Genomic DNA, 55,776 nt, shown 5'->3' on the forward strand with positions numbered 1-55,776 from the left:
GCGCGGGCCGCCGCCGTGGTGGCCGACGGCCAGACGCGGTCCAGGGCGGCGTTCAGGGCCGCGCCGACCAGCACCGCGAAGGCCGACACGCCGATCCACAGCAGGACCGCGATCGGGGCGGCCAGCGAGCCGTAGACGGACGGGCCCTCGACGGCCGTGGTGAGGTAGAGGCGGAGCAGGAAGCTGCCGAGGATCCAGATGGCCAGCGCGGCGACGGCACCCGGGATGTCCTCGCGCCACGGCGACCGGACCGGTACGGAGACGTGGTAGAGCGTGGTGAGGAAGGCGATGGAGAGCACCACGACCACCGGCCAGTACAGGACGCGGATGGCGACCTCACTGGCGGGCAGCCAGCCGACCACGACGTCCGGGCCGGCGACCATCAGCGGGAAGGCGATCGCGCCGGCCGCGAGCGCGGCGACGTAGAGCGCGAAGGACAGCAGCCGGGTCCGGACGATACCGCGGCGGCCCTCCAGCCCGTACATGATCGTGATGGTGTCGACGAAGACGTTCAGGGCCCGGGAGCCGGACCACAGGGCGATGGCGAAGCCCAGCGAGATGACGTCGGGGCGGTGGCCGGTGAAGACGTCGTCGAGCAGCGGGCGGGCGATCTCGTCGACACCGCGGCCGGACAGGACGGTGCCGGCGGCGTGCAGCAGGTGGGTGCGGAACCGCTCCAGGGTGGCGTGGCCGACCCACGGCTCGGTGTAGCCCAGGACGCCGAGCAGGCCCAGGATCAGCGGCGGCAGGGACAGCAGGCACCAGAAGGCGGCCTCGGCGGCCAGGCCGGTGACGCGGTAGCGCATGCAGGCGGCGACCACGTCCTTCAGCAGCAGCCAGGCCAGCCGGCGGCGGGAGGCGTCGCGGTAGCGGACCCGGGCGCGGGCGCGGGTCCGCCGGCCCCGGGGCGGTCCCTGCGGGCCGCGCGGTCCGGTCGGTTCGTTCGGCGGCTGCACCTCCTTACCGTATCGGGCATGGCACCTACCACACATGGCACGCATACCGTGACGAACCAGCCGCCGCCGCTGACCGGCTACGACGTCTTCGCCGCCGACCCGGCGCTCACCGAGGGGGTGGCCCGGTACGTCGCCGCGGAGCACCTCGGCGAGGCGCGGGAGGAGCTGGGCCGGCTGGGGCGGGCGGCCGGCTCCGCCCAGGCGCAGTGCTGGGGCGCGCAGGCCAACGCGTACCCGCCGGTGCTGCGCACCCACGACCGCTACGGCCACCGGATCGACGAGGTGGAGTTCCACCCGGCCTGGCACCGGCTGCTCGGGCACGCGGTCGGGGCCGGGCTGACCGGCGCCTGGACGCGCCCGCACGGCCATCTGCGGCGCACCGCGGGGTTCCTGGTGTGGACGCAGGTGGAGGCCGGGCACGGCTGCCCGCTGTCGATGACCCACGCGGCGGTGCCGGCGCTGCGGGCCGAACCGGAGCTGGCGGCGGTCTGGGAGCCGCTGCTGACCTCGCCGGTGTACGACGCGGAGCTGCGGCCGGCCGCGCGGAAGGCGGGCGCGCTGGCGGGGATGGCGATGACCGAGAAGCAGGGCGGCAGCGACGTACGGGCCAACACCACCCGCGCCGAGCCGCTGGCGGCGGACGGCGAGTACGTCCTGACCGGCCACAAGTGGTTCTGCTCGGCGCCGATGTCGGACGCGTTCCTGGTGCTGGCCCAGGCGCCCGGCGGGCTGACCTGCTTCCTGCTGCCGCGGGTGCTGCCGGACGGCACCCGGAACGCGTTCCGCCTCCAGCGGCTGAAGGACAAGCTCGGCAACCGCTCGAACGCCTCGGCGGAGGTGGAGTTCGACGGGCGGACCTGGGCGCGCCGGGTCGGCGAGGAGGGGCGCGGGCTGGCGGCGATCATCGGGATGGTGGCGGCGACCCGGCTGGACTGCGTCACCGCGTCGGCGGCGGTGATGCGGCAGGCGGTGGCGCAGGCGCTGCACCACACCGCGTACCGGGAGGCGTTCGGCCGCCGGCTGGCCGACCAGCCGCTGATGCGGAACGTGCTGGCCGATCTGGCGCTGGAGTCGGAGGCGGCGACCACGCTGGCGCTGCGGCTGGCCGCGGCGTACGACGGTGGCACCGAGCGGGACCGGGCCCTGCTGCGGCTGGCGGTGCCGGCGGCCAAGTACTGGGTGACCAAGCGGTGCACGCCGGTGGTCGCGGAGGCGCTGGAGTGCCTGGGCGGCAACGGCTACGTGGAGGAGTCGGGGCTGCCGCGGCTGCTGCGGGAGGCGCCGCTGAACTCGATCTGGGAGGGCTCGGGCAACGTCCAGGCGCTGGACGTGCTGCGGGCGCTGCGGCGGGAGCCGGCGGCGCTGGACGCGTATCTGACCGAGATCGGGGCCGCGCGGGGCGCCGACCACCGGCTGGACCGGGCGATCCGGGGACTGCTGACCGAACTCGCCGACCTGGCCGGCGCGGAGGCGCGGGCCCGGCGGCTGGCGGAGCGGATGGCGCTGGTGCTCCAGGGGGCGCTGCTGGTGCGGTACGCGCCGCCGGAGGTGGCGGACGCGTTCTGCGCGGCGCGGCTGGGGGGCGACGCGGGGGCGGCGTTCGGGACCCTGCCGCACACGCTGGGGCTGGCGGCGATCGCGGAGCGGGCGCGACCGGTGGCGGAGTAGCAACTCCCCTCGGAACCGGGGGAGTTCGGGGCGCGGCGGCGGTTCCGCGTCCTCCGCCCGGAGCCGTCAGCAGCTGGCTCCGGACGGGGGGCGGGACAGGGGACAACCGCCGCCGCGCCGGGCTGGGAGCGGTGCCGCGCCGACTCGGCACCGGTCCCGGTCTTCAGGGCCGCCGGGCCGGGCGCGGCGCGGTGCGTCCGCGCCGCGCCGCGGCGGTGGCCACGGCGTTGCCGGCGTCCGGCGCGTCCGGCCGGACGCCGGCCAGGACGCCCGACGACACGGGCGGCCGATCGCGTCTCCGGCGGGCACCGGCGGGTTCTCCGTCGGGTGACCGGCGAATCCTCCGGCGGGGGACGCCATCGGCCGCTGGGACCAGGTTTGCCCCGGGGCGTCATAGGCCACAACGGTTGCATTCCGTTGCAGCGGATCTGCGCAAGGGGCTCTCCTCCGGCGGCCGCTGACGGCACGATGGGCGCATCCCGGGGAGGGGCCGGAAGCAAGGGCACGACGGAGAGCGGTGTGAGGCAGAGACCGAGCGACAGGGCCGGGGCGGTGGCCGCCGGCCGGGCGGGCGGCGGACTCGAGGGCGCGGTGCGGTCGGCGCGGGATATCCGCGAGACCGCGCGGCGGCTCGCGGTGGTGCACGAGGGGGTGCTGGCCGGCGATCCGCCCGAGGCCGGCCGGGAGGCGCCGCGCGCGGTGATCGGCGAGTCCTGGCGGCGGGTGCTGGACCGCGGGGTGGACCCGGAGCGGGGCCGCGACCAGCGGCCGCTGTCGGTCGCCGAGCTGGAGTCCCGGCGGCAGCGGTCGCAGCTGGCGGCGGTGCTGCCGGTGCTGGGCGGCGGGCTGCTGCCGACCGCCGACGCGGCCCAGCAGATCATGGTCGTCACCGACGCCGAGGGGCGGGTGCTGTGGCGGGAGGGCAGCGCCCCGATCCGGCGGATGGCCGACCGGCTGGGCTTCGACAAGGGCGCGGACTGGACGGAGGGGACGGTCGGCACCAACGCGATCGGCACCGCGCTGGTGGCCCGCAGCCCGGTGCTGGTGCACTCCGCCGAGCACTTCGTGCGCAGCCACCAGCAGTGGACGTGCGCGGCGGCGCCGCTGCACGATCCGCGGGACGGGCGGCTGCTGGGCACGGTGGACCTCAGCGGCCCGGCGCACTCCTTCCACCCGACGACGCTGGCGCTGGTGTCGGCGGTGGCCCGGCTGGCCGAGGGCGAGCTGCGGGCCCGCCACCACGCGGCGCTGGAGCGGCTGCGGGCCAGCGCGGCGCCGGTGCTGGCGCGGCTCGGCGGGCGGGCGCTGGCGGTCGATCCGCACGGCTGGACGGCGGCGGTGGCGGGGATGGCCCCGCCGGCCCGGGTGGCGCTGCCGAAGAAGCCGGCGGCCGGGCCGCTGTGGCTGCCGCGGTACGGCATGTGCGCGCTGGAGCCGCTGCCGGGCGGCTGGCTGATCCGGCTCGGCCGCCCGGAGCCGGTGCCCGGGCCGCACCGGGTCGTCCTGGATCTGGGCGGGCCCGGCGAACCGGCCGTGACGGTCTCCGGGCCGGCCGGCGGCTGGTCGCACCCGCTGACCCCGCGCCACGCCGAGCTGCTGTTCGTACTGGCCGCCCACCCGGGCGGGCGCAGCGCCGCCGAGCTGGCCCGGGACCTCTTCGGCGACGGCGGGCGGACGGTCACGGTCCGGGCCGAGATGTCCCGGCTGCGCCGCCATCTGGCGGGCGTGCTGGCGCACCGCCCGTACCGCTTCGCGGACGGTGTGGAGGTGGAACTCCGGCTCCCGGACCGCCCGCTGGAGCTGCTGCCGCACTCCACGGCCCCGGCGGTCCTGGCGGCCCGGCGGACGGGGGCGGGGCGGCCGGGGTGACGCCCGGGGCGGCCCCGGCCCGGTCGGCCTTGGGATCGGCGTCCCAGCAGGTGGACGGATCGGTCCGTGATGTGGCGGGGCCGGCGGGGCGTACGGGCGGGGGGCCGGGGCGGGCCGCACGGCGTACGGCTCACCGGGCCGGGCGACGCCCGCGGTCCGACCCGTGCAACGTCCGCGAACCGGCCCCGTCCAGGCTCCGGACCGCCGCCCCCGCCCCCTCCCCCGATGTGATGTCCTGGCCCCATGAGCCACACCGTCACCACCTGGTACCTCCACCAGACCGCGCGGTCGGACCTCGCGCCGGCCGCGGCGCCGCCCGCCGGTGCGGAGCTGCGGATCGTCCGGTCCGCGATACCCTCGCCCGAATTCAGCCGGTTCCTCTATACGGCGGTCGGCGGGGACATCCTGTGGACCGACCGGCTGGACTGGCCGTACGCGCGCTGGGCCGAGCATCTGGAGCGGCCAGGGACCGAGACCTGGGTGGCGTATCTGCGCGGGACGCCCGCCGGGTTCATCGAACTCGCGGCCAGCGGGGACGGGTCGGTGGAAATCGCCTACTTCGGACTACTGCCGGCCTTCCGGGGGCAGCGGATCGGCGGCCATCTGCTGGAGTTCGGGACCGCGCGCGCCTGGGATCTGGCCGAGCGGTGGCCGGGGCTGCCGGAGACCACCCGGGTCTGGGTGCACACCTGCAGCGACGACGGGCCGCACGCGCGGGCCAATTACGAGCGGCGCGGCTTCCGCGTCTACGAGACCACGGTGACCGAGGAACCGGAGCTTCCCATGCCCGGCCCGTGGCCCGGCGCCGGACCGCTGCCGGCCGCCGCGGAGTGAACCGTTCCGCCCCCGCCCGCCAGGGCCGGGGGCGCCACCGGCGGATCCGCCCGCGCCCCGCGCACCGGCCCGGCCGTACGCCCGCCGGAACGTGACGGGCGCCACACCGTCTCGCAGTACGAGACCATCTTGTCCATATCCTGGATGACGGTGGACTGGCCGGAGAGCGCCGTGCCACGCTTCCGTCATGTCCAGAGCTGGAATTGCCTTGGTGAGTCGGCGGCACGTCGACCTCGGCCGCATGTCCAGCGCCATTTGTCGGGCGGGCTGACGCCGCGCGACCAGGGCCCGCCCTGCGTACCGCACAGCATTCAGCACCACCGCTTCGCACGTCGTCCCCATCGTCGCGGACGCGCCTGAACCCCCGACCTGCGCAAGCCCACCGGACGACGCGCCCACGCGCGCCGCGCTCCGGTGCGTCCGCGCAGGTCATCGGGGGTGCACCGCGCCCTCCGCACCCCCCTTTGAGCCGCCCAGAAGGACGTAGCCCATGGCCGCCAACCCGGACCTCCCCTCCGCCACGACCCGCCGCAAGGCCGGCCGCCACCGCGGCGAGGGCCAGTGGGCCGTTGGCCACTTCACGCCGCTCAACGGCAACGAGCAGTTCAAGAAGGACGATGACGGTCTCAATGTGCGGACACGCATTGAGACGATCTACTCCAAGGCCGGTTTCGACTCCATCGACCCCAACGACCTGCGCGGCCGGATGCGTTGGTGGGGCCTGTACACCCAGCGCAAGCCCGGGATCGACGGCGGCAAGACCGCGGTGCTGGAGCCCGAGGAGCTGGACGACAAGTACTTCATGCTGCGGGTGCGCATCGACGGCGGCCGGCTCACCGTCGCCCAGCTGCGCGCCATCGGCGAGGTCTCCGAGCAGTACGCCCGCGGCACCGCGGACATCACCGACCGGCAGAACATCCAGCTGCACTGGGTGCGCATCGAGGACGTGCCCGCCATCTGGGAGAAGCTGGAGGGCGTCGGGCTGTCCACGACCGAGGCGTGCGGCGACTGCCCGCGCGTGATCATCGGTTCCCCGGTCGCCGGGATCGCGGCCGACGAGATCATCGACGGCACCCCGGCCGTGGACGAGATCCACGAGCGCTACATCGGCAGCAAGGAATTCTCCAACCTCCCGCGGAAGTTCAAGACCGCGATCTCCGGCTCGCCCGTCCAGGACGTGGTGCACGAGATCAACGACGTGGCGTTCGTCGGCGTGGTCCACCCCGAGCACGGGCCGGGCTTCGACCTGTGGGTCGGCGGCGGCCTGTCCACCAACCCCAAGCTGGCGCAGCGGCTGGGCACCTGGGTGCCGCTCGACGAGGTCGCCGACGTCTGGGCCGGTGTGGTCGGCATCTTCCGCGACTACGGCTACCGCCGCCTGCGCACCCGCGCCCGGCTGAAGTTCCTGATGGCCGACTGGGGCCCGGAGAAGTTCCGCCGGATCCTGGAGGACGAGTACCTCCAGCGCAAGCTGGTCGACGGCCCGGCGCCGGCCGAGCCCGTGCAGAAGTGGCGCGACCACATCGGCGTCCACCGCCAGCAGGACGGCCGCTTCTACGTCGGCTTCGCCCCGCGCGTCGGCCGGGTCGACGGCACCACCCTCACCAAGATCGCCGAACTCGCCGCGGCGCACGGCTCCGACCGGCTGCGCACCACCGTCGAGCAGAAGATGATCATCCTCGATGTCGCGCCCGAGCAGGTCGACGGCCTGGTGGCGGGGCTGGAGGCGCTGGACTTCCAGGTCAGCCCCTCGCCGTTCCGGCGCGGCACGATGGCCTGCACCGGTATCGAGTTCTGCAAGCTCGCCATCGTCGAGACCAAGGGCCGCGGCGCGTCGCTCATCGACGAACTGGAGCGCCGGCTCCCGGACTTCGACGAGCCGATCACCATCAACCTCAACGGCTGCCCCAACGCCTGCGCCCGCATCCAGGTCGCGGACATCGGCCTCAAGGGCCAGCTGGTGCTGGACGCCAACGGCGAGCAGGTCGAGGGCTACCAGGTCCACCTGGGCGGCGCGCTGGGCCTGGAGCCCGGCTTCGGCCGCAAGGTCCGCGGCCTGAAGGTGACCGCCGACGAACTGCCCGACTACATCGAGCGGGTGCTGCGCGCCTTCCAGGCGCAGCGCGCCGAGGGCGAGCGGTTCGCCACCTGGGCGGCGCGTGCCGAAGAGGGTGCGTTGAAGTGAGTGAGCGCGCCGCGCCGTTCTACTGCCCGTACTGCGGGGACGAGGACCTGCGGCCTTCCGAGGAGGGCCACGGGGCCTGGGAGTGCCGGGCGTGCAGCCGGGCCTTCCGGCTGAAGTTCCTCGGCCTGCTGGCCCCCGGGGCCGCGGGTCCCGCCCCTTCCGCAGCCCCTTCCGCTTCCGACGGAGGTACGCCGTGACCACCGCAACCGACCTTCAGCGCCTCGCCGAGCAGGCGGGCCGCGACCTGGAGGACGCGCCCGCCCTGGACATCCTCCGGTGGGCCGCGGAGACCTTCGGCCCGCGCTTCTGCGTCACCTCCTCGATGGAGGACGCGGTCGTCGCGCACCTGGCCTCCCGGGCCTTCCCCGGGGTGGACGTGGTGTTCCTGGACACCGGCTACCACTTCCCGGAGACCATCGGCACCCGGGACGCGGTGGCGGCGGTGATGGACGTCAACGTCATCACCCTGACGCCCCGCCAGACGGTGGCGGAGCAGGACGCCGAGTACGGACCGAGGCTGCACGACCGCGACCCGGACCTGTGCTGCGCGCTGCGCAAGGTCAAGCCGCTGGAGGAGGGCCTGGCCGGCTACGACGCGTGGGCGACCGGCCTGCGCCGGGACGAGTCGCCGACCCGGGCGAACACCCCGGTCGTGGGCTGGGACGCCCGGCGGCGCAAGGTCAAGATCGCGCCGATCGCCCGCTGGACGCAGGCCGATGTGGACGCCTACGTCGCCGAGCACGGGGTGCTCACCAACCCGCTGCTGATGGACGGATACGCGTCCGTCGGCTGCGCGCCCTGCACCCGCCGGGTGGAGGCGGGCGAGGACGCGCGGGCCGGCCGCTGGGCCGGCACCACCAAGACCGAGTGCGGACTGCACTGATGGCGGAGTTTCAGGAGATACAGATGACGGGCGCCACGATCTGGCTGACCGGTCTGCCGAGCGCGGGGAAGACGACCCTGGCGCGCGAGCTGGCCGGCCGGCTGCGCGGCGAGGGCCACCGCGTCGAGGTGCTCGACGGCGACGAGATCCGCGAGTTCCTCTCGGCGGGCCTCGGCTTCAGCCGCGAGGACCGGCACACCAACGTCCAGCGGATCGGCTTCGTCGCCGAACTCCTCGCCAGCAACGGCGTGAAGGCCCTGGTCCCGGTGATCGCCCCGTACGCCGACAGCCGCGAGGCGGTGCGCAAGCGCCACCAGCGCGAGGGCACCCCGTACCTGGAGGTGCACGTCGCCACGCCGCTGGACGTCTGCTCCGAGCGGGATGTGAAGGGCCTGTACGCCAAGCAGGCGGCCGGTGAGCTGACCGGCCTGACCGGGGTGGACGACCCGTACGAGGCGCCCGAGTCGCCGGATCTGCGGATCGAGTCGCACACCCAGACCGTTCAGGAGTCCGCCGCGGCGCTGCACGCGCTGCTGGTCGAGAGGGGGCTGGCGTGACCACCGTGGCGTCGCTGTCCGAGGAGCTGGACAACCCCTACGCGCTGTCGCACCTGGACGCGCTGGAGTCCGAGGCGGTGCACATCTTCCGCGAGGTGGCGGGCGAGTTCGAGCGGCCGGTGATCCTCTTCTCCGGCGGCAAGGACTCCATCGTCATGCTGCACCTGGCGCTGAAGGCGTTCGCGCCGGCGCCGGTGCCGTTCGCGCTGCTGCACGTCGACACCGGCCACAACTTCCCCGAGGTGCTGGCCTACCGCGACCGGACCGTGGCCGAGCACGGGCTGCGGCTGCACATCGCGTCGGTGCAGGACTTCATCGACCGCGGGGAGCTGCGGGAGCGCCCGGACGGCACCCGCAATCCGCTGCAGACCGTGCCGCTGCTGGACGCCATCGAGAAGAACCGCTTCGACGCGGTCTTCGGCGGCGGCCGCCGGGACGAGGAGAAGGCCCGCGCCAAGGAGCGGGTGTTCTCGCTGCGGGACGAGTTCGGCGGCTGGGACCCGCGCCGGCAGCGGCCCGAGCTGTGGCAGCTCTACAACGGCCGGCACTCGCCGGGCGAGCATGTCCGGGTCTTCCCGCTCTCCAACTGGACCGAGCTGGACGTCTGGCAGTACATCGCCCGCGAGAAGATCGAACTGCCCGCCATCTACTACGCCCACGAGCGCGAGGTCTTCGCCCGCGGCGGCATGTGGCTGGCGCCCGGTGAGTGGGGCGGCCCGAAGGACGGCGAGCGCCTGGAGGTCCGCCAGGTGCGCTACCGCACCGTGGGCGACATGTCCTGCACCGGCGCGGTGGAGTCGGACGCGGACACCATCGACGCCGTCATCGCGGAGATCGCCGCGTCCCGGCTCACCGAGCGGGGCGCCACCCGGGCCGACGACAAGCTGTCCGAGGCCGCCATGGAGGACCGCAAGCGCGAGGGGTACTTCTAGCCATGAGCACGACCGACACCGCCCGCGCCGACGGGCCCGTGGACGCGGGCGCCACCTCGCTGCTGCGCTTCGCCACCGCCGGTTCCGTGGACGACGGCAAGTCGACGCTGGTCGGCCGGCTGCTGCACGACTCCAAGTCGGTGCTCGCCGACCAGCTGGAGGCCGTCGAGCACGCCTCCCGCAACCGCGGGCAGGAGGCGCCCGACCTGGCGCTGCTGACGGACGGGCTGCGCGCCGAGCGGGAGCAGGGCATCACCATCGATGTCGCCTACCGCTACTTCGCCACCCCGCGCCGCCGCTTCATCCTCGCCGACACCCCCGGGCACGTGCAGTACACCCGGAACATGGTCACCGGCGCGTCCACCGCCGAGCTGGCCGTGGTGCTGGTCGACGCCCGCAACGGCGTGGTCGAGCAGACCCGGCGGCACGCCGCGGTCGCCGCGCTGCTGCGGGTGCCGCACGTCGTCCTGGCGGTCAACAAGATGGACCTGGTGGACTACCGGGAGTCCGTCTTCGCGGCCATCGCCGAGGAGTTCACCGCGTACGCCGGCTCGCTGGGCGTCCCGGAGATCACCGCCATCCCGATCTCGGCGCTGGCCGGCGACAACGTGGTGACGCCGTCGGCCACCATGGACTGGTACGGCGGCCCGACCGTGCTGGAGCACCTGGAGACCGTGCCGGTGGTCGCCGACCCGTCGGACGACCCGGCCCGCTTCCCGGTCCAGTACGTCATCCGCCCGCAGACCGCCGAGCACCCCGACTACCGCGGCTACGCGGGCCAGATCGCCTCCGGCGTGCTGCGCGTCGGCGACGCCGTCGCGGTGCTGCCGTCCGGCCGGACCAGCACCATCGAGGGCATCGACGCGCTGGGCCGGAGCGTGGACGTGGCCTGGGCGCCGCAGTCGGTGACCCTGCGGCTCGCCGACGACCTGGACGTCTCCCGCGGCGATCTGATCGCCCCGGCGGACACCGCGCCGGCGGTCACCCAGGACATCGAGGCCACCGTCTGCCACGTCGCCGACCGGCCGCTGGCCGTGGGGCAGCGGGTGCTGCTCAAGCACACCACCCGCACCGTCAAGGCGATCGTCAAGGAGATCCCGTCCCGGCTGGCGCTGGACGACCTCTCCCAGCACCCGGCGCCCGGGGAGCTGGCCGCCAACGACATCGGCCGGATCGTGGTGCGCACCGCCGCGCCGCTGGCGCTGGACGCCTACGCGCAGTCCCGGCGCACCGGTTCGTTCCTGCTGATCGACCCCGCGGACGGCACCACGCTGACCGCCGGGATGGCCGGTACCGCGTTCGCCGAGGCGGCCGCGGACGCGGCGCCGCGGGGCGCGGCGGACGACGAGGGGTGGGACTTCTGATGCTGCGGGACATGTTCGCGGACTTCGCGAAGGAGGGGGGCCGCGTCGGCAGCGGGGCCCTGGGCAGCGGACAGGGCGGAGTCGGCCGATGTGTGTGCTGACCGCGCCTGTCTCCGAGCCCCCCACCCCAGCCGTCCGAAGATCCGCCATCACGCCGGGCGCGCCCTGACCGGGCGCCGCGCTCCCCCGGCCCTCCGAGAGGAACTCCTCCCGTGTCTGCCGTACGCCACCGCCTTCTGGCGGCCGCCGCCACCGTCCCGTTGCTGACCGCCGCCCTGGGGGCCTGCGGCTACGGCTCCGAGGCCAAGAAGGACACCGCGGCCGCCGTCGCCCCCAAGGGACCCAAGGTCGACGGGCTCGACCAGGTCAAGATCGGGTTCTTCGGCAACACCACCCACGCCACACCGCTGATCGGCCTGCGGACCGGCACCTTCCAGAAGGAGCTGGGCGGCACGGCGGTGAAGTCCTCCGTCTTCAACGCGGGCCCCGCCGAGATCGAGGCGCTCAACTCGGGCGCCATCGACATCGGCTGGATCGGCCCCTCCCCCGCCATCAACGGCTACGCCAAGTCGCACGGCAAGAGCCTGAAGATCATCTCGGGCTCCGCCTCCGGGGGCGTCTCGCTGATCGTCAACCCCAAGAAGATCAAGAGCCTGGACGATCTCAAGGGCAAGACGATCGCCACCCCGCAGCTCGGCAACACCCAGGACGTGGCGCTGCTCAACTTCCTCGCGGGCAAGGGCTATTCGGTCGACGCCACGTCCGGCAAGGGCGATGTCACCGTCCAGCGCACCGACAACAAGGTCGTGCCGACCGCGTTCCGGCAGGGCAGCATCGACGGCGCGTGGGTGCCCGAGCCGACCGCGTCCAAGCTCGTCGCGGCCGGCGGCAAGCCGCTGCTGGACGAGAAGACGCTGTGGAAGGACGGCAAGTTCGTCATCACGAACGTGATCGTCTCGCAGAAGTTCCTCACCGAGCACCCCAAGGCCGTCGAGGCGGTACTGCGCGCGTCGGTGAAGACCAACGCCTGGATCCGCTCGCACCCCGCCGAGGCGGTCAAGGCGCTCAACGACGAGCTGGCCGATCCGGCGATCACCGGCAAGGCGCTGCCGGCCGACGTCATCGACCCGGCGTTCAAGAACGTCGACATCACCGATGACCCGCTGGCCGCCACCCTCCAGGAGGAGGCGGACCACGCCGTCAAGGCGGGCCTGCTGAAGAAGCCCGACCTCAAGGGCATCTACGACCTCACCCTGCTGAACAAGGTGCTCAAGTCCGAGGGCAGGCCGCCGGTCGACGACGCCGGCCTCGGCGGCAGCTGACCCACGGCCCCGATCCCCCAGGAGGTGACACCGATGACGACCAGCACGCTCACCAAGCCCGCCGCGGCGGACGCCGGCTCCACCGGTCCGTACGCCGCTCGCATCCACCACGTCTCGAAGTCGTTCGGCCGCCCCGGCGCGCGGCAGCAGGTGCTGGACGACATCAGCATCGATGTCGCCCCCGGCGAATTCGTCTGCCTCCTGGGGGCCTCGGGGTGCGGCAAGTCCACCCTGCTCAACCTCGTGGCCGGCCTGGACGCGCCGTCCGAGGGGACCATCGAGACGCCCGGCGGCCGGCCGGCGCTGATGTTCCAGGAGCACGCCCTCTTCCCGTGGCTGACCGCGGGCCGCAACATCGAACTGGCGCTGCGGCTGCGCGGCGTGCCGCGCGCCGAGCGCCGCCCGGAGGCCGAGCGGCTGCTCGAACTCGTCCGGCTCAAGGGCGCGTACGGCAAGCGGGTGCACGAGCTGTCCGGCGGGATGCGGCAGCGGGTGGCGATGGCCCGGGCGCTGGCCCAGGACAGCCAACTGCTGCTGATGGACGAGCCGTTCGCCGCGCTCGACGCGATCACCCGGGACGTGCTGCACGACGAGCTGACCCGGATCTGGCAGGAGACGAACCTCTCGGTCCTGTTCGTCACCCACAACGTCCGGGAGGCGGTGCGGCTCGGCGAGCGGGTCGTGCTGCTCTCCTCCCGCCCCGGCCGGGTGGCCCGCGAGTGGCGGGTGGACATCCCCCAGCCGCGCCGCATCGAGGACTCCGCGGTCGCCGACCTGTCCATCGAGATCACCGAACAGCTCCGTGGGGAGATCCGCCGCCATGGCCAGCACTGAGACCACCGCCTCCGCCGCCGCGGGCACGCCCGGCGACGACCCCGCCGGGCCCTCGGACGGGGCGTCCGCCGAGCGGGCCGCCGACGCGGCTCCCGCAGCCGCCGGCGGGGAGACCCGGCCGGCCGGCGGCGATCTGGCCGGGCTGGAGGCCGGCCTCGACGCCCTGGACGCCACCGTGGTGGCCCGCCAGCCCTGGCTGCGGTCGGCCCTGGCCAAGATCCTGCCGCCGGCCATCGCGATCGTGCTGGTCCTGGCGCTGTGGCAGCTCGCCTACCACTTCCAGCTCAAGCCGCACTACCTGCTGCCCAGCCCGCTGGACGTGGCCCGCTCGCTCCAGCAGAAGTGGCTGGAGGGCACGCTGCTGGGCTTCGTGTGGACCAGCGTCTCGCGCGGCGCCCTGGGCTTCGTCGCCTCGGTGGTGCTCGGTACGGCGCTGGGGCTGATCGTGGCCCGGATCAAGCCGGTCCGGGCGGCGATCGGGCCGATCCTGAGCGGTCTGCAGTCGCTGCCGTCGGTGGCCTGGGTGCCGGCCGCGATCATCTGGTTCGGGCTGAGCGACGCCACCATCTACGCGGTGGTGCTGCTCGGCGCCGTCCCCTCGATCGCCAACGGCCTGGTGTCCGGCGTCGACCAGATCTCCCCGCTCTACCTCCGCGCCGGCCGCACCATCGGCGCGCGGGGCCTGGCCGGGGTCCGCCATGTGCTGCTGCCCGCCGCGCTCCCCGGCTACCTCGCCGGACTCAAGCAGGGCTGGGCGTTCTCCTGGCGGTCGCTGATGGCCGCCGAGCTGATCGTCAGCGCGCCCGATCTCGGCACCGGCCTGGGCCAGTTGCTGGAGCAGGGCCGGGAGCTGCAGGACATGTCCTGGGTGCTCTCCGCGATCCTGCTGATCCTCATCGTCGGTATCGGCATCGAGCTGCTGATCTTCGCCCCGATCGAGCGCCGGGTGCTGCGCAGCCGCGGCCTCCTCGTCAAGAACTAGATCCCATGAGCACCCGCCCCACTCTCCTCGTCATCGCCCACGGCAGCCGCGACCCCCGGCACGCCGCGACCGTCGCCGCGCTGTGCGCGCGGGTGCGGCGGCTGCGGCCCGGACTGCGCGTGGAGGTCGGCTACCTCGACTTCAACGCGCCCCGGGTGCCGCGGGTGCTGGAGCGCCTGGCGGGCGACGGCGTGGGGACGGTGGTGGCGCTGCCGCTGCTGCTCACCCGGGCGTTCCACGCGAAGTCCGACATCCCCGCGGTGCTGCGGGAGGCCGCCGCGCGGCTGCCCCTGCTCACCGTCCACCAGGCCGAGGTGCTCGGCCCCTCGCTCCTCCTGACCGGCGCGCTGGAGCGCCGGCTGGAGGAGGCCGGGCTGCGGCCCGGTGACCGCCGCTCGACCGGGGTCGTCCTGGCCGCGGCGGGCTCCTCCGACCCGGAGGCGATCGCAGTGATCGCTGAAACCGCGCGGGAGTGGCGGCGCACCGCCGAATGGTGTGCCGTGCGACCTGCGTTCGCCTCCGCTTCCCTGCCCCGCACGGCCGACGCCGTACGGGCCCTGCGGGCCGAGGGCGTGCGGCGGGTGGCCGTCGCCCCGTACGTCATCGCGCCGGGCTTCCTGCCGGACCGGATCGCCGCTGGCGCCCGGGAGGCGCGGGCCGATGTGCTCGCGCCGGTGCTCGGCGACGCGCCCGAACTGGCCCGGCTGCTGCTGCGCCGCTACGACCAGGCCGTCCGCGCCCACGTGCGGCCCGAAGCGGCCGCGCTCAGCGCGTGAAGGCGGCCGCCTTCGGCGCGTGAAAGGGCCCGGCGGCCGCCCCGCGCGGTGCGAGCTGCGGGGCGGCCGCCGGGCCCAACTCCCTTGATTCCCTTACCCCTTGGGGGCGGATACGGCCTCCGCCTCCGGCGCCGGGTGCGCCTCCGGGGCGGTCGGCGTGCGGTCCGGGAGCCGGAGGGCCAGCACGACGGGGACGAGGAAGACCGCGACGAGTACGTAGAAGACGGCGGGCAGGCCCCGGGCGTCGGCGAGCCAGCCGAACAGCGGCGAGCACAGCCCGCCCGCCGCCATCGCCAGCCCCAGCGTCAGCCCGCTCGCCGTCCCCGGGCGGTTCGGCAGGTAGTCCTGGGCCAGCGTCACCTGGGCCGCGAACGGCAGGAACATCGCCACGCCGAACACCCCCGCGCTCACCACCAGCACCGGGTACGCCGGGGCCCAGGCGATGCCCAGCAGGGCGGGCAGCGCCACGAGGTAGCCGGTCCGCACCGAGGTCATCCGGCCGCGGCGGTCGCCGAGCCAGCCGCCGAGCAGGACGCCGATCGCGCCGGCGGCGGTGTAGGTGCTCAGGACGGCGGCGCCCGCCGCGGTGGACTGGCCCAGATCCCGCTCGGCGTGCAGCGACACCATCGAGGTGACCGTGACGTACGGGATGGACCAGCCGACGATCACGCCCACCAGGCGGGCGAACGAGCGCCAGTCGTCGGCCCGTCCGGCCGCGCCGCCGCCCGCCTTGGCCGCGGCGCCGGTGACCAGCGGCGCCGCCGGGGTGTGGCCGCGCCACCGCATCCAGGGCCCCTTGAGCACCCACAGCACGGCCATCACCAGCGCGGGCACCGCCAGCAGATAGCTCCCGGAGAAGCCCACTCCCCCGATGACGAGGGTGACCAGCGTGGGCGCCAGCGCGCCGCCGATCGTCCCGCCGACCGAGAAGACGCTCATCGCCTTCTGCGAGGAGCCGCCGGCGGCCCGCGCCTGGCTGGTGGCGGGCGGGTGGTAGGCCGCGATGCCGATGCCGGCCAGCGCGACGCACAGCCAGGTGACGAGGTAGGTGCCGGACAGTCCGGCCGCCATCACGCCGAGGGCGGCCGCGGTGAAGCCGGTCGGCACCAGCCAGGGCCGCGGCTTCTGATCGGAGAGCGCGCCGAACACCGGCTGGAACAGGCTGGAGATGCCGGAGGCGGCGAACGCCAGGCCGGAGACCGCGGCGTAGCTGTAGTGGCGCTGGGCCATCAGGAACGGCAGCATCGCGGGGATCGCGCCCTGATAGAGGTCGTTGACCATATGCGTGCCGGCCAGGAAGCCGAGCTGCCCTTTTTTCATGCGGGAACGTCTGCTCTCTAACGCCGCGGTGGGACGCGGGACGGGCGGGGAGTCGGCGCGCGGTACGGGCGCGGTGGCGGGCGGGGTCACGGCCGGGACGGGCGGCGGGTCCGCACGCTCCACCGCCCGTCGGCGCGGGTGAGGTGGATCGGGTGGTCGAAGCACTTGCTGACCTGGTCGCTGGTGAGGACCTCGCCGACCGGCCCGGAGGCCAGGCAGCGGCCGTCGCGCAGCAGCAGCGCGTGCGTGGTCCCGGGCGGGAGCTCCTCCAGGTGGTGGGTGACCAGGACGGAGGCCAGTTCGGGGTAGGTGTGCTGGAGCGTGTCGAGGCGTTCGATCAGCTGCTCGCGGCCGGCGACGTCGAGTCCGGTCGCGGGTTCGTCGAGCAGCAGCAGCCGGGGGCTGGGCATCAGGGCCCGGGCGATCAGGGTCCGGCCGCGCTCGCCCTGGGAGAGGGTCGGCCAGCGCGCGTCGCGGCGGTCGGCGAGGCCGAGCAGGTCGATCAGGCGGTCGGCGGTGGCCACCTGCTCGGGCTCCGGGGTCCAGCGGGGGACCCGTTCGATGGTGTTGGTCAGGCCGGTCAGGACGACGTCGCGGACCTTCAGGGGCGAGCGGAGCGCGTGCCGGGGGTCCACATGGCCGACGTAGGAGCGCAGTTCGCGCAGGTCCACGCGGCCCAGCTCATGGCCCAGGACCCGTACCGTGCCCCGGGTGGGGTGGGCGAGCGCGCCGAGCAGGCTGAGCAGGCTGCTCTTGCCCGCGCCGTTGGCGCCGAGCAGGGCCCAGTGCTCGCCGGGCCGCACGGTCAGCGAGATCTCCTGGAGGATCGCCACTCCGTCCCGGACGAGGTCCACCTCGCGGGCGTGGAGTACGGCGGTCGCGTTCACGGTCAGCTCCGTTCGGTGCGGGGGGCGGCGGCCGCGGCGCCGGCGTCGGGCCCGCCGCGGGGTGCCGGACGCGTCCCGGGTCCCGAAGCGGCAGCCGGGAAGGGGGAGTTCGCGCGGCCGTACGCCCGGTACAGTAGCGGCGACCAACACCTCAGACAACCTGAGAGGTGTGCGCGGCGGGAGCCCTGCCGTCCGGCCGAAGGGCCCCGGGGCGGCGCCACGTACACTCACCGGCAGATATCAGACAACCCGAGAGGTGGTAGCGGGATGGCGCTCGGTGCCCTCCGGCCCAGTCCGCTGGTCGAACAGGCCACCCAGCACCTGCGCGACCAGATCACCGGCGGCCAGTGGCCGGTCGGGACCAAGCTCCCGGCCGAGACGGCGCTGGCCAAGACGCTCGGCGTGGGCCGCTCCACGGTGCGCGAGGCGCTGCGCGCGCTGGCCGGGGCGGGGCTGCTCCAGGCCCGCCAGGGCGCCGGGGTCTTCGTCATCGCCACCGAGCCCGAGGAGGACTGGGCGACCCGGTTGCGGCACGCCGCGGTCACCGATGTCTACGAGGTCCGGATGCTCATCGAGGTGCAGGCGGCGCGGCTGGCCGCGCAGCGCCGCACCGAGGCCGACCTGTCGGCGATGCGGGCGGCGCTGGAGGCCCGCCGGGCGGCGGCGGCCGGCGACGACCCGGCGTTCGTGGACGCGGACATCGCGCTGCACGCGGCGGTCGTCGCGGGCGCCCACAACCCCGTCCTTACCGACCTGTTCGTGGAGTTCACCCCCGCGCTGCGGGAGGGGCTGATCGATCTGCTGGCCCTCCTGGACCTGCGGACCCACGAGCCGAACCACGGCGACGAGGGCCACGCCGCGCTGGTGGCGGCCATCGAGCGCGGTGACGCCGACGCCGCCAGCGGCGCTCTCCAGACCGAGCTGGAGCAGACCCTGGCCCGCCTGCACCGTCTCTGACGGGCCGTCAGGCAGTCAGAGCAGGAACGAGAACCACGGCGATCCCGGCGAGATCCGCTCGATCGCCAGCGGGCTGTCGTCCATCCGCCGCAGCAGGCTGTCCAGGTCCCGCGGGCGCTCCAGTTCGATGCCCACGAGGGCCGGGCCGGTCTCGCGGTTGTTCTTCTTGACGTACTCGAAGGCGACGATGTCCTCGCCCTTGCCCAGCACCCCGTCGAGGAAGTGCCGCAGCGCGCCCGGCTGCTGGGGGAACGTCACCAGGAAGTAGTGGCGCAGGCCCACGTGCACCAGTGAGCGCTCCACCACCTCGGCGTAGCGGCTGACGTCGTTGTTGCCGCCGGAGACCACGCACACCACGGTGCCCGCCGCCGCCCCGGGCAGGATCTGCCGGGCCGCCGCGCTCGCCAGCGCCCCGGCGGGCTCGGCGATGATGCCGTCGGTCTGGTAGAGGTCGAGCATCTCGGTGCACACCGCGCCCTCGTCCACCGCGACGACCTCGTCCACCAGGTCCTTGACCAGCGGATACGCCTGGGCGCCGACCTTGCCCACGGCCGCGCCGTCCACGAACGAGTCGATCTCGGGCAGCGCGACCGGCCCGCCGTTGTCCAGGGCGGCGCGCATGCTCGCGGCGCCGGCCGGTTCGGCGCCGATGATCCGGGCGTGCGGGGCGTGCGCGCGCAGCCAGACCGCGGCGCCGCTGATCAGCCCCCCGCCGCCGACCGGCACGACCACGGTGTCCACCGCGCCGCCGGCCTGCTGGGTGATCTCCCGGGCGACGGTGCCCTGGCCCTCCATGGTCCGCGCGTCGTCGAAGGGGTGGACGTAGACCGCGCCGGTGCGCTCGCTGTCCCAGTGCGCGGCGGCGCTGGCCTCGTCGTAGGTGCTGCCGACGACCACCAGCTCCACCGCGTCGCCGCCGAACGCGGCGATCCGCTGCCGCTTCTGGCGCGGGGTGTTGGACGGGACGAAGACCCGGCCGCGGATGCCGAGGCGGCGGCAGGCGAAGGCGACGCCCTGGCCGTGGTTGCCGGCGCTGGCGCAGACCACGCCGCGCCGCCGCTCCGCTTCGGTGAGCGAGGACATGAGGTTGTAGGCGCCGCGGACCTTGTACGAGCGGCAGACCTGGGTGTCTTCGCGTTTCAGCAGGACGCGGGTGCCGAGCAGCGCGGTCAGCCGGTCGTTCTCCTCCAGGGGCGTGCGGCGCACCACCGGTTCGAGCCGCTGGGCCGCCTGTTCGATTCCCGCTGCGTTCACCTTGGCTGGCATCCGGGGATGGTAACGCGGCACCTCGGACGCCTCTTTCCGCCGACCATGATGCGGACACCGGCCGCCGCGGCCCCCGGCACCGCGTCCGCGCGGCCGTCCCCCGAAGGGGTGAGACGGGGGCGTGAGCGGTCCGCTGCCCACCCCACCGCGGGCCCGGCGAAGTCGGGAGCTGCGCCACCTTACGGCCGTGCGCGCGGACCGGAACGCTGGTGGGCGGCCCCGAGGGCCGTCCTCAACGAACGACGGGAGCACGGCGATCCTCATGATTGACACCCACCGAAGCGAAGATTTCCTGGCCCAGCTCAGCTCCGAGGTGTTCGCTTCCCTGTCCAGGTCCGATCAGCGCAGAACCGCTGAGCAGTTCCTGCGAGGCATGTCGGTGACGCCCAGCCGCAAAACGGCCCGCAACGTCGCACTGTGCCTGGGGGACCCGTCGGCCGAGCAGCGCTTCCAGCACTTCATCGCGCACTCGCGCTGGGACTGGGAGCCGGTCCGCGCCGCGCTGGCCGGCGCCGTGGAGCGGTACGCGCCCAAACTCGCCTACGTGGCGCACCCGCTGGTGCTGCGCAAGGCGGGCAAGGACTCCGCGGGCGTGCACCGGCGGTTCGTCCCGGAGCTCGGCCAGACCGTCAACGGGCAGTTCGCGTACGGGCTGTGGCACACCACCGCGGCGCTGGCGACGCCGGTGGACTGGCACCTGGAGCTGCCCGGCCCGGCGGCGGGTTCGCCGGCGGCGGCGTTCGCGGGCCTGGCGGCCAAGCACCCCGGCTCGCCCCGGCCGGTGGTCATCGACGCCCGCCACACACCGCTGCCCCCGCTGCTCGACGGCTTCAGCCTGGCCCGCGTACCGCTGCTGGCGCGGATCAGCGGCGCCGCCACGGTGGTGGCCGCCGAACGCTTCCGGCCCGGCGCCGCGCCGGTGCCGGTGCCCGCGCACCAACTCCTGACCTGCGTCTGGGGGTTGCGGCGGCCGGTGGACCCGTCCGCCGCGCGGTGGACGGCGGCCTCGGTGCGGGTGCGGGTGCCGGGGACCGAGGTGGTGCGGCCCGGCGCGGACGGCGCGCCGCGGCCGCTGACGCTGATCGGCGCATGGGACGAGGCGCGGGCGCGGGTGAGCCGCTGCTGGCTCACCGACCTGCCGGGCTCGGCGCCCGCCCTGCTGCGCCTGGCCTCGCTGCTGGACCGGGTGACCAGCCGGCTCGGTGAGGCCGACGCGTCGGGGCTGCGGGACTACGGCGGCCGGTCGTTCAGCGGCTGGCACCGCTATATGACGATGGTGGCGGTGACGCACGCCGTACGGGTCCTGGCGGCGCAGGACCGGCCGCCGCGCACCCCGGCGGAGCGGCAGCCGGTCCCGCTGGCCCTCTGACCGCGGCCGCGACCCGCCGCTATCCGCCGTCGTCCTCCGCGGGCCGCAGGGAGGTGCGGACCCGGTGCAGCCGCAGCGCCAGCTGCACCTCCAGGGCCCCGGCGGGCTCCTGCCAGCCCGGTCCGAGCAGTTCGCCGATGCGCGCCAGGCGCCGGGCGACGGTGTTGGGGTGGACGAAGAGGTGCTCGCCGGCCCGGGTGGGGCTGCCGTTGGCGGCGTAGTACGCCTCCAGGGTCGTGACCAGGTCGGCGGAGCGGCGCGCGTCGTACTCCAGGAGCGGGCCGATGACCGAGCCGATGAAGCCCGCCACGTCCCGTTCGTCGGCGAGGAGGAGTTCCAGGAAGCCCAGGTCCTTCGGCGAGGCGGCGCGGCCGGTGGCGCCGAGCACGGTGAGCGTGTCGAGGCAGCGCAGGGCCTGCTTGTAGAGGGCGGGGGCGGCGGCGGGGTCCGTACCGGGCCCCGCCGCGCCGACCGTGACGGCCTGCCCGGTGGCGGACCGGTAGGAGTCCGCCACGCCCTGGGCCGCGGCGCTCGGGTCGTCCCCGGGCAGCAGCAGCACCAGGTGGTCTCCGCGCCGGCACTTCAGGCCGCCCTCGGTGCGGGCGTGCACGGTCGCCCAGGCCGCGTCCTGGTCGGTGGGGCCGCTCTCGGGCCGGGCCACCGCCACGACGTGCGGGCGGCTCAGGTCGATGCCGAGGCCGTGCGCGCGCTTGACCGCGAGCTGCCGGACGCCGGGGCCGGCGGCGAGCAGGGTGTCCAGGAAGTGGTCGCGCTGGGCCGGGTCGGCGGCCTGGCTCTGCAGCAGGACCGCCAGCGCCTGCGCGCAGCTGCGCAGGACCGGGATCTCCAGGTCGGTGAGCGGGGCCTTGCGGCTCAGGACCAGCCGGCCGTAGGCGACCGCGCCGCGGACCGCGCAGACCCAGCGGCCGTCCGCCTCCTCGGCCACCGCGTCCTGCGGATACCGCTCGGCCGGGCCCGCGCCGGGGCCCGCCGGGTCCGCTTCCGCACCGCCGTGCGGGCGGGCGCCGGAGACCGCGCCGCTGTCCTCGTCCTCGAACCACACCGTGCCGCCGAGCAGCTTGCCCGCCACGGTGAGGAAGCGGTCGAGGTCCGCCTTGGCGAGGACCAGTTCCAGGACGGCGCTCTGGCTGTCCCGCAGGCGCCAGACGCCCTCCCGCTCCTCCTCGGCGCGGCGCACGTCGGCGCGGAGTTCGGCCACCTCCGCCCGGACGTGCTGGAGGGTGAGGCTCTTGCCGATGGCCACCGCGACGAGCCGGCCGAACTCGCCGGCCAGGGCGATCTCGTCGGAGGTGAAGTGGCGCACCTCGCGGCCGGCCGCGTAGAGCACGCCCAGCGGGGAGCCGTCCGGATTGCGCAGCGGTACGGCGATGACCGCCCGCAGCCCCTCGGCCTGCACCACCCGGTCGATGTCCGGTGAGTGCCGGATGTCCGGGTCGGCGAGGTAGTCGGCGGTGGTGAACGGGGCGCGGTGCGCGCTGGCCGGAGCGCCCAGGCCGCCGTCGCCGGGGATCCGGAAGCCGAGGGTGAGCCCGGTGGTGTGCCCGTCGGCCGCGCGCACCACGTCGGCGCCCAGGGCCGGGTCGCGCAGGGCGATATAGGCCATGTCGAGGTTGAGCAGGGTGCGCATCCGGCGGGTGACGGCGGAGAGCACCGTCTCGACGTCGTCGGCGCCGAGGAGGTCGCGCGCGGTGTCGAGCAGGACGGAGAGGTCGGCGGTGCGCCGCCGCCGCTTCTCGAACAGCCGCCGGACGTCCTGCGCCAGGCGCTCGGCCCGCCGCAGCGACGCCACCGTCTCGCCGGAGGCGCCCGCCGCCCGCGCGGCCGCGACCGGCCGGCTGAAGGCGGTGGGCGACGCCTCGGTCGCCAGCAGTTCCAGAAAGGTCGAAGCGTCGAGGTCTGTCGGCTCCCTCATGTCAATGCGCACGCCCCCGTTCGGCCATGTGCTCGATCCTAGGGTTCCTGCTCGATGTGTCCAGCCCCCGTCTCACCTGGCGAATTCACAGGTTCGAGATATTCCGGAGACAGTGCTGTGACCACTCCTCCGGGGGCGCGGGCGGTTGTCTGAGCCCCTCCCCCGGGGTGTCCGGGCCCCGGGAGGGTGAGGACCATGGCGGATACGCCACCGTTCCGCCCCACTGTTACGGAGGTTCCTGTGTCCGAGACGACCACCGCCGGCGAGCCGTCCACCCCGCTCACGGGACCGGCCACCGCGCCGGTGCGCAGCCATGTGCGGTCCCTCGCGCGGTGCGCGGCCGCGCGCGCCCGCGGCGACCTGCCGCGCGTCTTCACCCTGCACGGCCGCGCCTTCGACCTGCTGGAGGAGGTGTTCGCGCCGGATCTGACGCCGAGTACACAGACCGCGCTGGACTTCCTCGGCATCCCCGCGCCGTCCGGCCCGGCCGGGGCGGACCCGGCGCCCGCGGGCCGGGGCAGCCTGCTGGAGATCGGCTCCGGCGCCGGCGCCATCTCCGTCCTGGCCGCGCTGAACGGCCACGAGCGGGTGGTGGCGGCCGATATCAACCCGCAGGCCGTCCGGAACACCGCGCTGAACATCGCCCGGCACGCGGTGGGCGACCGGGTCCGCGCCGTGCACAGCGACCTGTTCGCCGCCCTGCCGCCCGGCGAGCGCTTCGACACGGTCTTCTGGAGCTCCAACTACGTGCTGGCGCCCGGGAGTTACGTCTACCGCAACGACTGCGAGCGGGCCTTCGTCGATCCCGGATACGCCGCCCACCGCCGCTTCCTGGAGCAGGCCGGGCAGTGGACGACGCCCGGCGGGGCCGTACTGCTGCACTTCAGCAGCCGGGGCGATCTGCCGCTGCTGCGGAGCCTGGCGGCGGCGTGCGGCCGCGCGCTGACCGTGCGCCGGTCCCGGGAGGTGCGGGAGGGCGCGGAGACGGTGGAGCACTGTCTGCTGGAGGTGACGGCGGCCGGGTGAGCCCGCCGCGCGAGCCCGTTGTGTGTCGCGCGGTGAGCCGGCCGGAGACCCCGGTGGCGCGCCGCACACAATCGCATTCCGTCTCCGTCATGTCGGGGACATATGCCGGGAGTTGACGGAAATCCTCGGCGATTCCCCTTCGGGCGGCCCGTTCGACGTAGCGTTCCTGGTGTTCCGCAGAGGGCGGGACGGCGCCGAACGGGCCGTCCGCCTTTCGCGGGACCACGGGGAAAGAAACGTTGCGGGAACGCGTCGCGGGAAAACCTCGCGGCCCTCCCGGGAAAGGCAGCGGAGTGTGAAGAACGGAGCCGGTCCTTCGGTGCGTCCGAACCGCCAAGGCGCAGCCACGTGAACACCCGGAGCGTCCCCGCCGAGCAGATATCCGTCGTCTTCGAATACGTCCAGGGAAAGCGCCGGCTCGACCGGGTCCTGGACGCCGCGAGCACCCTGCTCCAGCGGGTCGCCGAGGAGCCCGACCGGGACCGGCGCCTGGAGCTGTGCCACTCGCTGATCCGCCGCCACGTCGGCGCGGACGTCCGCCTGGAGTTCGCCGGCACCGCGCTGGGAACGGCGGCGGAGGAGACCGCGGAAGCGGGGGCGGATACGGACACCCCCGCGTGCCGCTTCCGGTTCGCGGACGCGGCGGGCGACACCACGGGCTTCCTGTCCGCCCGCTACACCCCGGACGCCACGCTGGGCCTGACCCCGGCCGAATGGCCCGCCGCCATGCGGCTGCTGGCCCGGGTCACCGCGCTCGCCGCGGGGGGCCGGGTCGTATGAGGAGCGCGGTGGTCTCCGGCGCGTCCGGGGGGATCGGGGCGGCGGTCGCCGGCGAGTTCCTGCGCCGCGGCTACACGGTCATCGGCCTGTCCCGTCGCGGAAACCCCGAACTCGCGGGTGAGGAGCGGTACGTGGACCGCCGCGCCGATCTGCGGGACCCGGCCGCCGCCCGGTCCGCCCTGGCCGGCCTCGACGAGGAGGTCACCGCCGGGCTGTCCGCCGTCGTCCTGAACTCCGGGGTCTCACCCGATCCGTCCCCGCTGGCGGAGACGGCCTGGGAGTCGGCCGCGGACACCTACGCCTCCAACGTCGCCACGGCGCTGCACCTGGTGCAGGCCGCCGTGCCGTACCTGCGCGAGCGCGGCGGCGGCTCGCTGACCTTCGTCGGATCGAGCACCGCCAACGGCCGCGAGCCGTCCCGCTGGCCGTACGCGGCGAGCAAGGCGGCGCTGACCGCGCTGATGCGGGCCTGCTCGGTGGAGTTCGCGGACGACGGCGTCCTGGCGAACGAGGTCCGTCCCGGGCCGGTCGCCACCGCCATGACCGTCGGCGGCACCGGAGGGCCGGGCGGCGGCGAGCGGTTCCTGAACCTGCTGAACTCCGGTTATCAAACGGACTGGCTGAAACCCGCCGGCACGGTCGCGCGGTGGGTGGCCGACCTCGCCGAATTCCCGGCGAACGGCCCCACGGGCCAGATCTTCAACTACAGCCGCAAAGCCCTCTGAAGCCTTCATGAACGAAAGCCCGCGGACCGGGGAATCACCTCCGGCCGCCGGCTTCCGCCACCAGCCCGCCCCGGCGCGTTCCGCCGCGGGCCGATACCGCGCGGAATTCCGCGGTATCCCGGGGATATCCACGCCACCCCCCGCCATTCCCTGCCCTTGACGACCAAGTGAGGTTACGCATGTCCGCTTACCCCTCCGCCGAACAGCTCGTCGACCTGTTCAACTGGGCCTCCCCCGGCATGGTGGTCACCGACGCCGAGGGCCGCGTGGTGCTGGCCAACAAGGCGGCCCGGCAGCTCCTCCCGGACGCCACCGCGCCCGGCGGCCCGCTCGCCGCCGCCCTGGGCGTCGAGGACTACGCGGCCCTGCTGGCGGCCCGTACCACCGTCGAGAACCGCGAAGTACCGTTCCAGAACGCCGAGTTCGGGCAGGGCTACGCCAACCTGGGCTTCGGCGAGGTGGACGGTGCCGTCCACGGCTTCTGGGCGCTGCGCCCCACCACCACCCACCCCACCCCGTCCCCCGAGCCCGCCCCGGGGGAGGCCACGACCGCCTCGGCGTGGATCGCCCGGGTGGACGCGCCCGACCCGGCCTACACCCCGGTGGGCGAGGACGCCGTACCGCTGCTCCAGGCGTACTACGACCACTGCCCCGTCGCCATCCACCTGATCGAGGAGGACGGCACCGTCGCGCACGCCAACTGGAAGGACATCGCCATCGTCGGCGCGACCGAGAAGCCGGACAGCTACGTCGGCCACCACATCCGGCACATCTACGCCGACAAGGAGATCGTCGAGGACTTCCTCGGCCGCTGGGACGAGGACGCCCCGATCATCGACTTCCGCGCCGACTTCCTCAACAAGGGCGAGCGGGTGCCGGTCGTGATCTTCTCCACCGCCAACGTCGAGGGCGGCACGCTCAAGAACACCCGCTGCTTCGTCTTCCCCGACAACGAGCCGACCCGCCGCCGCGACCGGGTCACCGCGCTCGACCTCTCCTTCTGACCGCGGCGCCGGGGCGGCCGTACCACCCGCACACGGCCGCCCCGGCGGCGCCCCGCAGCCGACCCCGCCCGAGAAGAGGAACGGTGTGAACCCACGGAGCCGGACACCATGACAGTGCAGCCGACCGCCCCCCGCGCCCGTCCCGTCGCCGACCGCTTCGACTACCACGACCCGCTCTTCCAGGCCGACCCCTGGCAGGTGTACGCGGCGCTGCGCCACGCCGGCCCGGTCCACTTCTCCGCGGCGGCGAACTGCTACGTCGTGGTGGGCCACGACGCGGTCCGGGAAGGGCTGGCGCACGAGGCCGTGGTCGCGGACTTCCCGCTGCGCACCAGCCGCCGCACCTTCGGCCGGAACCTCCTCGACCTCGACGGCGCCGCGCACCGCGCGTTCCGCGGCCATATCGCCCCGCTGCTGGGCGCGCGGGCGGTGCGCGGGTACCTCGACACGGCGATCGCGCCGCTCGTCGCCGAGACCGTCGCGGCGCTCGAACCCGGCACGCCCGTACCGGTGGTGGAGCGGATCGCGGCCGTGGTCCCGTACCGGCTGATGTGCGGGCTGATGGGCCTGCCGGAGAGCGACGCGGGGTGGCTGTACGCGCAGATGCGGCCGATCGCCCGGACCCTGGACTACCCGCCGGACACCTCGGACGCGGTGCGGCGGGCCAAGGCCGTCGTCGAGGCGTATCTGCGCGGTCTCGTCTCCCAGGGCGCGATCCCGCGCGAGACCATGACCGGCCGCATCCTCGACGCGATGCGGGACGGCGCCGAACCGTACGACACCGCCGCCGTCCTGGCGACGCTGCTGCTCGTCCTGCTGGCCGGCACCGAGACCAGCATCGCCGGGATCACCAATGTGCTGCACGGGCTCGCGGTGCGGCCGGGCGCCCTGGCGCGGTGCCGGACGAAGGACGGCGCGGTGCGCGTGGTCCGCGAGGTGCTGCGGCTGAAGCCGCCGGTGCACACCGCGCTGCGGTTCGCCGCGCGGGATTTCACCCTCGCCGGTACGCCCGTCCAGCGGCGGTACCCGATCCTCTTCTCGCTGGCGAGCGCCAACCGGGACGGCGCGGTCTTCCGCGACCCCGACACCTTCGCCCCGGACCGCGCCGAACGCGGTGCGCTGGCGTTCGCCACCGGGCCGCACGCCTGCCCGGGGATGAACCTCGCCGAGACGGAGTTCGCCGAGTTGTGCGTGCAGCTGGCCCGCCGGTTCACCTCCCTCGCGGTCGTGCCCGGCACCGACAGCGAGCACGGCCACTCCTTCCGCCACGCCCCCGGCCTGTCCCTCGTCCTGTCCTGAACCCGTGCCGGACCCCTGGCACCCGAGCCCCCGTACCCGTAAGGAGACGCACATGTCCGACGCCGTCATCGGCAAACTGGCCGACTGGATCAAGGAGAAGAACCCCGAGATCCTGGAGCTCCCCGAGGACCTGGACATCGTGGAGACCCGGACGGTCACCTCGCTGCAGTTCGTGGAATTCCTGCTCTACATCGAGGAGTTGCGGGGCTCCCCCATCCCCGCCGACGCCATGGAGATCGACTCCTTCCGCACCCTGCGGTCCATCGCCGACCGCCACTTCGCCCCGACCCTCGCGACGGGAGAGTGACCATGCCCGCCACCCCGACCCGCGTCACGGCCGCCTCCGCACCGGAGTCGGCGGGGCTCCCCCTCCTCCGGGGGCCCGAGATCACCGTCCTGACAGCCGTCGATGACCTCGTACTGTCCTGGGCCCGGTCGATCGGCGCCGAACCCGTCGGGCTGCCCGCCATGGTGGAGGCCCACGATCTGGCGAAGATCGACTACTTCACCAACTTCCCGCACCTGGCGCACGCCGTGGCCACCCTCGCCCCCGCGCCCGGGGACGGCTTCGAGGGCGGCATCCGCCAGGAGCACCTGCGGCCGACCTCGCTGGTGCTGCCGTCCGCCGCCTGCTACGGCGCGTACTTCGCGCACAGCGGCGCCCGGCTGGACCGGCCGGTCCTGCTGACCACCCGCGCACTGTGCTCCCGCGCCGAGTCCTACTACGAGTCGCTGCGCCGGCTGCGGACCTTCCGGATGCGCGAGGTGATCCACATCGGGACCCGGGGCAGCGCCGACGACTTCGCCCGGCGCAGCAAGGAGTGGCTCACCGCGTTGGTCAGCCGCCTGGACCTCGACGCTCAACTCCAGCCCGCCTCCGACCCGTTCTTCGACGCGGACGGGTCCCGGGCGGTGATGCAGCGCCTGTCGAAGGTCAAGGAGGAGCTGGTCTACGGCGGCGACCTGGCCGTCTCGTCGGTCAATCTGCACCGCAACTTCTTCGGGGAGCGCTGCGATATCCGCGGCCCGGAGGGCGACTTCGCCTACTCCGCGTGCTTCGGCGCCGGTCTGGAGCGCTGGACCCACATGCTGCTGACGGCGTATCAGGGCGACGCTGAGGTGGCGGTGCGCGAGCTGCGGCGGGCCGGCGCCGAGGCGGCGGCCGCCGGCACCGGGTCGTGACCGCCCCGACCCCCCTGGTGCTGCTGCACCACTCGGGGGGCTCCGCGCAGATCTTCCACCCGCTCATCGACGCGCTGCCGGCCTCCCTCGCCCCCGTGGCCTGGGAGCTGCCGGGCCGGGGACGGCGGTGGCGCGAGCCGGTCGTCACCACGGTCGAGGAGGCCGTGGACGATCTGGTGCGCCACACCGCGGAGCTGCCCGGAGACTTCGCCGTCCTCGGCCACAGCCTGGGCGCGTACCTGGGGCTGGCGCTCGCCGCCCGGCTCGACGAGCGGCCCGGCGGTGTGCGCTGCACCACCCTGTTCGCCTCCGCCAACGCGGCGCCGCGCACGGCCCATCTGCCGTATCCGCGCTCGCCGCTGCTGGCGAGCGACGAGGAGATCTTCCAGGTGGCCCGGCGGGCCGGCGGCGGCGTGGACCCGCGCCTCCAGGCGCATCCGCTGCTCGGCCCGTGGACCGCGGACCTGCTGCGCGCCGACTTCGCCCTGACCGACACCTTCCTGCGCCGGCACCGCGCGGCCGTCACGCGCGCGGACATCGTCACGGTGTGCGGTACGGACGACATCTTCGCCCCGCACCAGCTGTCCGGCTGGCGCGCCAGCACGACCGGACGCCACGAGCTGCTGACGTACCCGGGCGGCCACTTCTACCTGGAGCAGCACGGGCAGCGCCTGGCCGCCGCGATCGCCGCACGCATCCCCCCACCGGTACGCCGTTAGGAATCCCCATGCGTCTTCAGGCAGTCGCCGCACACCACCGAGAGGGGACCCACCCGCAGCACCGCACCGCGCGGGCCGCGCCGCACGAGGACTGGGAGACCGTCTTCGCCCGCCTGTCGGCGCTCTCCAAACGCGAGGCGGAGGTCTTCCGCGCACTGGGCGAGGGCGCCTCGAACCGGACGATCTCCGACCGGCTCGCCATCACCGAACGCACCGTGAAGGCCCATGTGGCCCAGATCCTGACCAAGTTGCGCGTCGAATCGCGATTACAGGCCGGCATCATCGCGTTCGCCTGGACGATGGCGTCGGGCGCCGGCGGCGGGCCGCCGTTCCGCCCCGTACCGGCCGCGGACGGCGCCGCGGGCGGCCACCGGCACCGCTCACCCGACGCCGAGCAGCCGCAGTACCGCGGTGACCGCGGCGGCGGCCAGCACCACCACCAGGAACGGCGCTTTGCGCCAGGCCAGTACGCCCGCCACCGCGACCCCGGCCGGCCGGGCGAGACCGGCGGCGCCGTGCCCTTCGGTGAGCGCGGTCGTGGCCACCAGTGAGGCCAGCAGTACGACCGCGGCCACCTCCATCAGCCGCTCGGCGCGCGGCGGGAAGGTCAGACGGGAGCGGAGCAGCGGGCCCGCGAGCCGGAAGCCGTACGTCCCGGCGGCGAGGACCAGCATCGCCACGATCAGGGCGCCGGGGCTGTGCATCGGGGGGTGCGTCACCGGATCTTCTCCCGTACGGCGGCGAGCGGCAGGGCGGCCAGCGCGAGCAGCACCGGCAGACCGGCGGGCAGGAACGGGACGGCGGCGAGCGCGAGGGCCGCGCCGGCCAGCGCGGCGCGCCGCTTGTCCCGGTCCGCGCGCAGCGCCGGGAGGATCAGGGCCAGCAGGATCGCCGGGAACATCGCGTCCAGGCCGAAGGCGCCGGTGTCCTGGATGACCGTGCCGGCCAGGCCGCCGATCGCGGCGCCGGCCGGCCAGCAGACCACGATGCCCAGACCGCAGGCCCAGTAGGCGGCGCGCCCCCGCGCGGTGTCCTTCTGGGCCAGCGCGAAGACGACCGTCTCGTCGTTCATCAGGTGGGTGCCGAGGAAGCGCCACGGGCCGCGCCCGAGGACGTCCGGCACCGCGAGCCCGAACGGCAGGTGCCGGGCGTTGACCAGGAGTCCGGCGAGGACCGCGGCCACCGGGCTGCCGCCGGCCGCGATGATCCCGATGAACAGGAACTCCGACGACGCGGCGACCACCAGCAGGCCCAGCACCACCGGGAACCACACGGGGAAGCCGGAGGCCACCGCGATCGCGCCGTAGGAGAGGCCGATCACGCCCACGGCCAGGCAGACCAGCGCGATATCGCGGGCCAGCTTCCGGTCGAGCGTTCGCCATAACGAATACATGGACGATATGATGAACAGCACAATGGCGTTCGTCAAGGCGAACGAATGACTTCTGGAGCGAACGTATGGCGCGAGCCGGCAGCACCTCGAAGCCCCCCATGCACTCCATCGCCGCCACCCTGCGCCGGGGCCGCCAGGCCACCGGGCTCTCCCTGACCGAGCTGGCCCAGCGCGCGGGCATCGCCAAATCCACCCTGTCCCAGCTGGAGGCCGGGCAGGGCAATCCCAGCCTGGAGACGCTGTGGGCGCTGTGCACGGCGCTGGAGCTGCCGTTCTCCCGGCTGCTCGATCCGCCCCGGCCCCGGATCCAGGTGATCCGGGCGGACGAGGGGCAGGCGGTCGCCTCGTCCCACGCCGACTACCGCGCCACGCTGCTCTCCGCCTGCCCGCCCGGCGCCCGGCGCGACCTCTACCGCGTCGACACCGAGCCGGGCCGCCCGCACACCGCCGAGGCGCACGCGCCCGGCGTCGTCGAGCACGTCCTGCTGAGCGCGGGCCGGGCCCTGGTCGGCCCGGCCGGCGATCCGGTGGAGCTGGGGCCGGGCGACTACGTGGTCTACCCGGCCGACCAGCCGCATGTCTTCGAGGCGCGGGAGGCGGGGACCCGGGCGCTGCTCGCCTCCGAGTACCTGTAGGCCACGGCTCCTGACGGGGCGTCAGTGACCCATGCCCAGGCCCCCGTCCACAGGGAGCACCGCCCCGGTGAGGTATCCGGCCTCCTCCGAGGCGAGGAAGCGGACGGCCGCGGCGACCTCCTCCGGCCGGGCGTAGCGGCCCAGGGGCACCTGCCCGAGGATCCTGGCCCGCTGGGTCTCGCTGAGCGCCCGGGTCATATCGGTGTCCACGAAGCCCGGCGCGACCACATTGCAGGTGATCTCCCGCGAGCCCAGCTCGCGGGCCAGGGACCGCGCCAGGCCGACGAGTCCGGCCTTGGCGGCGGCGTAGTTGGCCTGCCCCGCCGAGCCCGACAGGCCCATCACCGAGGAGATCAGCACGATCCGGCCGCCGCCCGCCCGCATCATGCCGCCCGCGGTGTGCCGTACGAGGCGGAAGGCGCCGGCGAGATTGGTGTCGAGAACGGAGCCGAAGTCGTCCTCGGACATGCGGGCCAGCAGGCGGTCGCGGGTGATGCCCGCGTTGGCCACCACGATCTGGGCGGGGCCGTGTTCCTCGGCCACCTCCTGGCAGGCCCGTTCGACCTGTGCGGGGTCGGTGACATCGCAGCGGACGGCGAGGAAGCCCGCCGGGGGCTCCCCCGAGCGGTAGGTGACGGCGACCCTGTCACCGGCCTCGGCGAACGCCCGGGCAACGGCGAGGCCGATACCGCGGTTGCCTCCGGAGACGAGTACGGAGCGGTTCAACGGACGTTCCTCTCGGGCGAGTTGGGGGACATGGGCACAGCGCAGGTCAGGCCATCTTGTGGATCCACCCGTGCCGGTCGGGCCGCTCGCCGGACTGGATGCCCATCAGCTCCGTCCGCAGCCGCATGGTGACCGGTCCGGGCCGGCCGTCGCCCATCCGCCACTCCCCCTGCTCGCTGCGGGCCCGGCCCACCGGCGTGATCATCGAGGAGGTGCCGCAGGAGAAGACCTCCGTCAGCCGGCCCGCGTGGGCGTCCGCGCGCCACCGCTCGACGCTGATCCGGCCCTCCTCCGCGGTCAGGCCGAGGTCCCGGGCGAGGATGAGGACGCTGTCCCGGGTGACGCCGGCCAGCAGCGTGCCGGTCAGCGCGGGGGTGACCAGCCGGTCGCCGTAGACGAAGAAGATGTTGCTGGTGCCCATCTCGTCGATCCAGCGGCGCTCCTTGGCGTCCAGCCAGACGACCTGGTCGCAGCCCCGCTCGGCGGCCTGCCGCTGGGCGACGAGGGTGCCCGCGTAGTTGCCGCCGCACTTGGCGGCGCCGGTACCGCCGTCGGCGGCCCGGCTGTAGTCGGTGGTGAGCCAGACCGACACCGGCTCCACGCCGCCCTTGAAGTACGCGCCGGCCGGGCAGGCGATCACCGCGAAGAGGTAGGAGTCCGAGGCGTCGTAGAAGGCGAGCGAGCGCTGCGTGGCGATCATGAACGGCCGCAGATAGAGGCTGTTCCCGGCGCCGCTGGGCACCCAGTCGCGGTCGGCGTCGATCAGCCGCCGCAGCGCCTCCAGGAACGCCTCCTCGGGCAGCGCCGGCATGGCCATCCGCGCGGCCGACCGGTTGAGCCGGGCGGCGTTGGCGTCGGGGCGGAACGAGACGATCGAGCCGTCCGCGCGCCGGTACGCCTTCAGCCCCTCGAAGATCTCCTGGCCGTAGTGGAAGACCTGGGTGGCCGGGTCCAGGGACAGCGGTCCGTACGGGCCGAGCCGGGCGTCGTACCAGCCGCGCTCCGCGCTCCACTTGATGGTCACCATGTGGTCGGTGGGGATCTCGCCGAAGACCGGATCGGCCAGCAGCCGGGCGCGTTCGGCGTCCGGCGTGCCGGTGACGCGGTGGTCGGAGAATTCCAGGCTCATGCGGTACTCCAAGGATCAAGTGCCGTGCGGTGCAAGGGGGTTGGGGCAGCGTGTCACAGCGGCGGGTTGCCGTGCTTGCGGGCGGGTGGATCGGCGCGTTTGGTGCGGAGCATCGCCAGCGAGCGGATCAGCACGGCGCGGGTCTCGGCGGGGTCGATGACGTCGTCCACCAGGCCGCGCTCGGCCGCGTAGTACGGGTGCATCAGCTCCGCCCGGTACTCCTTGACCACCCGCGCCCGCATCGCCTCCGGGTCGTCGGCCTCGGCGATCCGCTTGCGGAAGATGACGCCCGCGGCGCCCTCGGCGCCCATCACCGCGATCTCGTTGGTCGGCCAGGCGTAGGTCAGGTCCGCGCCGATGGACTCGGAGTCCATGACGATGTACGCGCCGCCGTACGCCTTGCGCAGCACGACCGAGATCCGCGGGACGGTCGCGGCGCAGTACGCGTAGAGCAGTTTGGCGCCGTGCCGGATGATGCCGCCGTGCTCCTGGTCGACGCCCGGCAGGAAGCCGGGGACGTCGACGAGCGTCACCAGCGGGATGTTGAACGCGTCGCACATCTGGACGAAGCGGGCGGCCTTCTCGCTGGCCCGCGCGTCGAGCACCCCGGCGAGGTGCTGCGGCTGGTTGGCGAGGACGCCGACCGTCCGGCCGCCCAGGCGCGCCAGGCAGCACAGCACATTGGCGGCCCAGGCCGCGTGCACCTCGACCACCTCGCCGTCGTCCACGATCTCCTCGATGACCGCGCGCATGTCGTACGGCAGCCGGCCGTTGGCCGGGACGAGGTCGAGCAGGGCCTCGCAGCGGCGGTCGGCGGGATCGCCGCGGCCGGCGTCCGGCGGGTCCTCGGCGTTGTTGGCCGGCAGCAGCGAGAGGAGGTAGCGGACCTCCTCCAGGCAGGTCTCCTCGTCGTCGTACGCGAAGTGCGCGACGCCGGAGGTCTCGGCGTGGACGTCGGCGCCGCCCAGGCCGTCGCGGCTGATCTCCTCGCCGGTGACGGCCCGTACGACGTCCGGGCCGGTGAGGAACATCTGCGCGGTGTCCCGGACCATGAAGACGAAGTCGGTCAGCGCGGGGCTGTAGGCCGCCCCGCCCGCGCACGGGCCGAGCATCACGCTGATCTGCGGGATGACGCCGGACGCGGCGGCGTTCCGGCGGAAGATACCGCCGTATCCGGCCAGCGCGGTGACGCCCTCCTGGATGCGGGCGCCGGCGCCGTCGTTGAGCGAGACCAGCGGCGCACCGGCCTGGACGGCCAGGTCCATGATCTTGTGGATCTTGGTGGCGTGGGCCTCGCCCAGCGCGCCGCCGAAGATCCGGAAGTCGTGCGCGTAGACGAACACGGTCCGGCCGTGGACCGTGCCCCAGCCGGTGATCACACCGTCGGTGTACGGCCGGTTGGCCTCCAGGCCGAAGCCGGTCGCCCGGTGCCGGCGCAGCGGCTCGACCTCGTGGAACGACCCCGGGTCCAGCAGCAGCGCGAGCCGCTCGCGGGCGGTCAGCTTGCCCTTGGCGCGCTGGGCCTCGGTCGCCCGCCGGCCGGGGCCGGAGCGGGCCCGCTCGCGCAGGGTGTGCAGTTCGGCCACCCGTCCGCGCGCGTCGGCGGGCTCCTGGGAGGCCACGGGGGTCACCGTCATGCCTGCTCCCTCCCGTCCACGCGCGCGGGCACGCACCGCTGGCGCTGCGCCCCGAGGCCGGCCACCTCCGCCTCCACGAGGTCGCCGGCGCGCAGATACGGCGTGCCGGGGCTGCCGAGGGCGACCCCGGCCGGGGAGCCGGTGAGCACCACATCGCCCGGCTGGAGCACCATGAACCGGCTGAGATACCGGACCAGTTCGGCGACGTCGAAACGCATGTCGGCGGTGTTGCCGTCCTGCCGGGTCCGGTCGTTGACCTTGCAGGTCAGGGCGAGTTTCCGGGGGTCGCCGGCCTCGTCGGGGGTGACCAGGTGAGGGCCGAGCGGGGTGAAGGTCTCGAAGGACTTGCCCTTGATCCACTGGCCGCCGCGCTCCAGCAGCCAGTGCCGTTCGGAGACGTCGTTGGCCGTGCAGTAGCCGGCGACGTACGCCAGCGGGTCGGCGCCGTCCGGCAGATAGCGCGCCCGGCGGCCGATGACCACCGCCAGCTCCACCTCCCAGTCGGTGCGGCTGCCGCCGGGCGGCAGGATCAGGTCGTCGTACGGGCCCGCCAGGGTCCACGGGGACTTGCTGGCGACGATGGGCTCGGCGGGCAGGTCCATGCCCGCCTGGGCCGCGTGGTCGCGGTAGTTGAGACCGATGGAGATCAGATGGCCGCCCGGCGGGACCGGCGGCCCGATCCGGGCGCCGCCGGCCGGGTCGACGGCCGGCAGGGCGGACGCCTCGCGGGCGAGCCGGTCCCCGGTGGCGGCCAGCGCCTCGGGGTCGAGGTGGGGGCCGGTCCAGTCGTCCAGCCACTCCGACAGGTCGCGCACCACGCCGCCCGGATCGACGGCACAGGGGCGTTCGCGGCCGGGCGGGCCGATCCTCAGCAGCCTCATCCGGCCCGCTCCACCAGGTACTTCTCGAAGAAGCGGGTCTCCTCGTCGGTCAGCCGGCGGGGCCGGCCGCGCCGGTAGTCGAACGGCGCCATCACCGTCGAGGCGGTGGCGTAGAGCGTGTCACCGTCCTTGACCTCGTAGTCGACGGCGACGGTCGCCGAGTCGAGGTAGCTGACCCACATCTCGATGTCCACCGGCTCATGGCGGTGCGCCAGCTGCTGCCGGTAGCGGATCTCATGGCTGACGACGACGGAGCCGTCCTTGAAGAACGCGTCGCCGTCCGTGGGCCCCATCCGGAAGATCAGGTCCACCCGCGCCTCCTCCAGGTAGCGGAGGTAGGCGACGTTGTTGACGATGCCGTAGACGTCCATGTCCGCCCAGCGCAGCGGGCAGCGGTAGAGGTGTCGCGCCATGGGTCAGCTCCTTCCGGCGGCGGCCGGTGCGTCGGCAGGCGCGTCGGCCGGTGCGGCGCCCGCGAGCCGCTGGAACGCGGCCACGTAGTCGTCGGCGGCGATCGGGGCGCGCAGCAGCTCCGGCGAGAGCCGGAAGCCGTCGATCAGCAGCGGGACGTGCGGGTGGACGCGCGCGCAGAGCGCGTCGATCCGCGCGGGGATCTCCTCCGCCTGCCCGGCGGTCAGCGCGCCGCGCGCCAGATACCAGCCGGCGTCCCGCTGGATCTCGGTGAGCGCGTACAGCGACGCGAGGAGGCCGAGTGCCTCGCGCACCTCCTCGGTACGGGCGTCGGCGGCGGCCGCCCGGAAGGACTCCAGGGCCACCCGCGCGCCCCGGGTCCGGGCCACCGCCAGGGCGGTGTTCACGGTGCCGTTCCAGGCGTCGAAGTAGGTCTGCCCGTCCGGCCCGTCGGTCATTTCGGCCCGGGCCGCGCGCCGCAGGCTGTCCTCGCGGTAGCCCAGCAGCTCGGCGTGCAGGGCGGGTTCGAGCAGGTCGCGGCCGGCGGGGTCGGGCGCGGGGCGGGCGGCGCCGTCGTCGCGGCTCGCGAGCAGCTGCGCGGCGGTGGTGGCGAGCAGCACCTGGTTGTCGCCCTCGGCGGTGACCAGGCCCTGGAGCAGCGAGCCGTAGTCGGCGATGCGGTTGACGCTGAAGATGCCCTGGGCGCCGCAGCGTTCCCGGCAGACGGCGACGACCTCGGTCATCTCCCAGGTGGACAGCGCCTTGGTGAGGGAGATCAGGTTGTTGAGGTCGGCCGTGATGGCATCCGGGGACGCCAGGAACTCCCGTTTGGCGTGGTTGAGCAGGAACGTCATCGCGTAGACCTTCGCCAGCGCCGGGAAGAGGGCGGCCTGGTGGCTGCGGTAGGCGAGGATCGGGGTGTCGGGGCGGCCGGGGGCGTTGGTGAGCCGCTGGGCGGCGTAGCGCAGCGCGATGTAGACGCTCGCCCGGCCGGCGCCGACCGCGGAGCTGGAGACGCACAGCCGGCCCGGCTGGATCCGGGACATCGCGCGCAGGAAGCGCTTGCGCTGATTGCCCGGCGCGGGCCGGAAGGCCCCGTCCTCGGTGAAGCCGCCCATCTCGCCGAGGAGCAGATTGCGGCGCGGTACGCGGACGTGGTCGAACCACGTGACGCCGTTGTCGAGCCCCTGCACCGGCTTCTCCGGGCAGGGCGCGGCGCGCACGCCCGCGCACAGCCCGTGCGCGTCGCTGATCGGGACGAGGAACGGGAAGACGCCGTGGTCCGAGCCGTCCGCGATCAGCCGGGCCATCACCACGGCGGTCTTCGGCACATCGGTGAATCCGCTGTACGACATGAACTTCTGGGCCAGCGCGTCCGGGGTGTTGAGGACGAACGTGCCGTCGACCGGGTCGTAGACGGCCTCGGTGCGCAGGGACGCGACGTTGTTGCCGTAGCCCAGTTCGGTGGCCATGTACGGGCCGAAGGACCGCAGGGCGTCCAGGCCGTCGACGTGCTCCCGCAGGTCCGGCCGGTCGCCGCCGTGGTCCAGGACCGTGCCGAAGCAGAGGTTGTAGTGGACCATCAGCAGCGAGAAGACCGACACGTCCAGCAGCGAGGGCCATTCGGCCAGCGCGAACAGGCGCCGCGGCGCCCGCACCACCTCCCGCGGCCGGCCGAGTTTGCCGTGCAGGAAGCGGGAGCGCTCGTAGGCGAGCCGGCCGGCCTCCTGGAGGGTCAGGCCCTCGCGGGCGTCGAAGAGCGGGTCGAGCAGCGCCTCCCTGATGTCGGCGTGGATCTCCTCGTAGGTGCCGTCGAAGAGCAGCCGGGTGAGGTCGGTCCGGTGGGCGTCGTCACGGGTCATCGGAGTGCTCTCTCCATCGGTCCGGGTCGCGGGCGGGTCAGGCGGCGATCAGCAGCGCGGTGTTCTGGCCGCCGAATCCGAAGGAATTGCTCAGGCCGACCGGCACCGGGCCGTGCCGGGCCGCCTTGTGGACGAGGTCGACGTCCATCGCCGGGTCGGGGTTGGTGAGGTTGGCCGTGGGCGGGATGACCCCGCGCTGCACGGTCAGCGCCGTGAAGGCGGCCTCGATGGCCCCGGCGGCGCCCAGCGGATGGCCGGTCACGCCCTTGGTGGAACTCACCGCCGTATCGGCGCCGAGCAGATCGCGGATGACGGCGGACTCCACGGCGTCGTTGCGCGGGGTGGAGGTGCCGTGCGCGTTGACGTACGCCACCTCGGCGCCGGTCAGGCCCGCGTCCGCGAGCGCCGCGCGGACCGCGAGCCGGGCGCCGAGCCCGTCCGGGTGCGGGGAGGTGACGTGGTGCGCGTCGGCCGAGGCGCCGTAGCCGATGACCTGCGCGATCGGCCGCACCCCGCGGCTCGCGGCGTGCTCCGGCGTCTCCAGGACGACCATCCCGGCACCCTCGCCGAGTACGAAGCCGTCCCGGTCCACGTCGAACGGCCGGGACGCGGTCTCCGGATCGTCGAGGCGGCGGGAGAGGGCCCGCATCCGGGCGAACGCGGACGCGTACAGCGGCGTCACCGGCGCCTCGGCGCCGCCCGCGATCACGATGTCCGCGGCGCCCGTACGGAGCAGGTCCCGGCCCATCCCGATCGCCGAGGCACCGGACGCGCAGGCCGAACAGGGCGCGAAGCAGGGGCCGTTGGCCTTCAGCTCGATGGCGACCTGGCCCGCCGCCATGTTGAGCAGGCCCATGGGCAGGGTCAGCGGCGAGACCTCGCCGGGCCCGTCGCCGAGCAGCACCGCGTGCTGAGCCTCCAGCGTCGCGGTGCCGCCCGCGCCGGAGCCCACCACGACGGCCACCCGCGAACTGTCCGGCCACTCCCCGGCCGTGAACCCGGCCTGGGCGAGCGCCTCGAACGCGGCCACCACCGCGAACTGCGTATAGCGATCCCACTGCACGGCCGTCCGCGGCCCGGCCGACGCGGGGTCGAAACCGGGCACCTGGCAGGCGAGCGGCACCGGCAGCCCGGCCAGCTCGGGCGCGTGGGCCGCGGTGGCCCGGCCCGCGACGACGCGCTCCCAGTTCTCCGGCACGCCCACACCGGCGGGAGAGACCAGGCCGATACCGGTGATCGCCGCCGCGAAGCCCGTCATGCGACCGTCAGCCCCTTGGCCTCCAGCGCGGCGACGACCTCGCCGACCGAGGACAGCTCCGCCATCTCCTCGTCGTCGATGTCCGCGCCGAGCCGCTTGCGCAGCGCGGTCACCAGCTCGATCTGCGAGAGCGAGTCCAGGCCGAGGTCGTCGAACGTCGCGTCGGCGGTGACGGTGTCGCGGATGAGACCGAAACGGGTGGCGATGACCTCGACCACGGAATCGTAAAGGGCGCTCATGTATTCCTCCGGTGGGTGTTGTCTTTTTTACGGTCGTCTTCGGTGGCCGCCCCTTCGGCGGTCGTCCGGAAACGGTTTTCCCGGTGGCCGGGAAGGGAATTCAGCGGACTTCCTCGACCGGAATATCCGGCCACCGCAGCACGGTCGATCCCCAGGAAAGTCCGGCGCCGAATGCCGACAGCAGCACGCGGTCGCCGGGATTCAGCCGGCCGCGCACCGCGGCGTCGGCGAGCAGCAGCGGAACGGACGCGGCGAGGGTGTTGCCGACCCGGTCGATATTGACCGCGACGCGGTCGTCGGGGAGTTCCAGCTCCTCCGCCACGGCCCGCACGATGCGGACATTGGCCTGGTGCCCGGCGAAGACATCGACGTCGGACACGGCCCAGCCGGCCCGGTCGAGGACGGCGCGCGCCGAGGCGGTCATCCGCGCGACGGCCTGGACGTAGAGGGGGCGGCCCTCCATGCGCAGATACCAGTCCTCGGCGGGCACCCCGTCGCCGCGCGGGCCGCCGGTGGCCGAGCGCTGCCGGGCGCCGCCGGCCGGGATGGCGAGGAGGTCGGCGAGCGACCCGTCGCTGCCCAGGTCGAACGGGCCCACGGCGCCCGGCTCGTCGGGGGTGCCGCGCCGCAGCACCACCGCGCCCGCGCCGTCGCCGAAGATCGGCGCCGTACCGCGGTCCGCGGGATTCACCATGGTGGTGAACGCCTCGGCGCCGATGAACAGCACGCTCTCGGCCACGCCGGACGCGATGTGCCCGGCCGCGGCGGCGAGCCCGTAGAGGAATCCGCTGCACGCCGAGGTCAGGTCGTAGGCGGGGACGGGGCCCAGCCCGAGCTGGTGGGCGACCTCCGGCGCCACCGCCGGGCAGAGCCGGTCGGCGGAGGTGGTGGCGACCACGACCGCGTCCACCGCGCCGCGCCCGGCGGACTTCAGCGCCCGGGCGCCCGCCTCGGCGGCGAGGTCCCGCGTCGACTGGCCGGGCGCGACCCGGCGCCGCTCGCCGATACCGGTCCGGGTCCTGATCCACTCGTCCGTCGAGTCGAGCGTCGCGCACAGGTCGTCGTTGGTGACGACACCCGCGGGCAGCGCCCCGCCCAGTCCAGCAAGTACGGCGGCCATCGGAATACGCCCTCCCAAGTATGGAATGGAGCTCGAACGCGGGCGATGCGAATACCCTCGGCGGGAGGGCGGTACGGAAACCCTTCCACGGCGCGTCCGGACACCGCAATTGGCCTTTGGTACACCCGCGCCCACCGGCCGGATTCCGGCCCTTGAGCGGAGGCGTGCGGGGAAATTATGGTGCCGAAATGACCTCACCTTTCCCGGCACTGGAAAGAGCACTTCCGGCGGACCGTTTCCTTTCCGATCCGGATGTGCTGCCCTCCTATGCGCACGACGAGGCCGAGCGCGCCCCGTTCGCCGTGCCGGCCGCGGTGGTGCGGCCGCGCAGCACGGCCGAGGTGGCGACCGTCGTCGCGTTCTGCGCGGAGCACGGCATACCCGTCGTCGCGCGCGGCGCCGGCACCGGCCTGTCCGGCGGCGCCAACGCGGTCCCCGGCTGCGTCGTGGTGTCGTTCGAGGCGATGGACCGCGTCCTGTCCATCGACCCGGACGAGCGCCTGGCCGTCGTCCAACCCGGCGTGGTCAACGAGGAGTTGCGGCGGGCGTGCGCGGAGCACGGCCTGTGGTACCCGCCGGATCCGGCGAGCGCGCCCTGGTCCACGATCGGCGGCAACGTCTCGACCAACGCGGGCGGCGTGTGCTGCGTCAAGTACGGCGTCACCGGGGACTATGTGCTCGGCCTGGAGGCGGTCATGGGGCGCGGTGAGGTGGTCCGCCTCGGCCGCCGCACCGCCAAGGGCGTCGCGGGGTACGACCTGCGGGGGCTGATGGTCGGCGCCGAGGGGACGCTGGGGCTGGTCACGGAGGTGACGCTGCGGCTGCGCGGGGCGCGGGCGGCGGAGCGCACCGTCGTCGGGTCGTTCGACGGGCTGGCGGCGGCCGGCCGCGCGGCCGCGGCGGTGGCGGCCTCCGGGGTGGTGCCCAGCGCGCTGGAGCTGGTGGACCGGCACTGCCTGCGGGCGGTGGACGACTGGAAGCGCATGGGGCTCACCGAGACCGGCGACGTCCTGCTGCTGGCCCGCTGCGACGCGCCGGGCCCGGCCGGCGACGAGGAGGCCGAACGGGTCCTGGCCTGCTTCGAGAAGGGCGGCGCCACGTGGAGCGCCCGGTCCACCGACGAGGCCGAGGCGGAGGCGCTGTTCGCCGCGCGCCGCCTGGCGTATCCGGCGCTGGAGCGGCTGGGCGCGGTGCTCACCGAGGACGTGTGCGTACCCCGGATGCTGGTGCCCGAGATGCTGGCCCGGATCGAGCGCGTCGCGGCCGAACTCGACGTCACCATCGCGTCGTTGGCGCACGCCGGGGACGGCAACCTCCATCCGATGACGGTGGTGCCGCCGGGCGACGACGCGGCGCGGGCCCGGGGGCACGCGGCGCTGGAGCGCATCGTGGACGAGGCGCTGGCGCTCGGCGGCACCGTCACCGGGGAGCACGGGGTGGGCCTGCTGAAGAAACGCGGACTGGCGGCGGAGGCGGGCCCCGGCGTACTGGCGCTGCACCGCGCGGTCAAGGGCGCGCTCGACCCGGCGGGCATCTTCAACCCGGGGAAGGTCTTCGGCTGAGCGGCGGGGGAACGGCCGGGCGGGCCGGGCCGGTTGGCGCGGCCCGTCCGGACAGCTCGGGGACGCGGACCCGCCGACGCGCCCCGGCCCGGCCCTTACGACGCGGCGGTCACCACCCGCCCCGCTCCCCCACCAGCGCGCGGATCCCCGGCAGCGCCGCGTCCAGCACCGTGGGGAACCACGCCGAGAACGTCTCCTGCTCCCGCAGCTCCGCCAGTTCGACCGCCGTCACGAACGTGATCTCCCCGACCTCCTCGGGGTCGGGCACCGGCGCCCGCCCCACCTGCCCCGCGAACAGGTGGTTGAACTCCTTCTCCACCAGCCCGGACGCCGGGTCGGGGTGGTGGTAGCGCACCGTTCCGGCCTCCTGGAGCAGTGCCGGGGCCACCCCCAGCTCCTCCGCGGTGCGGCGGGCCGCCGCGACGAAGGGCGGCTCGCCCGGGTAGGGGTGGCCGCAGCAGGTGTTCGACCACACGCCCGGCGAGTGGTATTTGCCGAGCGCCCGGCGCTGGAGCAGCATCCGCCCGTCCGCGTCGAAGAGGAACACCGAGAACGCCCGGTGCAGCCGGCCCGGCGGCAGATGCGCCGACACCTTCTCCGCGGTGCCGATCGTGGTGCCCTCCTCGTCCACCAACTCCAGCATGATGGCGTCCGGTTGGGGCTCGGCGGCGGCACGGGGGGACGGGCTGGTCGGCATGGGCTTCCTCCGGGAGGTCGGTCCGTGGCGAAATGGCTGACGGCGAAGAAAAGGCGCGTTCGAGCCGGGGCGGGACCGCGCGAGATCTCCCGCACGCCGTCCCGCCCCGCGCCCTACGGAATGACTACTCCGGCGGATTCGCCAGGTGCATCGCGTTCACGATCTTCGGCTGCCAGTAGTAGAACGGCTCCAGCTTGTAGTAGATCTCGCGGGCCGACAGCGTCGTCGCGTAAATGCACTTGCGGTCCTCGCCGGCGAACGGAACCCCTTGTGCGAACCGCGTGATGGACGGCCCGAGATTCGTCGGCACCAGCTCCGGGTCCGGTACGAGCACCGGAAAGCACACCCGGTCGATGTTCGGCTTCTCCCAGGAGAAGGTGAAGTACACCGCGAACGCCTTCGCGCACTGCTCCAGCACATCCGCGCTCGGCTCGGGAATTCCCAGTTCGGCGGTCAATTCCCGGACCCGGTCCGGCGCGAACGTGCCCTCCGGCAGGCCGTCGAAATAGATGTTCAGGGTGTGGGAGGTGTAATCCACCGCGAACAGGCTCGCCGCGCGCAGCCCGTACCGCCCAAGCAGTTCCAGGTGCTCGCCGACCGAGGGCGGCATGGACGGCAGCTGCGACAGCTCGTCCAGCGGCTGCGGGCGGCTGCTGGGGAAGAAGCACCAGATCTTCTGGAAGCCGGCCGCGAGCTCGAAGTCGCCGCCGGTCCCCTCGATCGGGAAGCGCTCCTTGACGTCCTGGAACAGCCGGTCCGCGGGATGGTCACCGGGCTCGATCAGCCCCTCGGCCAGCGCGGTGTCGTACGGGTCCAGGTCGCCGGTGTACTTGATGTACCGGTAGCCCATCAGCTTCTCCCGGCGCGCGCCGGTGGCGATCCGCAGCGCCACCGAGGAGTCGGTGAACGCCGGCTCGAACGCCGCCAGCGCGCCCTTGACCTTGGCGGGCTCCAGCGGCAGGTCCAGCAGCCGGGCGGAGTACTCGATGGCGGAGTAGATGTCGTCGATGTCCACGGAGTTGGTCACTGCGTCCTCTCCTCGGCCCGGTGGCCGGCGCCGGCCGGCTGCGGGCGCTCATGGCGAAGCGGGGTCAATTGCGTGATGTCGTACTCCTCGCGCAGGCGCTCGATGGCCTCCGCGTCCGGCGGTCCGGGCGCGGCGAATATCTCCGCCAGCCGGTCGAAGTACAGCTCGTGCTGGGGCGACGGGCTGACCGCGAAGAGCACCCGCGCCGGTTCGGCGGTGCGGTTGGCGAACGCGTGCGGGCAGCCCTGCGGGACGAACGCGACGCTGCCCGCGGTGGCCCGCACCGGGCGGTCGCCGGCGGCGGACTTCCAGTCCGTCCAGTCCGCCTCGGTGTAGTGCTCCGGCTCGAAGGCGAAGATCTCCAGTTCGCCCTCGACCACGAAGAACAGTTCCTGGGAGTGGTGGTGCTTGTGCGCGCCGACGTCGAAACCGGGCGGTACGACGACCTCGAACACGGACGCCCCCGAGCCGTCCGCGCCCGTCACCTTGAACGTGATCTCCTGCGCGGGCGTGATCAGTTTCCGCCCGCCGCCGGGACCCACGACAATGCCGTTCACTGGCTACCTCACTTGATTCACATGGTCGGACCGACCTGATCGCGGGGCGGCTACACCCACGTGCCGACGGCCATCTCCGCGGTGATGCCGGGGCCGAAGCCGGCCAGCAGGCCCTTGTGGCCGGCGGCCGCGCTGCCCTCGTCGAACAGCCGGCGCAGCGCGTCGAGCACGACGGCGCTGGCGATGTTCCCGTACTCCGTCAGCGTCGCCCAGCTGTGCCGGAAGACCGAGCGGTCGACGCCGAGGTAGGTGGCGAGGTCGTCCAGGATGCGCGGTCCGCCCGCGTGGACGACGTAGTAGTCGAGGTCCCCCGCGTCCCAGCCGTGGTCCGCGGCGAGGTCCCGCAGCACCGGCGCCAGCGGCTCCATCGTGCCCGGCACCCGCCGGTCGAGCTGGAAGTGGAAGCCGGTGTCCCGCACGGCGTACGAGATCCACTCCTCGGTGTTGGGGATGACGTACGAGGCGTTGCGCTCCAGGCGCACACCGGGGACGCCGCCGGTCTCGCGGCCGCGCACCACGGCGGCCGCGACCGCGTCGCCGAACAGCCCGTCGGAGAGCAGCGAGCCGACGTCGTCGGCGTCCGGCTGGTAGCACAGCGAGCACAGTTCGCAGGAGACGATCAGGACGTTGCTGCCGGGGTGGGCCAGGCAGAAGTCATGGGCGCGGTTGATCGCCGCGCCGCCGGCCGCGCAGCCGAGCTGGGCGATCGGCAGCTGCCGGGTGTCGTAGCGGAAGCCCATGTGGTTGATCAGCCAGGCGGTCAGCGAGGGCATCAGGAAGCCGGTGCACGACACGTAGATGATCGCGTCGATGTCCCTGGCCGTCAGCCGGGCGTTGGCCAGGGCCTCGTCGATGACGTCCGGGCAGCGCTTCTTGGATTCCGTCTCGTAGATGCGGTTGCGTTCCTCGAAGCCCGGGTGGTCGAGGGTTTTCTCGATGGGCTGGACGAGGTGCCGCTTCTGTACGCCGGTGTTCCGTATCAGCCGGAGGGCCAGGGGCAGTTGCGGTTTTCCCGCGTGCGCTTTCCTGGCGAACTCCAGGGTCTCTTCCATCGTGATGACATGTTCAGGTACGGCGACGGAAGGCCGACACAATATAGCCAATTCACTCTTCCTTGAATCGCGCCAATAACACCATGAGTCGATGTGCGGATGCGGGACTGTTGTGTGAGTGAAGCTGGAGGCGAGGTGCGCGGCGAAAAGCTTGCCGGCCGGCGGGGGCGCCCGCTTGCGGTGTCAATGCGTACGGCGTCGGACGCGGGGACTCACAGCGTTAACGGAAGTGCGGTGGATCCGCAGAACAATTGGCTTCCCCCTCAACTCGCCCGCCTAGGATTCGAGATGGGGGAAGCGGTGTCAATACAGGAAACGATCTTTCTCATCTGATGGGCGCGACCGGAGCCGGCACGTGGTCACCGCGTCACCGTGGGTGAGCGACACCTGCGGACGAAATCCGCCAGGGGGGACATCCCGGCCGACCTCACCCGCCAACTCGCGCTCTGCTGGGGCGCATTGGGTTACCGGCCGGTTGGCTCAGGCTCCGGCTCCGGGCGGCGACTGCCGGCGGCGGGGGCCTCGTCACCGCTCCCCTGGGCCGGGGTGTAGACGACCACCTGCACCTCGGGGTGGTCGGCGGGGGCCAGGCGGTGGTGCTCGAAGTACCGCACCCCGCGCACCGGGTGGTCGAAGACGCGCATCCGGGAGGTGAAGCCCTCGATGTGGTGGTCCCGCCAGGCCGCGCGGAATGCCTCGCTGGTGGCGAGCAGGCGCTGGATGGCCGGGGAGCCGGCGAGGTCGCCGAGCCGGGGCCCGGCCTCGGCGCGGAACTCCGCGAGGAACCGGCGGCTGGTCACCTCCCAGTCCGGCAGCAGATCGCGGACGTACGGATCGGTGAACACCAGCCAGAGCAAGTTGCGTTCGTCCGGAGCTGCCGCGGCGACGTTCGGATACAGGTCGAGGTACGCGGCGTTCCAGGCGGTGATCGTCCAGTCGGGCGCGAGGGCGTAGGCGGGGAAGCCGACCAGCGCGTCGAGCAGCCGCTGCACATGGCTGGGCGCGGTGTGGACCGCCGCCGGCTCGGCGGGCTCGGCCAGGGGGGCGTACCCGGTCAGGGAGAGCACATAGACGTGCTCGGCGGGCGTCAGGCGCAGGGTGCGGGCGAGGGCGTCCAGGACATGCCGGGAGGGGTGGATGTCGCGGCCCTGCTCCAGCCAGGTGTACCAAGTGGCGCTGACCTGGGACAGGGTGGCAACCTCCTCGCGGCTCAGCCCGCCGCGGCGGCGCGGGCCGGCCGGGGGGAGGCCGACCGCCGCGCGGGTGAGCCGGGCCCGCCTGGCGCGCAGGAAGTTGCCCAGTTCCTTCCGCCGCTCCGCTCCTGTTCCCATGGATCAAGGATAGGGACTACTGGTAGTGGGAGTGCTAGCAGTCGGGGCGTCTTCCCGGCACGCCCGCGCACTGTGAGGGTCGGCGCATGCCGCAGTCGAGATCCCGGACGGCCATGTCCGTCCGGAACACGGCCGGGGCGCGCGCCGGGACGCGCGCGCCGGGCTCGCGCACCCTGCCCGCGCCCTGACACCCCGCCCGTACCCGCGGACCCCCGCAAGGAGACGCTCCCCATGATCCTGGTCACCGGTGCCACCGGAAACGTCGGCCGCAACCTCGTACGCGAACTGCTCGACGCCGGAGAGGCGGTGCGGGCCCTGACCCGCGACCCGGCCGCCGCCGCGCTGCCCGAGGGCGTGGAGACCGTCCCCGGCGACCTGGCCCGCCCCGAGACGCTGCCCGCCGCGCTGCGGGGCGTGGACCGCGCGTTCCTCTTCCCCGTGCACGGCGCGCTCGACGGCTTCCTCACCGCCGCCAAGGAGGCCGGCACCGCGCACATCGTGCTGCTCTCCTCGGACTCCGTCACCTTCCCCGAGCCCGGCTGGATCGGCGAGAAGCACCTGGCCTGCGAACGGGCCGTCGCGGACTCCGGGATCCCGCACAGCTTCGTCCGGCCCAGCATCTTCATGGCCAACGACCTCGGCTGGGCACACCAGTTGGGGCACGGCGGGATCGTGCGGGGCGCCTACGGCCGCGCCGCGATGGCCCCGGTCGACGAGCGCGATATCGCCGCGGTCGCCGCGTACGCCCTGCGCGCCCCGCGGCCCGGCGCGACCTATGAGCTGACCGGGCCGCAGGCGCTCACCCAGATCGAGCGGGTCCGGATCATCGGCGAGACGCTGGGCCTGCCGGCCCGCTTCGAGGAGGTGCCGCGCGCCGACGTCCGCGCCAAGCTGATCGGCCATCTGCCGCCCCCGGCCGCCGACTTCCTGCTGGACCAGCTCGCCGCCGCCGAGCAGACGCCGGTCCCCGTCCTGCCGACCGTCGAACAGGTCACCGGCCGCCCGGCGCACACCTACGCGGAGTGGGTCGCGCACCACGCCGCGGACTTCGGCGGCGGGCAGCGCTCCGCGCCGCGGGTGCACTTCTCCGGCGTGTGAGCACGGCGGCCCCCGCCGCATATCCCTCCTGGCCCGGCCGCACCGGACCGGGCCTTCCCCACGCGTCACCCTCGCGGACGGACGCGGAAGCACGAGGCATACCGACATGGATCACCTTCAGGACGCCGACGCGTCAACTCCCGTGGCAGCGGCCGTGGTTCCCGCCGAGGACACCGCCGCGGCCGACCGGACCGCGCGGCGCGCGGTCACCGTCTTCCCGCTGCTGGTGCTCGCCGCCGGCGGCCTCGGCCTGGCCCTGCCCGCGACCTTCGCGCCGGGCAAGCCCGCCGTCCCCTACCTGCTCGGCGTGATCATGTTCTGCATGGGGCTGACCATGACCTCGCGGGACTTCGAGAGCGTCGCCAAGCGGCCCTGGGCCGTCGGCCTCGGCCTGGTCGCCCACTACGTCATCATGCCGGGCCTGGGCTGGGGCATCGCCCACCTGCTGGGCCTGCCGCCCGAACTCGCCGTGGGCGTGATCCTGGTGGGCTGCGCGCCCAGCGGGACGGCGTCCAACGTGGTGACGTTCCTGGCCCGCGGCGATGTCGCGCTGTCGATGTCGGTGGCGACGGTCTCCACCCTCCTCGCCCCTCTCGTCACGCCGTATCTGGTGCTGCTCCTGGCGGGGCACATCCTGCACGTCGAGGCCGGCCCGATGGTCGTGGACATCCTCAAGACCGTGCTGCTGCCGGTCGCCGCCGGCCTCCTCGTACGGCGGCTGGCCGCCGGGCTGGTACGCCGCTGCCTGCCCGCGCTGCCCTGGCTGTCCGCCGGGACCGTCGGGGTGATCGTCCTGATCGTGGTGGCCGGCAGCGCCGGCACGCTCAAGGACGCGGCGGGGGTGGTGCTGCTGGCCGTGGTGCTGCACAACGGCTTCGGCCTCGCGCTCGGTTACGCGTCCGGCCGGGCCGCCCGGCTCGGGCCCGCGGCGAGCCGGGCGATGGCCTTCGAGGTCGGTATGCAGAACTCCGGCCTCGCCGCCTCCCTGGCCGCCACGTACTTCTCACCGCTGACGGCGCTGCCGGCCGCGGTCTTCTCGGTGTGGCACAACCTCTCCGGCGCGCTGGTCGCGGCGTGGCTGAACCGGCGGTCCAAGTAGCCGGGGGCTGAACCGGCGGTCCGGGTAGCCGGGGGCGGTACGCGCCGGCCGCCGCGCCCCGTGGGGGCGAGCGCGACGGCCGGCGCGCGGGTCAGGCGGCCCGGTCGGTCACTGGACGACCTTCAGGAGCTTGTTGGGCGTGCCCTGGCCCGGGTTGCTGATCTTGTCGGCGGTGGCACCGTCCACCAGCGCCTTCTCGACGTCCGCCGGCTTGGCGTCCTGGTGGCCGGCCAGGTAGAGCGCGGCCGCGCCGACCACGTGCGGGGTCGCCATGGAGGTGCCGGAGATCGTCTTGGTGGCGTCGTCGCCGGTGTTCCAGTCCGAGGTGATGTCGGAACCGGGCGCGTAGAGGTCCACGACGCTGCCGTAGTTGGAGAAGTCCGACTGCTGGTCGTCCTTGGTGCTGGAGGCGACCGTGATGGCCTCCTTGACCCGGGCCGGGGAGCCCTGGCCGGCGTCGGTGGACTCGTTGCCGGCCGCGACACCGAAGGTGACACCGGAGTCGATGGCCTTCTTCACCGCCGCGTCCAGCGCCTCGTCCGCGCCGCCGCCGAGCGACATATTGGCGACCGAGGGGCCCTTGTGGTTCTTGGTGACCCAGTCGATGCCCGCGACGACCTGCTCGGTGGTGCCGGAGCCCTGGGCGTCGAGCACCTTGACGGCGACCAGCTTCACCTTCTTGGCGACGCCGTGCGCGGTGCCGCCGATGGTGCCCGAGACATGGGTGCCGTGGCCGTTGTCGTCCTCGGCCTTGGCGCTGTTGTCCAGGGCGTTGAAGCCGTACGACGCCCGGCCGCCGAAGTCCTTGTGGCTGATGTGGATGCCGGTGTCGATGACGTACGCGGTGACGCCCTCGCCCGCGCTGTCGGGGTAGGTGTACTTGCCGTCGCCCTTGGTGTCGGCCTGGTCGATGCGGTCCAGGCCCCACGACGGCGGGTTGTCCTGGGTGCCGTCGATGTGGAAGGTGTGGTTCTGCACGACCTTGTCGACCGCCGGGTCGGCGGCCAGGCGCTTGGCCTCGTCGTCGGAGAGACCGGTGGCCGAGAAGCCGTCGATCGCGGAGGTGAAGGTCCGCTTCACCTTTCCGCCGTACTTGGCGGCCAGGCCGCCGCTCTCGGCGGCGCGCACCGACGCCGATTTCTTCAGCAGCACGATGTAGCTGCCCTTGACGGCGCCCTTGGCGTCCGCGCCGTAGATCTTGCCTTCGGCAGGCGCCGCACCGGCGGTGACCGCGGTGACGGCGGCGATACCGGTGGCGGCGACCGCGGCGGATATCGCCGTGACGAGCCGCTTCTTGCCGGAACGCTTATGAGCCATAGCGAGGGTTCTCCTCGTTCGTGGTGTGGGGGGAAGCGTTGCGCAACGGCCCGAGGAGACCCGGAGGTCTCCCTCGGGCTGGTTCGAAACCCTGTCGGATTGACGGGTCCAATTCAAGGGCCGCCGGGCCGTGTGAGATACGCAACAACCTTGCACAACTGCAAACGCGGGCAGAAGCGGCCAAAGCCACCGGGGCAGTTGAGGACAAGCGGCTCAACACCGTTTACATGGGCGCAATAGAGCGGCTCGGCTGACGGTCCATGGGCCGCCTGCCGCTGCCGCCGGGCGGCTACGCTCGCGCCCCGCAAGAGCCGCGTACCGGCGGTTACTTGGCGGCTCGGCGGGCGCCGGGCGGTCCCCGGGCCCGCCGTCGCCGCGCCGGTCCGGCGGGCCCCGGAGCCGGGCGCGGGGCACCTGCGAGACTGGGCGCGAGAACGCACCGCAGGAGGCACCCCGATGACCGAACCCCGCACCGCCTTCACCGAGGCGCGCGCCCGGGACCTGCTCGCCGCGGCCGGGCACCCCGGCGCGGCGGCGGACGCCCGGCTGCTCGCCCTCGGCGAGAACGCCGTCTTCGCGCTGGGCGAGGCCGGACCGGTCGTCCGGATCGGCCGCAGCGCCGACCTGCTGCCGCGCGCCGAGCGCGAACTGGCCGTGGCCGCCTGGCTCGCGGCCGAGGGCGTCCCGGCCGTGCGCGCCGCCGAAGCCGGGGCCCGGCTCGTCGACGGCCACCCCGTGACGTACTGGCACCGGCTCCCCGAGGCCGTCCGCCCGGCCGGGCCGCGCGACCTCGCCGAACTCCTCAAGCGCGTCCACGCCCTGCCCGAGCCGCCGTTCGCCCTCCCCCGGCGCGAACTGCTGGACGGGGTGGAGCGCTGGCTGCGGCTGGCCGGCGACGCGGTGGCACCGGCCGACGCGGAATACCTGCGCGGCCGGCGGGACGCCTTCGCGCTGGCCGCGACGGCGCTGGAGCCGCATCTGCCGCGCGGCCCGATCCACGGCGACGCGCTGCCCCGCAACGTCCACGTCGGGCCGGACGGACCGGTCCTGGTCGACCTGGAGACCTTCTCCTGCGATCTGCGCGAGCACGACCTCGTCGTGATGGCGCTGAGCCGGGACCGCTACGGGCTGGGCGCGGAAGCCTACGACGCCTTCGCCGCGGCGTACGGCTGGGACGTGCGGGACTGGGCGGGCTGCGCCGTGCTGCGCGGCTCCCGGGAGACCGCGAGCTGCGCCTGGGTCTCCCAGCACGCGCCCGGCAACCCGGCCGCGGCCCGGGAATTCCGCCGCCGGGTCGCCTCCCTGCGCGAGAAGGACACGGCGGTGCGGTGGTACCCGTTCTGACGCGGTGACGGGACTCCGGGCGCGGTGGCCTGGGCGCGCGGAACGGTGGCCGGACGGGCGACCCCGCGACCGGGCCGGCCTCAGCGCTGGTGCGGGATCAGCGGCCAGGCCGCCTCGACTATCGCCTCCGGCTTGCCGGACCGGCGCAGATACGCCTGGAACGAGGCGGCCTGCTCGGCGGCGGCCCGCTCCTGCAACGCGTGCAGCTCTCGCGGCGAGGGCAGCGCGACGGCCGGATACCTCTCGCCGATCCGGCGGGCCACACCGGCCGCGGCCGCCGCGTCGGCGCCCGCCTCGTGCGCGCCGTCGAGCCGTACGCCGTAGTGGCCGCAGAGCGCCTGGAGGGCGCGCTTGCCCTTGCGGTAGCGGTCCACGTGCTTGTCGAGGACGAGCGGGTCGATGACCGGGGCGGGCGGGTGGCCGAGCCGCTCGGTCAGGGTGCGCAGGCCGTGCCGGCGGCATTCGCGGTCCAGCAGGGACAGGTCGTACCGGGCGTTCATCACCACCAGCGGGATCTGTGCGCCCAGCGCCCCGGCCAGCGCCTCGGTGATCTCCTCTATCGCCTCGGCGGGCGGCCGGCCGTGCGCGCGGACGTACGCGGTCGACATGCCGTGGATCTCCGCGGCCTCCTCGGGGACCGGCACGCCCGGGTCGAGCAGCCAGGACTGCTGCCCCGCCACCCGGCCGTCCCCCTCCAGCCGCACCAGCGCGGCCGAGATGACGCGGTCGCGCTCGATGTCGGTGCCCGTGGTCTCCAGGTCGAAGCTGACCAGCAGCTCCTGATGCCAGCTCATGCGGCCTCCTTCGGTGGTACCTCCCCCGCTGACCGCCACTCTCGCACGCGCCACTGACAGCGGGCCGGGCCGCCCGGCGCCGGCCGCCGCCGGAGGGCCGTCAGGACACCGGCCGGGAGTCCGCCCAGACGCTCTCGAACTCCTCGCGGTAGATCTCGAAGAGCCCGTGGTCGCCGTCGCCGGCGTCCTGCCGGACCACCTCCCGGCCGCCGCCGCGCAGTACGAACACCGGCGACTCCATCCCGCGGCTCTTGCGGAGATAGGGCTGGACGACGGCTATCCCGTCGGGCCCGTCGCCGTCGACGAGGTAGGCGGTGAAGCGCGGCGTCTCGTCGAAGACCTGGATCTCGAACGCGCCGGGGTCCCGCAGCCGGGCCCGCACCCGCCGCATGTGCAGGATGTTCATCTCGATGGAGCGGCTCATCTCGCCCTTCTTCAGGCCGATTTCGCGCTCCCGGCGGCGGACCGCGCTGCTGGCCGGATTGAGGAAGAGCAGCCGGACCCGGCAGCCGGACTCGGCGAGCCGGACCAGGCGGCGGCCGGAGTAGTTCTGGACGAGGAGGTTGAGTCCTATGCCCACCGCGTCGAGGCGGCGGGCGCCGCCGAAGAGGTCCTCGGCCGGCAGCTGGCGCTGGAGCCGCACCCGGTCGGGGTGGACGCCGACGACATCGGCGTACCGGTCGCCGACGAGGTCCTCGACGGCGTCGATCGGCAGCCGCCCGGAGACCCGGGTGCCGGCCCCGGAGCCGAGGATGTCCAGCAGCCGGGCGGAGGCCCGCTCGGCCTGGGCGAGGACGGTGCCGGACAGCGCGCGGTTGCGGGAGACGATGTTGCGGGCCACCTCCAGCTCGTCCAGGGCCAGCTCGACCTCGCGGCGGTCGTCCACGTAGGGCTCGAAGCACGGCCAGTGCTGGACCATCAGCTCGCGCAGCTGCGGCAGCGTCAGGAAGCTGACGATGTTGTCGTCGGCGGGGTCGAGGAGGTAGCCCTTGCGGCGGCTGACCTCGCGGACCGCGACCGCGCGCTGCACCCACTCCTGGCCGGCCGGCCCGGCGGCGGCGATCACCCACTCGTCGCCGTGCACCGGCTCGTAGACGGGGCGCAGAACGGCCGCGACGACGGCGCGCAGCCGCTGCTCGACGAGATTCAGCCAGATGTAGGCGCGGCCGGCCCGGCTGGCCCGGGTGCGCACCTCGGTCCAGGCGTCGGCGCCCCAGTCCAGCTCGGCGCCGATCTCCAGCGGACGGGCCAGCGACACCGTGCCGGGCGGCGCGTCCACGGAGCCGCCCTCGTGGCCCTCATGACTCTCGTCACCAGGGGGCAACTCCAGCCCGCCGCTCACCTGCCACCGCCTTCCGAACCCCCGTGCCAACGATCAAGGCAGACTACTGCGGCGCGGGAGGCGGTGCAGCAGGATGGTCCGAGTCCGCCGCCAACTCCCCTTTGCCGCCGTACCCGTTGTGGCCGGACAGCGCGGTGGGAGTGAGCGGTTTCATAGCCGGGGCGGCGGCCGGCGGCCGATTCCGGGCCACCCGATGGAGCGATCCGGGCGCGGGCCGTTGACGGCCACCCGGGGCACCGGACCGGCCCCTGGCCGACCCCCGGGTCGGCCCCCGGGTCAGCCGCCTGGCACCCCCGGCCGCCCGCCGAAGACACGGTACGACAATCCGACATTGCCGGATGTTTCCCACCATTCAGCGGAATTCACGCGAAAATGTCTCGTTATCCGGCAAGTTGGAACACGTTGGGAAAGGATTCCGATTCGGTCCGCGGACGTGTGTCGTGGAGTCGCCGCCGCCCCGCAGAGAAAGTGGAAGAGTCTACGCATGCAGGTCTGGCCGGGACAGATGTATCCGCTGGGTGCCACCTACGACGGTGCGGGCACCAATTTCGCGGTGTTCTCCGAAGCCGCCACGCGCATCGAACTGTGTCTGCTGCACGACGACGGTTCGGAGACCGCCGTCGAGCTGCGCGAGTCCGACGCGTTCGTGCGGCACGCGTATCTGCCGGGGGTGATGCCGGGGCAGCGCTACGGCTTCCGGGCGCACGGCCCCTACGAGCCCGAGCGCGGACACCGCTGCAATTCCGCCAAGCTGCTCCTCGACCCGTACGCCCGGGCGATGAGCGGCGTGATCGACTGGGACGAGGCGGTCTACGGCTACCACTTCGGCCGCCCGGAGGTCCGCAACGACCTCGACTCGGCGCCGCACACCATGGCGTCGGTGGTGGTCAACCCGTACTTCGACTGGGGCGACGACCGCCCGCCGCGCACCGCCTACCACGAGACGGTGCTCTACGAGGCGCACGTCAAGGGCCTGACGATGCGCCACCCGGACCTCCCGGACGAGCTGCGCGGCACCTACGCGGCGCTGGCCCATCCGGCGATCATCGACCACCTGACGGAGCTGGGCGTCACCGCGCTGGAGCTGATGCCGGTGCACCAGTTCGTCCAGGACCACCGGCTGGTGGACGCCGGGCTGTCGAACTACTGGGGCTACAACACCATCGGCTTCTTCGCCCCGCACAACGCCTACGCCTCCTGGGGGGACCGCGGGCAGCAGGTGCTGGAGTTCAAGACGGCGGTGCGGGCGCTGCACCGGGCGGGCATCGAGGTGATCCTCGACGTGGTCTACAACCACACGGCCGAGGGCAGCCACCTGGGGCCGACGCTGTCCTTCCGGGGGCTGGACAACGCCTCGTACTACCGGCTGTCGGAGGACCGGCGCTACTACATGGACACCACGGGCACCGGGAACTCCCTGCTGATGCGCAGCCCGCACGTGCTCCAGCTGGTGATGGACTCGCTGCGGTACTGGGTCCAGGAGATGCATGTGGACGGCTTCCGGTTCGACCTGGCGGCGACGCTGGCCCGGCAGTTCCACGAGGTGGACCGGCTGTCGTCGTTCTTCGACCTGGTGCACCAGGACCCGGTGGTCAGCCAGGTGAAGCTGATCGCCGAGCCCTGGGACGTCGGCGAG

General features: G+C 73.8%; 54 protein-coding genes and 1 pseudogene (1 of these 55 only partly in view). 31 read left to right on the top strand and 24 right to left on the bottom strand.

The window, feature by feature from the left end:
* Positions 1–956 (bottom strand): YihY/virulence factor BrkB family protein (locus ADL22_RS15780; protein WP_066978991.1); only part of this gene is annotated, 956 nt, incomplete at its 3' end.
* Positions 957–974: 18 nt separating this feature from the next.
* Here ADL22_RS15780 and ADL22_RS15785 point away from each other — a divergent pair.
* The 14 genes from ADL22_RS15785 to ADL22_RS15840 all read left to right on the top strand — a co-directional run bounded on the left by ADL22_RS15785 (position 975) and on the right by ADL22_RS15840 (position 15,162).
* Positions 975–2,624, top strand: coding sequence for an acyl-CoA dehydrogenase family protein (locus ADL22_RS15785; RefSeq protein WP_066978995.1), 1,650 nt, complete (start codon positions 975–977; stop codon positions 2,622–2,624).
* A 519-nt stretch (positions 2,625–3,143) separates the two neighbouring features.
* Positions 3,144–4,493 carry a helix-turn-helix domain-containing protein gene (locus ADL22_RS15790; protein WP_234430716.1) on the top strand — a complete coding sequence of 450 codons (1,350 nt, stop codon included), beginning with the start codon at positions 3,144–3,146 and terminating at the stop codon, positions 4,491–4,493.
* Positions 4,494–4,736: 243 nt separating this feature from the next.
* Complete coding sequence (locus tag ADL22_RS15795; RefSeq protein WP_066979001.1) at positions 4,737–5,327, top strand: GNAT family N-acetyltransferase; 591 nt, start codon at positions 4,737–4,739, stop codon at positions 5,325–5,327.
* Positions 5,328–5,514: 187 nt separating this feature from the next.
* Positions 5,515–5,598, top strand: a complete 84-nt coding sequence (locus ADL22_RS36980; RefSeq protein WP_350257049.1) for a putative leader peptide — start codon at positions 5,515–5,517, stop codon at positions 5,596–5,598.
* Positions 5,599–5,817: 219 nt separating this feature from the next.
* Entirely contained in the window at positions 5,818–7,512 is a 1,695-nt protein-coding gene (locus tag ADL22_RS15800) for a nitrite/sulfite reductase (protein WP_066979004.1), read from the top strand.
* Positions 7,509–7,709 carry a hypothetical protein gene (locus tag ADL22_RS36220; RefSeq protein WP_079064158.1) on the top strand — a complete coding sequence of 67 codons (201 nt, stop codon included), beginning with the start codon at positions 7,509–7,511 and terminating at the stop codon, positions 7,707–7,709. Before ADL22_RS15800 ends, ADL22_RS36220 begins: the two co-directional genes overlap by 4 nt.
* Complete coding sequence (locus ADL22_RS15805; protein ID WP_066979006.1) at positions 7,706–8,395, top strand: phosphoadenylyl-sulfate reductase; 690 nt, start codon at positions 7,706–7,708, stop codon at positions 8,393–8,395. The genes ADL22_RS36220 and ADL22_RS15805 overlap by 4 nt, the downstream gene beginning before the upstream one ends.
* 23 nt (positions 8,396–8,418) lie before the next feature.
* Positions 8,419–8,952: an adenylyl-sulfate kinase gene (gene cysC / locus ADL22_RS15810; protein ID WP_066979008.1), complete on the top strand. Its 534-nt coding sequence runs from the start codon at positions 8,419–8,421 to the stop codon at positions 8,950–8,952.
* Positions 8,949–9,884, top strand: a complete 936-nt coding sequence (cysD, locus tag ADL22_RS15815; RefSeq protein ID WP_066979010.1) for a sulfate adenylyltransferase subunit CysD — start codon at positions 8,949–8,951, stop codon at positions 9,882–9,884. The genes cysC and cysD overlap by 4 nt, the downstream gene beginning before the upstream one ends.
* 2 nt (positions 9,885–9,886) lie before the next feature.
* Positions 9,887–11,248 carry a sulfate adenylyltransferase subunit 1 gene (locus ADL22_RS15820; RefSeq protein ID WP_066979013.1) on the top strand — a complete coding sequence of 454 codons (1,362 nt, stop codon included), beginning with the start codon at positions 9,887–9,889 and terminating at the stop codon, positions 11,246–11,248.
* Positions 11,249–11,460: 212 nt separating this feature from the next.
* Positions 11,461–12,570 carry an aliphatic sulfonate ABC transporter substrate-binding protein gene (locus ADL22_RS15825; RefSeq protein ID WP_066979015.1) on the top strand — a complete coding sequence of 370 codons (1,110 nt, stop codon included), beginning with the start codon at positions 11,461–11,463 and terminating at the stop codon, positions 12,568–12,570.
* Positions 12,571–12,603: 33 nt separating this feature from the next.
* The gene (locus tag ADL22_RS15830) at positions 12,604–13,404 is read left to right on the top strand and encodes an ABC transporter ATP-binding protein (RefSeq protein WP_199836309.1); all 801 of its coding nucleotides are present in this window, start codon (positions 12,604–12,606) and stop codon (positions 13,402–13,404) included.
* Positions 13,391–14,386, top strand: coding sequence for an ABC transporter permease (locus tag ADL22_RS15835; RefSeq protein WP_066979019.1), 996 nt, complete (start codon positions 13,391–13,393; stop codon positions 14,384–14,386). The genes ADL22_RS15830 and ADL22_RS15835 overlap by 14 nt, the downstream gene beginning before the upstream one ends.
* A gap of 5 nt (positions 14,387–14,391) precedes the next feature.
* A complete protein-coding gene (locus tag ADL22_RS15840; RefSeq protein WP_066979022.1) occupies positions 14,392–15,162 on the top strand; it encodes a sirohydrochlorin chelatase in 771 nt (256 codons plus the stop codon).
* 93 nt (positions 15,163–15,255) lie between these two features.
* Here ADL22_RS15840 and ADL22_RS15845 read toward each other — a convergent pair whose 3' ends face one another.
* Complete coding sequence (locus ADL22_RS15845) at positions 15,256–16,482, bottom strand: MFS transporter (RefSeq protein WP_066979025.1); 1,227 nt, start codon at positions 16,480–16,482, stop codon at positions 15,256–15,258.
* An 86-nt stretch (positions 16,483–16,568) separates the two neighbouring features.
* Positions 16,569–17,369, bottom strand: a complete 801-nt coding sequence (locus ADL22_RS15850) for an ABC transporter ATP-binding protein (protein WP_107116312.1) — start codon at positions 17,367–17,369, stop codon at positions 16,569–16,571.
* Positions 17,370–17,636: 267 nt separating this feature from the next.
* On the opposite strand from ADL22_RS15850, the gene ADL22_RS15855 reads away from it, so the two are divergent.
* Positions 17,637–18,326: a FadR/GntR family transcriptional regulator gene (locus ADL22_RS15855; RefSeq protein ID WP_066979028.1), complete on the top strand. Its 690-nt coding sequence runs from the start codon at positions 17,637–17,639 to the stop codon at positions 18,324–18,326.
* Between the two features lie 15 nt (positions 18,327–18,341).
* Here ADL22_RS15855 and ilvA read toward each other — a convergent pair whose 3' ends face one another.
* Positions 18,342–19,592, bottom strand: a complete 1,251-nt coding sequence (gene ilvA, locus ADL22_RS15860) for a threonine ammonia-lyase IlvA (protein WP_066979033.1) — start codon at positions 19,590–19,592, stop codon at positions 18,342–18,344.
* Positions 19,593–19,854: 262 nt separating this feature from the next.
* Between ilvA and ADL22_RS15865 the strand changes: the two genes are divergently transcribed.
* Positions 19,855–20,961, top strand: coding sequence for a transposase (locus tag ADL22_RS15865; RefSeq protein WP_079064159.1), 1,107 nt, complete (start codon positions 19,855–19,857; stop codon positions 20,959–20,961).
* A 19-nt stretch (positions 20,962–20,980) separates the two neighbouring features.
* Here the strand turns inward: ADL22_RS15865 and ADL22_RS15870 are convergent, their stop codons facing one another.
* Positions 20,981–22,894: a helix-turn-helix domain-containing protein gene (locus ADL22_RS15870; RefSeq protein ID WP_066979152.1), complete on the bottom strand. Its 1,914-nt coding sequence runs from the start codon at positions 22,892–22,894 to the stop codon at positions 20,981–20,983.
* A gap of 240 nt (positions 22,895–23,134) precedes the next feature.
* Between ADL22_RS15870 and ADL22_RS15875 the strand changes: the two genes are divergently transcribed.
* From ADL22_RS15875 to ADL22_RS36985, 9 genes and pseudogenes are all read left to right on the top strand, one after another.
* On the top strand, positions 23,135–23,920 hold the full coding sequence (locus tag ADL22_RS15875) for a methyltransferase domain-containing protein (RefSeq protein WP_234430717.1): 786 nt from the start codon (positions 23,135–23,137) through the stop codon (positions 23,918–23,920).
* 348 nt (positions 23,921–24,268) lie between these two features.
* A complete protein-coding gene (locus ADL22_RS15880) occupies positions 24,269–24,700 on the top strand; it encodes a hypothetical protein (protein ID WP_066979037.1) in 432 nt (143 codons plus the stop codon).
* Complete coding sequence (locus ADL22_RS15885; protein ID WP_159048672.1) at positions 24,697–25,425, top strand: SDR family oxidoreductase; 729 nt, start codon at positions 24,697–24,699, stop codon at positions 25,423–25,425. Before ADL22_RS15880 ends, ADL22_RS15885 begins: the two co-directional genes overlap by 4 nt.
* Positions 25,426–25,604: 179 nt before the next feature.
* Entirely contained in the window at positions 25,605–26,429 is an 825-nt protein-coding gene (locus tag ADL22_RS15890) for a PAS domain-containing protein (protein WP_066979042.1), read from the top strand.
* A 108-nt stretch (positions 26,430–26,537) separates the two neighbouring features.
* Positions 26,538–27,728 carry a cytochrome P450 gene (locus tag ADL22_RS15895; protein WP_159048673.1) on the top strand — a complete coding sequence of 397 codons (1,191 nt, stop codon included), beginning with the start codon at positions 26,538–26,540 and terminating at the stop codon, positions 27,726–27,728.
* Positions 27,729–27,780: 52 nt separating this feature from the next.
* Complete coding sequence (locus ADL22_RS15900; protein ID WP_066979048.1) at positions 27,781–28,035, top strand: hypothetical protein; 255 nt, start codon at positions 27,781–27,783, stop codon at positions 28,033–28,035.
* 2 nt (positions 28,036–28,037) lie between these two features.
* Positions 28,038–28,910, top strand: a complete 873-nt coding sequence (locus ADL22_RS15905) for a hypothetical protein (protein ID WP_066979051.1) — start codon at positions 28,038–28,040, stop codon at positions 28,908–28,910.
* Positions 28,907–29,629 (top strand): thioesterase II family protein, encoded by a 723-nt coding sequence (locus ADL22_RS15910; RefSeq protein ID WP_066979054.1) that lies wholly within the window; start codon positions 28,907–28,909, stop codon positions 29,627–29,629. The genes ADL22_RS15905 and ADL22_RS15910 overlap by 4 nt, the downstream gene beginning before the upstream one ends.
* 8 nt (positions 29,630–29,637) lie before the next feature.
* Positions 29,638–29,898 (top strand): annotated as a pseudogene (locus ADL22_RS36985) (LuxR C-terminal-related transcriptional regulator); the annotation flags it as partial.
* Positions 29,899–30,009: 111 nt separating this feature from the next.
* On the opposite strand, the gene ADL22_RS15915 reads toward ADL22_RS36985, so the two are convergent.
* Positions 30,010–30,333 (bottom strand): AzlD domain-containing protein, encoded by a 324-nt coding sequence (locus ADL22_RS15915; RefSeq protein ID WP_066979160.1) that lies wholly within the window; start codon positions 30,331–30,333, stop codon positions 30,010–30,012.
* Between the two features lie 11 nt (positions 30,334–30,344).
* Positions 30,345–31,022, bottom strand: a complete 678-nt coding sequence (locus ADL22_RS15920) for an AzlC family ABC transporter permease (RefSeq protein ID WP_066979161.1) — start codon at positions 31,020–31,022, stop codon at positions 30,345–30,347.
* A 98-nt stretch (positions 31,023–31,120) separates the two neighbouring features.
* On the opposite strand from ADL22_RS15920, the gene ADL22_RS15925 reads away from it, so the two are divergent.
* Positions 31,121–31,657 carry a helix-turn-helix domain-containing protein gene (locus tag ADL22_RS15925; protein WP_107116315.1) on the top strand — a complete coding sequence of 179 codons (537 nt, stop codon included), beginning with the start codon at positions 31,121–31,123 and terminating at the stop codon, positions 31,655–31,657.
* 21 nt (positions 31,658–31,678) lie between these two features.
* Here the strand turns inward: ADL22_RS15925 and fabG are convergent, their stop codons facing one another.
* From fabG to ADL22_RS15970, 9 genes are all read right to left on the bottom strand, one after another.
* Positions 31,679–32,383: a 3-oxoacyl-ACP reductase FabG gene (gene fabG, locus ADL22_RS15930; RefSeq protein ID WP_066979062.1), complete on the bottom strand. Its 705-nt coding sequence runs from the start codon at positions 32,381–32,383 to the stop codon at positions 31,679–31,681.
* Between the two features lie 46 nt (positions 32,384–32,429).
* Positions 32,430–33,512: a branched-chain amino acid aminotransferase gene (locus ADL22_RS15935; protein ID WP_066979065.1), complete on the bottom strand. Its 1,083-nt coding sequence runs from the start codon at positions 33,510–33,512 to the stop codon at positions 32,430–32,432.
* A 53-nt stretch (positions 33,513–33,565) separates the two neighbouring features.
* Positions 33,566–35,149, bottom strand: coding sequence for an acyl-CoA carboxylase subunit beta (locus ADL22_RS15940; protein ID WP_066979068.1), 1,584 nt, complete (start codon positions 35,147–35,149; stop codon positions 33,566–33,568).
* Complete coding sequence (locus ADL22_RS15945) at positions 35,146–36,030, bottom strand: fumarylacetoacetate hydrolase family protein (protein WP_066979071.1); 885 nt, start codon at positions 36,028–36,030, stop codon at positions 35,146–35,148. The genes ADL22_RS15940 and ADL22_RS15945 overlap by 4 nt, the downstream gene beginning before the upstream one ends.
* Positions 36,027–36,443, bottom strand: a complete 417-nt coding sequence (locus ADL22_RS15950; protein WP_066979073.1) for an acyl-CoA thioesterase — start codon at positions 36,441–36,443, stop codon at positions 36,027–36,029. Before ADL22_RS15950 ends, ADL22_RS15945 begins: the two co-directional genes overlap by 4 nt.
* Before the next feature lie 3 nt (positions 36,444–36,446).
* Positions 36,447–38,303: an acyl-CoA dehydrogenase gene (locus tag ADL22_RS15955; RefSeq protein ID WP_066979076.1), complete on the bottom strand. Its 1,857-nt coding sequence runs from the start codon at positions 38,301–38,303 to the stop codon at positions 36,447–36,449.
* A gap of 37 nt (positions 38,304–38,340) precedes the next feature.
* Positions 38,341–39,561: a beta-ketoacyl-[acyl-carrier-protein] synthase family protein gene (locus ADL22_RS15960; RefSeq protein ID WP_066979079.1), complete on the bottom strand. Its 1,221-nt coding sequence runs from the start codon at positions 39,559–39,561 to the stop codon at positions 38,341–38,343.
* Positions 39,558–39,800: an acyl carrier protein gene (locus ADL22_RS15965; protein ID WP_066979082.1), complete on the bottom strand. Its 243-nt coding sequence runs from the start codon at positions 39,798–39,800 to the stop codon at positions 39,558–39,560. Before ADL22_RS15965 ends, ADL22_RS15960 begins: the two co-directional genes overlap by 4 nt.
* A 100-nt stretch (positions 39,801–39,900) precedes the next feature.
* Complete coding sequence (locus ADL22_RS15970; protein ID WP_066979084.1) at positions 39,901–40,920, bottom strand: beta-ketoacyl-ACP synthase III; 1,020 nt, start codon at positions 40,918–40,920, stop codon at positions 39,901–39,903.
* Between the two features lie 188 nt (positions 40,921–41,108).
* Here ADL22_RS15970 and ADL22_RS15975 point away from each other — a divergent pair, with 188 nt between their 5' ends.
* Positions 41,109–42,482 (top strand): FAD-binding oxidoreductase, encoded by a 1,374-nt coding sequence (locus ADL22_RS15975; protein ID WP_066979087.1) that lies wholly within the window; start codon positions 41,109–41,111, stop codon positions 42,480–42,482.
* Positions 42,483–42,591: 109 nt separating this feature from the next.
* Here ADL22_RS15975 and idi read toward each other — a convergent pair whose 3' ends face one another.
* The 5 genes from idi to ADL22_RS16000 form a co-directional block, all read right to left on the bottom strand.
* Complete coding sequence (idi, locus tag ADL22_RS15980) at positions 42,592–43,179, bottom strand: isopentenyl-diphosphate Delta-isomerase (RefSeq protein ID WP_066979090.1); 588 nt, start codon at positions 43,177–43,179, stop codon at positions 42,592–42,594.
* Between the two features lie 124 nt (positions 43,180–43,303).
* The gene (locus ADL22_RS15985; RefSeq protein WP_066979108.1) at positions 43,304–44,206 is read right to left on the bottom strand and encodes an aromatic prenyltransferase; all 903 of its coding nucleotides are present in this window, start codon (positions 44,204–44,206) and stop codon (positions 43,304–43,306) included.
* Positions 44,203–44,763 carry a cupin domain-containing protein gene (locus ADL22_RS15990; RefSeq protein ID WP_066979110.1) on the bottom strand — a complete coding sequence of 187 codons (561 nt, stop codon included), beginning with the start codon at positions 44,761–44,763 and terminating at the stop codon, positions 44,203–44,205. Before ADL22_RS15990 ends, ADL22_RS15985 begins: the two co-directional genes overlap by 4 nt.
* Before the next feature lie 50 nt (positions 44,764–44,813).
* Positions 44,814–45,866: a type III polyketide synthase gene (locus ADL22_RS15995; protein WP_079064163.1), complete on the bottom strand. Its 1,053-nt coding sequence runs from the start codon at positions 45,864–45,866 to the stop codon at positions 44,814–44,816.
* Positions 45,867–46,279: 413 nt separating this feature from the next.
* Entirely contained in the window at positions 46,280–47,146 is an 867-nt protein-coding gene (locus ADL22_RS16000; protein ID WP_066979112.1) for a helix-turn-helix transcriptional regulator, read from the bottom strand.
* A 231-nt stretch (positions 47,147–47,377) separates the two neighbouring features.
* Here ADL22_RS16000 and ADL22_RS16005 point away from each other — a divergent pair, with 231 nt between their 5' ends.
* Together ADL22_RS16005 and ADL22_RS16010 are read left to right on the top strand one after the other, a co-directional pair.
* Complete coding sequence (locus tag ADL22_RS16005; RefSeq protein WP_066979121.1) at positions 47,378–48,244, top strand: SDR family oxidoreductase; 867 nt, start codon at positions 47,378–47,380, stop codon at positions 48,242–48,244.
* Positions 48,245–48,350: 106 nt separating this feature from the next.
* Complete coding sequence (locus ADL22_RS16010) at positions 48,351–49,343, top strand: bile acid:sodium symporter family protein (RefSeq protein WP_079064164.1); 993 nt, start codon at positions 48,351–48,353, stop codon at positions 49,341–49,343.
* 108 nt (positions 49,344–49,451) lie between these two features.
* Here the strand turns inward: ADL22_RS16010 and ADL22_RS16015 are convergent, their stop codons facing one another.
* Entirely contained in the window at positions 49,452–50,660 is a 1,209-nt protein-coding gene (locus ADL22_RS16015; RefSeq protein ID WP_066979124.1) for a S8 family peptidase, read from the bottom strand.
* Between the two features lie 456 nt (positions 50,661–51,116).
* Here ADL22_RS16015 and ADL22_RS16020 point away from each other — a divergent pair, with 456 nt between their 5' ends.
* Positions 51,117–52,004, top strand: coding sequence for an aminoglycoside phosphotransferase family protein (locus tag ADL22_RS16020; RefSeq protein WP_066979125.1), 888 nt, complete (start codon positions 51,117–51,119; stop codon positions 52,002–52,004).
* An 80-nt stretch (positions 52,005–52,084) separates the two neighbouring features.
* Here the strand turns inward: ADL22_RS16020 and ADL22_RS16025 are convergent, their stop codons facing one another.
* Together ADL22_RS16025 and ADL22_RS16030 are read right to left on the bottom strand one after the other, a co-directional pair.
* Positions 52,085–52,798, bottom strand: a complete 714-nt coding sequence (locus tag ADL22_RS16025) for an exonuclease domain-containing protein (RefSeq protein ID WP_066979126.1) — start codon at positions 52,796–52,798, stop codon at positions 52,085–52,087.
* A 100-nt stretch (positions 52,799–52,898) separates the two neighbouring features.
* A complete protein-coding gene (locus ADL22_RS16030; protein WP_066979127.1) occupies positions 52,899–54,140 on the bottom strand; it encodes an SAV2148 family HEPN domain-containing protein in 1,242 nt (413 codons plus the stop codon).
* Between the two features lie 484 nt (positions 54,141–54,624).
* Here ADL22_RS16030 and glgX point away from each other — a divergent pair, with 484 nt between their 5' ends.
* Positions 54,625–55,776, top strand: partial view of a glycogen debranching protein GlgX gene (gene glgX, locus ADL22_RS16035; RefSeq protein WP_066979130.1) — the 5' portion only. The gene runs 1,074 nt beyond the window's last position; the window shows 1,152 of its 2,226 coding nt (coding positions 1–1,152); it begins with the start codon at positions 54,625–54,627; the stop codon falls past the right edge of the window.

It is taken from the genome of Streptomyces sp. NRRL F-4489 (genome assembly GCF_001509485.1).
Taxonomy (GTDB): Bacteria; Actinomycetota; Actinomycetes; order Streptomycetales; family Streptomycetaceae; genus Streptomyces.

What these genes read in the sequence shown, in the direction of transcription:
- ADL22_RS16025 (WP_066979126.1), bottom strand. Translation starts at nt 52,798, where the DNA reads ATGAGCTGGCATCAGGAGCTGCTGGTCAGCTTCGACCTGGAGACCACG.
- ADL22_RS15885 (WP_159048672.1), top strand. Translation starts at nt 24,697, where the DNA reads ATGAGGAGCGCGGTGGTCTCCGGCGCGTCCGGGGGGATCGGGGCGGCG.
- ADL22_RS16005 (WP_066979121.1), top strand. Translation starts at nt 47,378, where the DNA reads ATGATCCTGGTCACCGGTGCCACCGGAAACGTCGGCCGCAACCTCGTA.
- ADL22_RS16020 (WP_066979125.1), top strand. Translation starts at nt 51,117, where the DNA reads ATGACCGAACCCCGCACCGCCTTCACCGAGGCGCGCGCCCGGGACCTG.
- ADL22_RS15785 (WP_066978995.1), top strand. Translation starts at nt 975, where the DNA reads ATGGCACCTACCACACATGGCACGCATACCGTGACGAACCAGCCGCCG.
- ADL22_RS15900 (WP_066979048.1), top strand. Translation starts at nt 27,781, where the DNA reads ATGTCCGACGCCGTCATCGGCAAACTGGCCGACTGGATCAAGGAGAAG.
- ADL22_RS15920 (WP_066979161.1), bottom strand. Translation starts at nt 31,022, where the DNA reads ATGTATTCGTTATGGCGAACGCTCGACCGGAAGCTGGCCCGCGATATC.
- ADL22_RS15905 (WP_066979051.1), top strand. Translation starts at nt 28,038, where the DNA reads ATGCCCGCCACCCCGACCCGCGTCACGGCCGCCTCCGCACCGGAGTCG.
- ADL22_RS15795 (WP_066979001.1), top strand. Translation starts at nt 4,737, where the DNA reads ATGAGCCACACCGTCACCACCTGGTACCTCCACCAGACCGCGCGGTCG.
- idi (WP_066979090.1), bottom strand. Translation starts at nt 43,179, where the DNA reads ATGCCGACCAGCCCGTCCCCCCGTGCCGCCGCCGAGCCCCAACCGGAC.
- ADL22_RS15840 (WP_066979022.1), top strand. Translation starts at nt 14,392, where the DNA reads ATGAGCACCCGCCCCACTCTCCTCGTCATCGCCCACGGCAGCCGCGAC.
- ADL22_RS15800 (WP_066979004.1), top strand. Translation starts at nt 5,818, where the DNA reads ATGGCCGCCAACCCGGACCTCCCCTCCGCCACGACCCGCCGCAAGGCC.
- ADL22_RS15830 (WP_199836309.1), top strand. Translation starts at nt 12,604, where the DNA reads ATGACGACCAGCACGCTCACCAAGCCCGCCGCGGCGGACGCCGGCTCC.
- ADL22_RS15970 (WP_066979084.1), bottom strand. Translation starts at nt 40,920, where the DNA reads ATGGCCGCCGTACTTGCTGGACTGGGCGGGGCGCTGCCCGCGGGTGTC.
- ADL22_RS15960 (WP_066979079.1), bottom strand. Translation starts at nt 39,561, where the DNA reads ATGACGGGCTTCGCGGCGGCGATCACCGGTATCGGCCTGGTCTCTCCC.
- ADL22_RS15865 (WP_079064159.1), top strand. Translation starts at nt 19,855, where the DNA reads ATGATTGACACCCACCGAAGCGAAGATTTCCTGGCCCAGCTCAGCTCC.
- ADL22_RS15975 (WP_066979087.1), top strand. Translation starts at nt 41,109, where the DNA reads ATGACCTCACCTTTCCCGGCACTGGAAAGAGCACTTCCGGCGGACCGT.
- ADL22_RS15965 (WP_066979082.1), bottom strand. Translation starts at nt 39,800, where the DNA reads ATGAGCGCCCTTTACGATTCCGTGGTCGAGGTCATCGCCACCCGTTTC.
- ilvA (WP_066979033.1), bottom strand. Translation starts at nt 19,592, where the DNA reads ATGCCAGCCAAGGTGAACGCAGCGGGAATCGAACAGGCGGCCCAGCGG.
- ADL22_RS15925 (WP_107116315.1), top strand. Translation starts at nt 31,121, where the DNA reads ATGCACTCCATCGCCGCCACCCTGCGCCGGGGCCGCCAGGCCACCGGG.
- ADL22_RS15915 (WP_066979160.1), bottom strand. Translation starts at nt 30,333, where the DNA reads ATGCACAGCCCCGGCGCCCTGATCGTGGCGATGCTGGTCCTCGCCGCC.
- ADL22_RS15845 (WP_066979025.1), bottom strand. Translation starts at nt 16,482, where the DNA reads ATGAAAAAAGGGCAGCTCGGCTTCCTGGCCGGCACGCATATGGTCAAC.
- ADL22_RS36980 (WP_350257049.1), top strand. Translation starts at nt 5,515, where the DNA reads ATGTCCAGAGCTGGAATTGCCTTGGTGAGTCGGCGGCACGTCGACCTC.
- ADL22_RS15940 (WP_066979068.1), bottom strand. Translation starts at nt 35,149, where the DNA reads ATGACGGTGACCCCCGTGGCCTCCCAGGAGCCCGCCGACGCGCGCGGA.
- cysC (WP_066979008.1), top strand. Translation starts at nt 8,419, where the DNA reads ATGACGGGCGCCACGATCTGGCTGACCGGTCTGCCGAGCGCGGGGAAG.
- ADL22_RS15935 (WP_066979065.1), bottom strand. Translation starts at nt 33,512, where the DNA reads ATGAGCCTGGAATTCTCCGACCACCGCGTCACCGGCACGCCGGACGCC.
- ADL22_RS15855 (WP_066979028.1), top strand. Translation starts at nt 17,637, where the DNA reads ATGGCGCTCGGTGCCCTCCGGCCCAGTCCGCTGGTCGAACAGGCCACC.
- ADL22_RS15820 (WP_066979013.1), top strand. Translation starts at nt 9,887, where the DNA reads ATGAGCACGACCGACACCGCCCGCGCCGACGGGCCCGTGGACGCGGGC.
- ADL22_RS15950 (WP_066979073.1), bottom strand. Translation starts at nt 36,443, where the DNA reads ATGGCGCGACACCTCTACCGCTGCCCGCTGCGCTGGGCGGACATGGAC.
- ADL22_RS15895 (WP_159048673.1), top strand. Translation starts at nt 26,538, where the DNA reads ATGACAGTGCAGCCGACCGCCCCCCGCGCCCGTCCCGTCGCCGACCGC.
- ADL22_RS16015 (WP_066979124.1), bottom strand. Translation starts at nt 50,660, where the DNA reads ATGGCTCATAAGCGTTCCGGCAAGAAGCGGCTCGTCACGGCGATATCC.
- ADL22_RS15835 (WP_066979019.1), top strand. Translation starts at nt 13,391, where the DNA reads ATGGCCAGCACTGAGACCACCGCCTCCGCCGCCGCGGGCACGCCCGGC.
- ADL22_RS15945 (WP_066979071.1), bottom strand. Translation starts at nt 36,030, where the DNA reads ATGAGGCTGCTGAGGATCGGCCCGCCCGGCCGCGAACGCCCCTGTGCC.
- ADL22_RS15870 (WP_066979152.1), bottom strand. Translation starts at nt 22,894, where the DNA reads ATGAGGGAGCCGACAGACCTCGACGCTTCGACCTTTCTGGAACTGCTG.
- ADL22_RS15890 (WP_066979042.1), top strand. Translation starts at nt 25,605, where the DNA reads ATGTCCGCTTACCCCTCCGCCGAACAGCTCGTCGACCTGTTCAACTGG.
- ADL22_RS16000 (WP_066979112.1), bottom strand. Translation starts at nt 47,146, where the DNA reads ATGGGAACAGGAGCGGAGCGGCGGAAGGAACTGGGCAACTTCCTGCGC.
- ADL22_RS15955 (WP_066979076.1), bottom strand. Translation starts at nt 38,303, where the DNA reads ATGACCCGTGACGACGCCCACCGGACCGACCTCACCCGGCTGCTCTTC.
- ADL22_RS16010 (WP_079064164.1), top strand. Translation starts at nt 48,351, where the DNA reads ATGGATCACCTTCAGGACGCCGACGCGTCAACTCCCGTGGCAGCGGCC.